Origin of the sequence: Microbacterium sp. PI-1, assembly GCF_004337555.1 — a bacterium.
Taxonomy (GTDB): Bacteria; Actinomycetota; Actinomycetes; order Actinomycetales; family Microbacteriaceae; genus Microbacterium; species Microbacterium aurugineum.
On record NZ_SJYZ01000002.1, the window covers coordinates 1 to 56339 of the forward strand.

A 56339-nucleotide genomic window follows, 5' to 3' on the forward strand; every position below is an offset into this window, starting at 1 on the left:
CCCTGTTCGCCCTCGACCCGACCGACCCGACCCGCTGGGAGATTCCATGACACCCACGCCCGACACCCACCACAACCCCGAACCGCGCCCTATCGGCGTCGGCTCCGCGCCCGCTCGCACGCCCGCGCGCATTATGCGCATGCACGCCCGCGCGCACACGCCCGCGCGAGGCGGTACCCGATGAACGCCGCGCCGTGCGGTCACCCCGCCGAAGCCGTGTACGTCACGAAGCGCGGGCGGCACGGATGCCGGGAATGCGACTCGGCGGCACGTCGCTCCCGACCGAAACCCGAACCCGAGTCAGCCCAGAGCGATCCACCCGTGCGCCCGGGAGCCGTCGCCACGCTCGCTCGCGACCTCGCACAGCGTGCCGTCGAAGCGGCCCCCGAACTCGCGCTAGACCGGTTCGCCGTGGCGCTGTCGTCGTGGGCGACCGCCGAGGCCGTGGCCCAACTCATCCGTGAGCGCATCGACGCGGCGTCACCGTTCACCGACCGCGGACAACCGCGCGCCGGTCTGCTGGCCGCGCACACCGCCGCCGAGCGCACCGCCGAACGGCTACGCGACGGGCTCGGCCTCACGCCGCGCTCCGCGGCGGCGATCATCACCGCGGTTAGAGCGGGCGGCGTCGGCCTACTGAGCACACCCGAACGTGAACGGCTGGGCGTGTGATGATCCGTCCGAGCATCGACCCCGAGCGCATCCGCGCCGCCCTCGGCATCCCCGCCCGGCCACGCGGGAACGTGGAGGACGCCCTAGCCGCCCTCGCCGCCCTCGCGAAGAAACGCGAAGCGCTGGGAATCGAGACGCCCTCGCCGTACCCGCCTGACGCGACGCCCGAGGAACGCCGCTCCCTGGCGACCGCGACCCTCGCCGAACTTGTGAGCACGGTTCGACCCTCGCCGTGGGGGATCGACTGGCGATGACTCGACGCACCCCACCGCCGACCCTCGCTGAACGCGAAGCGCGAGCCCGCGCCGTGACCGCTGAGCGTGTCGCCGCCGACCGCGCCGCCGCCCGCGCCGCTCACGTTGCCGACGTGCGCGAATGGCTGGCACTCGCCGAGGCTCGACGCGCCGCCCGACCCTTGACCGGTGCCGACGTGTACACCCGACCGCCGACACAACCGACCCTCGACACCCGAGCGACCGGCGAACGGGCAGTCCCCGGCATCGTCGCCGCCGCCGACCGTCTCGCCGCCGAGACGCGCGCCGACGCCCTCGCCACCATCCCCGAAGATCACACCGCCTACGACTGGAGCCGAGCATGAGCCACCGCGAAACGCACCGCGTGCGTACGTCGCACTATGACCGCATCGACCAGGAAGCCGCAACGCGCATCATGACCCGCGAATGGCGATCCGCGACCCCGCGCGTCGATGCCCCGAGCGTCGTACAGCACGACGGCGAGCCTCCCGCCGCCGTCCGCGACCGGCTCGCCCGCGATGCCGTCGTACCCGACGCTCTCAGCGTCCGGTGCGCTGAACACGACGCCGAACCCGGCGTGTACTGCTTCCGCGGCGCGCACGGCGTGTGCGGCACACGCCTCGACCTCCGGCATCGCCATCCCTGAGCCCTACTCCCCGATGTACTCCACTGTTCCTGAGAGAGACGACACCATGACCACCTCGACCACCGACGCCCGATCCCTCCCCCTCGGCCACCGCATCCTCCCCGACGCCGAGCATGTCGCATGCAAGGACTGCGGCACCCCGTGCGGACCCGACGCGCCCCGCACGGCGTTCGCCGTCACTGGGCGGGCGGACGCCCGCCGAGGTGTGATCGAAGCGCTATCCGAAGTGACGTTCGGGCAATGCCGCGCGTGCGCCGACCTCGACGCGCACGCGGCCCGCATCCTCGACGCGCACCCCAACATTCGCCGCATGATCGGCTCGCCGAGCATCGGACGACACCGCATCGTGTCGGCGTTCCACGCCCTCGCCGTCATGGGCGCGAAGCCCGCGGACACGTACACCGGCGACGGCCTGATGTCTCTCCTCGACCGGCTCAGCGTGTCCGGTGCCGCCGCCGCATGGCACCGGCAGTTCTCGCCGATCTGGGAGGAGGACGCCTCCCGCGATACCGCCGCCTCCGAGCCGTGGCTTCACGTCCACTCCGACCTCCGCGCCGCGATCCGACGCGAATACATCGACCTCCTCGCCGATCGGATGCCCGCCCGCGCCGTCGCTTGCCCGACACGCGGCTGTGCGTGGTGCGGGCTCGGCTCAGTCGTGGCGAAGCGCTCTGCGACGCCGTGGACCCCGCACACCATGAGCCCCGGAACTCTCGGCGGCGTCGGCCCGCACCCGCTCGCCGTGCACCTCTGCCCCATGTGCGAACGCATCCGCGAGGACGGCGGCTCAATGCGCTCCGCCGTGCTCGACATCATCGACCCCGACCGCGTGCTCCGCCGCCGCGTGCCGCACGAGCCGAACGTGGAAGGCGTTCGCGGCTGGGCTGTGATCGGCGGGCGACCGAACGCCGCCCCGTGGGCGCACCTCGACCTCGACGGCCTGCACGCCCTCGTCGCCCGCGGCGACTACTGAGGCCGTGGGCGGTGCGAGCGAGGTCCGCCTCTCGACCTATCGGGGGAACGACGAAGCCCGCGCCCTCGGCGTCGCCCTCCTCCGCGCCACCGAACGAGGCGAGCGCGTACCGTGCGACGGCCTCGACCCCGCGACCGTCCGGCCGAGCACATGCGCGGCCTGTCCGCTTGCCGTCCGCGAAGCCTGCGGCGAATACGGGCGCGCATCCGGCCTCGTCGGCACGTTCGGCGGGGTGCGCCTCCGATCCCGATAGAGTGCGCCGCATGGGCAAACCGCGCGTGCATGAAGTGGCTAGCGAACTCGGCATCGACAGCAAGGTGCTATTGAAGTTCCTGCGCGCCGATGGCGAGTTCGTGAAGTCTCCGTCGTCCACCATTCAAGTGCCCGTAGCGCGGCGAATGCGTCAGCGCTGGCCTGTGGAGGGAGAGGCGTTTCTACTCGCGCTCCACTCGACGGCGCTCGGTGACCTCTCGCGCCTCGAATGGACTCCGCGCGTCATGCCCGCGAATCTCGACGCCGCGACTGCCCTCCTCGCGAGCGCCGCGCCCTCAGCACGAATGTTCCGCCTGCTGAAGGACGCGATAGCCGGGCGGCGCTTCTTCTACCTCCGCACCGATGCGCTCGGAGAGTTGGATGAGCCCGCGCGGCCCGATGCGCTCCCGCCGAGCGATTCGGGGGTCGCGTACCTAGCCGACACCGAGCAACTCCTGATGTGGGCGGGCGGCGAGTGCGCTGTGCCGACCTGGCGTTCACTCGCGCTAGCGGCTCCGAACGTCCGAGTGCATCCGGTGTCCGCGTTGGATCGCGACGCCCCCCGGATGCTCCATCGGCTCGCGTCCGCGCGCACGCGCGACCTCGGCGTGACCCGCGCTCCGCAAGCCGCAACTAACGAGAGTTCGGGCACGACCCCGCGTAGCCGACCGGACGTCGTGTTGGTGTACCGCCCGACGGGCGAAGGGAAGAGCCGGGGACCGGCCACACCGCGCCGTTCTTCGGATCACCGTTGGACCGTGCGAGGCCACAGCCGCCGCCAGTGGCACCCGTCTACGAAGTCCCACGAAGTCATCTGGATTGACCCTCACACTGCCGGGCCGCGGGATGCTCCGCTGATCGACGTGGAGCACGTCGAAGTGTTCTGAATCCCCGCTGGATTGCACGTAGATTGCACGCGGGCGACGCTCGGCGGGTCTGGGAATGCAAAAACCCCGGCTGAACCGGGGTTTTTGGTGGTGCGCGATACTGGGATCGAACCAGTGACCTCTTCCGTGTCAGGGAAGCGCGCTACCGCTGCGCCAATCGCGCCCGTTGGGGCTATTCAGTTTTCCCGTGAGGTGGCGACGGGATTCGAACCCGTGTAAACGGCTTTGCAGGCCGGTGCCTAGCCGCTCGGCCACGCCACCGTGTGGATTGACCCCACGTGCGAAGGACCTTCCGAAGAAGATCCTCTGCACTCGAGCGGATGACGAGACTCGAACTCGCGACCCCAACCTTGGCAAGGTTGTGCGCTACCAACTGCGCTACATCCGCATTTCGTTCCCGGTTGTCCCGGGCACTCATGAAACATTAGCCGAAGATTTCCCGTCCGCCAAACCCGTTGCGAATCTCGCGCGTGTCTCGCTGACTGGTCCGCGAGGGCTCCGAGCGTCGGGTAGTATCGGTTGACGTACCCCGCGGGTATGGGCGATTGGCGCAGTTGGTAGCGCGCTTCCTTCACACGGAAGAGGTCATCGGTTCGAGTCCGGTATCGCCCACCATAACCTCCGATTCGCCGCTACTCCAGCATGATGCGGATGACCCTGTCGTCACCGGTCGCAGGGCGACCACGGCCATCCGTGTTGTTGGTCAGAACCCAGAGCGCGCCATCCGGAGCCACCGCCACATCGCGGATCCGACCGTACTCACCCGGGAAGAACTCGGTGGAGGCGGACAGGTCGCCGAGCGGTACGCGACGCACCCGCTCACCGCGAAGGTTGGCGACGAAGATCGCGCCGTCCGCGATCGCGATCCCGCTGGGACTCGCCGCATCCGGGGCCCACTGCTGCACGGGATCGATGAAGGTGCCACGATCTCCGACGCCCTCGACCTCCGGCCACCCGTAGTTGCCGCCCGCCTCGATGACGTTGAGCTCATCCCAGGTGTCCTGGCCGAATTCGCTCGCGTACATCGTGCCGCGATCGTCCCAGGCCAGTCCCTGCGGGTTGCGGTGGCCGAGGCTGTACACGGGTGAGCCCTCGAACGGGTTGTCCTCGGGTATGCCGCCGTCCGGTGCGATGCGGAGGATCTTCCCCGAAAGACTCCTCGGATCCTGTGCGCTCTCGCGATCGCCGGCGTCGCCGACGGTCACGTACAGCATGCCGTCCGGACCGAACGCGATGCGGCCTCCGTTGTGATTCGTCGCGGCCGCGAGTCCCGAGAGAACCATCTCGGGATCACCGAGCTCGATCGATCCCGGGGAGCCGGACAGCGGAAACCGCTGCACCCGGTTCTCGTCCGCCGCTGTGGAGTACGCGTAGAGCCATCCCTCCTGGACGGCGATGCCCAGGAGACCGCCTTCGCCTCGTGGCTCCACTCCGTCGATCACCGCGACCTCACGCACGTCCCCGTCGTCGGAGACCTCCAGCACCCGCGCGGTGTCGCGCTCGCTGATCAGCGCGGCCCCCTCATGGAAAGCGATGGACCACGGCGCGGCCAGATCTTCGACGACCGTCGACGTCTCCCCCGGGGCTTCGCGCTGAGAGACGCTTTGAGGTAGCGGCGCGCAGGCGCTCAGAAGCAACGAGGACAACGACGCGATGCCCAACGCGCACAGGACACGTCGCACCTTCGACTCCATCACCGCTCCTTCCGGACCGTACGCTTCCCCTCGAGGCTAAACGCACGACCACGCAGGCAGAAGACCCGGGGGCACCGTTCCTCGGTCGCATCGTCGGTTCTGTCCGACCGTGCGCGTATTCTGCCCCGGTGTCGATGACTCACGCTCTCCCCGGTCCGTGCACGCTCTGCGGCGGCGGTACGGGGTTCCGCACCGAGGAGCACTGGTGCTGTGCGGCGTGCGGCTGGCGCTACGGTGATGTACCGGACGCCGACCTCCCGCTCCCCCGCGTCGACGTCGTCTACTACATCCGCTTCGACGAGCGCGTGAAGATCGGGACGAGCAGCAACCCCCGCAGACGCCTCGCCGCGCTCCGGCACGACGAGCTCCTCGCCTTCGAACGAGGAGGGCGGTCCCTGGAGCAGCAGCGACACCGCGACTTCGCCTCCATCCGCGAGGGCGGCGAATGGTTCACCCTCACCGCGGCTCTGCGCGCGCACGTCTCGCACCTCCGCCACGAGGGAGAACCCTGGGTGCTCTACGCGCGTTGGCTGAGCGCAGCGCTACGCGGAGACGATGACCGCGGGTGGGCCGTCACATGACGATGCCGGGCGACTGCTTCGGGAAGTCCAGTCGCCCGGCACCGCGTATCGGGGCGTGATCAGGCCGTGGCTGCGCGTCCTCGTGCGTTCGCAGGCTCCGGCTGCGAGAAGAGGACGACGACGATCACCGCTGCCCCCACCACGACGTGCGGCAGCCAGACGTTGAGAGCCTCTCCGGAGAAGCCGAAGATCCAGGGCGACAGCGCGAGGAACAGGCTGGCGACGATGTCGAACACGAGATGCACGGGCATCGGGATGAAGCCGAACGGACCCCACTCGTACTTCGTGAACAGGCTGTAGACGATGAGCCCGATGCCGAGGACGATCGGGATGATGACCGCGGGTCCGCCCATGCTCGCGAAGCCGAACAGCCAGGGCGCGGCGATCAGGGCGATGCCGACGATGTAGTCGAGAGCTCCGTGGACCTTGGTGGGGATGAAACGCATGATTCCTCCTTGTGTGGCGCCGCTGAACGCGACTCACCACTGGTTCGAAGCCCTCCTCGCATCGGATTGCCCTCGGCTTCGGGAAGGGTGACGGGCGAGTGTTCGCGGCTCGGTCCCAGGCGGCGCTGCTACGGTGAGCACTGTCGGCAACTCGCCGGCATCAGGGAAGACTTCTCGTCGACCAACGGGCCTCATCGGTCATTTCGTTCTCCGTCGCCTCCTCTGTGTGAGCCCGAGGAGCGTCATGCCCATCCCGTCAACCCCTGCTTTCCGAGACCCTGCGCACGCATGGGCCGCACCCATCGCCCTCCCGAGCGGCTCGACGGCGATCGTCTACTGCGAAGGTCAATTCGGGGAGCAGGACGGCAAGACGGCGAACGGACTGGTCCGCCACTCCGAGAAGTACGAGATCCTCAGTGTCATCGACAGCACCCACGCCGGTGCGGATGCCGGCATGCTGCTGGACGGCACCGCGAACGGCCTCCCGATCGTCAGTGATCTCGTCACGGGCATCGCGCACGCCGGTCACGTCCCGGACTACCTGATCTGCGGCGTCGCACCGGCAGACGGCCTCCTCTCGGCGGGTCAGCGCACCGTACTCCTCGACGGGATCGCTCGAGGCATGCACATCATCAACGGTCTGCACGAGTTCCTCACCGACGACGCCGAGTTCGTGGCCGCCGCGCTGCTGGCCGGAGTGACGATCACCGACATCCGCCGCCCGCGCGAGAAGAAGGACCTCCACCTGTTCTCCGGGCGGATCTTCGACGTGACCTGCCCGCGCATCGCGATCCTCGGCACCGACGGAGCCATCGGCAAGCGCACCACCGCGACGATCCTGGTTCGTGCGCTGAACGAACGCGGCATCCATGCCGTCATGGTCGGCACCGGACAGACCACGATCATCCAGGGCGGCCGCTACGGCGTGGCGCTCGACGCACTCGTCCCGCAGTACTGCTCAGGTGAGGTCGAGAACCAGGTGGTCGCGGCGTTCGAGGGCGAAGACCCGGACGTGATCATCGTCGAGGGGCAAGGCGCGCTCAGCCACCCGGCGTACATCACGTCGGCGCACATCCTCCGTGGGAGCCGGCCTGCCGGAGTGATCGTGCAGCATGCCCCGGGCCGCACGGTGCTCGGAGACTTCCCGATGGTCGCGATGCCGACGGTCGACAGCGAGATCGCTCTCATCGAGGCCTTCGCCGACACGCGTGTGATCGGTGTGACCGTGAATCACGAGAACCTCTCCGCGGATCAGCTCACAGCGGCGATCGACGGGATCGAGATCGACACCGGCCTCCCCGCCACGGATCCGCTGACCCGCCCGCTGGGGGAACTCGTCGACATGGTGCTGCAGGCGTTCCCTGCCCTCACCCCGCGGCCGACCATCCGTAGCGTCGTGTGAGAGCGGCACCGACCCGGTCGTAGCGGCGTCGGTCGAGGACGGCGGCTTCTCGACGGAGTCCTCGCTCGTGCACGCTGTAGAGCTGTTCGATGTCGACCCAGGATTCGCGTCTCTGCGCGTCCCACTCCCCCGTGCCGATCGAGAGATAGTCGCGGTCGCCGTCATGGGGTCTGCTCGTCATGCGCACGGCGTACACGCGCTCAGCGGACTCGCGTCCGATCACGAGAACGGGACGATCCTTGCCGCGTCCGTCGTTCTCCTCATACGGCACCCAGGTCCAGACGATCTCCCCCGCATCCGGCGCCCCGTCGCGCTGCGGCGCGTAGGCGACCTCCAGACGTGTGATCCGGTCCGGATCGACGCGAACGGTCTCGCTGCCGCTCATCCGCCCCCGCTCCACCGTCGACGACGACGGCGCGGGCCGTTGCTCCTCGGTGCGCAAACGCGCGGCCGGGCGCCTCGGACCTGATGTCCGAGGCGCCCGGCCGGAACCCACTGCCTTGCGCAGGATGTCCAGGAGTGATGTCAGGATGCTGTTGCTCTTGCCCACTCGGTCACCCTAACCGCAGTTCACGCGTCGACGAGTGCGTATCCCTCCTCGCCGTGGACGACCTGGTCGACACCGGCGATCTCGTCCTCGCTCGTGACGCGGAATCCGATCGTCTTCTCGATCGCGAAGCCGATGAGGAAGGCGACCACGAAGGAGTAGATCAGCACGCCGACCGCGGCGATGACCTGCACGGCGAGCTGGCGGGCGTCGCCGCCGACGAACAGACCCGTGTCGGTGGCGAAGAAGCCGAGGTACAGGGTTCCGATCAGACCGCCGACGAGGTGGATACCGACCACATCGAGCGAGTCGTCGAAGCCGAGACGGAACTTCAGCTCGACAGCGAGGGCGCAGACGATACCGGCTACGGCACCGAGCAGGAGGGACCAGCCCGGGGTGAGGTTGGCGCAGGCCGGGGTGATGGCGACGAGACCGGCGACGGCACCGGAGGCTGCACCGACCGAAGTCGCCTTGCCGTCCTTGATGCGCTCGATGAGGATCCAGCCCAGGATCGCGGCCGCGGTGGCGCCGAGCGTGTTCAGCCCGATGAGTCCGACTCCGCCCATGTCCTCAGCGAGCCACTCCGCACCGGCGTTGAAACCGAACCAGCCGAACCACAGCAGTGCGGCACCGAGGAGGGTCAGCGGCACGTTGTGCGGCTTCAGGATGCCCTTCTGGAAGCCGATGCGCTTTCCGAGGACCAGAGCGAGCGCCAGGGCGGCTGCACCCGCGTTGATGTGGACCGCAGTACCGCCGGCGTAGTCGATCACGCCGATGCCGCTGTCCTCACCGAAGAGCGTCGTGCCGAGGTTCATGATCCAGCCGCCACCCCAGACCCACGCGGCGACCGGGAAGTAGCCGACCGTGGCGAAGATGCCGGCGAAGATCAGCCAGCTGCCGAACTTGGCACGATCCGCGATCGCTCCGGAGATCAGCGCGACGGTGATGATCGCGAAGGTCGCGCCGTAAGCGACGCCCAGGAGCGCGACGTTCGATCCTTCACCGGACGCCAGGCTGGACAGCCCGAAGTCGGCGAAGGGGTTGCCTGCGAAGGCGGTCGGGCTGTCGACGGCGCTCATCGAGAAGCCGAAGAGAATCCACAGCACGGCGACAAGTCCGATCGAGCCGAAGCTCATCATCATCATGCTGACGACGCTCTTCGCCTTGACGAGACCTCCGTAGAAGAAGGCGACGCCGGGCGTCATGAGCAGAACGAGCGCTGTCGCGGTGATCGCCCACGAGATGTTGCCGGGAGCATCCATAGGAAAACCTCACATCCGAAGTAATTGAGAGCTTCAGTGTGACGACGCGCCGTTTCGCGCATGCGTGAGGTTTGTTTCCCCGCTGTTACAGCGCCGCTCCTGGTGTGAACATCGCGTTACGCGGCCCTTCGGGGTTACGCAGAATGCGTCAAGGCGTTGAGTCGAGAGACCGCGCGCAGGTACTTCTTGCGGTATCCGCCGGCCAGCATCTCCTCGGAGAACACCGAATCGAGCCCGAGCCCGGTCGCGATGACGGGGATCTGGGCGTCGTACACGCGGTCGACGAAGGCGACGAAGCGCAGCGCCTCGGACTGATCGGTGAGCTGATGCACGTCGCGCAGCCCGACCTGATCGAGACCTTCGATCAATCGGATGTAGCGAGACGGGTGCACCTGGGCGAGGTGACGGATCACATCGTCGAACCGGTCGTCGGACGCCGTGCCGTCCGCCGTCGCTGCTGCCGCTTCATAGGCGTCGGCATCCAGAACCACGGCGTGTCCGTCGATCGCCCGCTGGCGGAAGTCCACTCCGTCGATGCGCAGGGTCTGGAAGCTGTCGGACATGGCGTGGATCTCGCGGAGGAAGTCCTGTGCGGCGAATCTTCCCTCGCCGAGCGCGTTCGGTGGGGTGTTGGAGGTCGCCGCCAGGCGGGTCCCCGTGGGAACGAGCTCTCCGATGAGGCGGGTCATGACCATGGTGTCGCCCGGATCGTCGAGCTCGAACTCGTCGATGCACAGCAGATCCGCGCCCTTGAGCAGGTCGACGGTGTTCTTGTATCCGAGGGCCCCGACCAGGGCGGTGTACTCGATGAAGGAACCGAAGTACTTCCGTCGGGCCGGCATCGCGTGATAGATGGAAGCGAGCAGGTGGGTCTTGCCGACACCGAAGCCGCCGTCGAGGTAGACACCGGGTTTGAGCTCGGGTTCCTTCTTCGCGCGGCTGAAGAGGCCGCCGCGCTTCACCGCGGGGCCGCGGCCCGCGAAACGCATCAACGTCTCCTTCGCCTCCTCCTGCGAAGGATAGGCAGGATCCGCGCGATAGCTGTCGAAAGTCGCCGTGTCGAACTGGGGCGGCGGCACCAGGCTCGCCAGCATCTCGGGTCCGGTGACCGTCGGCTGACGATCGGTGAGGTGCACGGTGCGGCTGGTCGTGTCGGTCATCACGGTCCTGAATCGGGTGCTGGCCTGTGTCGAAGTCTTACGAATCGGGCGCAGGGTGCTCGGCGGGGATCTATCGTCGAAGGGACGGATCAACACTACGCCGTCCGCACTCACCCCCTCGTCCGCTCACACGCTTCGGAGATCCCATGGCCATCGAGTTCGATTCCTCCTCCCCCAAGTTCGCCGAGTACGCCGAGCCCGGTCGCCTCGTGACCACGGAGTGGCTCGCCCAGCGGCTCGGAACGCCCGGACTCGTCGTCGTCGAGTCGGATGAGGACGTGCTTCTCTATGAGACGGGCCACATCCCGGGTGCGGTGAAGGTCGACTGGCACACCGAGCTCAACGACCCCGTCGTCCGCGACTACGTCGACGGCGAGGGCTTCGCGGAACTGCTGAGCCGCAAGGGCATCTCCCGTGACGACACCGTCGTGATCTACGGCGACAAGAACAACTGGTGGGCGGCCTACGCCCTCTGGGTCTTCTCCCTGTTCGGCCATGAAGACGTCCGCCTTCTCGACGGCGGACGCGATCGCTGGATCGCCGAGGGCCGAGAGATCACCCGCGAGGCGACCAGCCGCCCAGCGACCGAGTACCCGGTGGTCGAGCGCGATGACTCGGTGCTCCGCGCCTACAAGGAGGACGTCCTCGCCCACATCGGCAACCCGCTGATCGATGTCCGCTCCCCCGAGGAGTACAACGGAGAGCGCACGACGGCTCCCGCATACCCCGAAGAGGGTTCGCTCCGTGCCGGCCACATCCCGACCGCGCAGAGCGTACCGTGGGCGAAGGCTGTCGCGGAAGACGGCGGTTTCCGCAGCCGCGCCGAGCTCGATGAGATCTACCGCGACGGAGCAGGCCTGAACGATGGCGATGAGATCGTCGCCTACTGCCGCATCGGCGAGCGGTCGAGCCACACCTGGTTCGTCCTCAAGCACCTCCTGGGCTTCGAGAACGTGCGCAACTACGACGGCTCCTGGACCGAGTGGGGTAGCGCTGTACGTGTTCCCATCGTCACCGGATCCGAGCCCGGCACGCTCTGAGCATGTGACAATGACAGGGATGAGCACAAGCGACGTTCCTGAGGCCCTCGCCGACATCCGCGACGGATTCCTGGAGATTCCCGAAGCCGACCGTCTCCTGCTGCTGCTCGAGTTCTCGGACGAGCTTCCCGACGTGTCCGCAGAGGTCGCGGCGCACCCGGAGATGTACGAACGGGTCGCCGAGTGCCAGTCGCCGGTGTACATCCACGTCGAGGTCGACGACGACATCGTCACCATGCACGCCTCAGCGCCGCCCGAGGCGCCGACCACGCGTGGGTTCGCGAGCATCCTGGTCCAGGGCCTGACCGGCCTCACCACCGATGAGGTGCTCGCGATACCGAACGACTACCCGCAGTCGATCGGGCTCACCAAGGCCGTATCGCCGTTGCGGATCGGGGGCATGACCGGAATGCTCATGCGCGCGAAGAACCAGGTCATTCAGAAGCGGTGAAGCCCTGAGCCTCGAGCCAGTCCGTGATCGCAGTCGTCCAGCCGACCTGATCGTAGTTCCACAGCTTCGTGTGGCGGGCGACCGTGAACCGCGGCATGGTCACGAGGTCGGGGCGCACCTCCTGCAACGCATGTGAGGAATCCGCCGGCACGAATCCGTCGTCGTCGCTGTGCAGGATCAGCACCGGCGCGGTGAGTTCGTCCGCACGAGCGACCATGTCCAACCGGTCGAACGGGATCGGCGCATCCGCTCCGCTGAGGCGTGCGGTGAGGGGCATCTGCAGCGCCCCCATGGCCAGCTCCGGAAGCGGCGCCCGTACGCGGGCGAGCTTCGCCTGGAATCTCAGCACCGTGCGCCAGTCGACGACCGGCGATTCGAGGATGATCCCGGCGATGCGATCGCGGTGCCCGGAGGTGACCGCTGCCTGCAGCGACACCGCACCTCCCATCGACCAACCCATCAAGATGACGCGTTCGGCACCGTGCCGCAACGCATAAGCGATCGCGGCATCGACGTCACGCCACTCCGAGGCACCGAGGGCGTACGCACCCGCCTTCGTGCGCGGGGCCTCGCCGTCGTTGCGATAGGACACGACGAGGTTGGGAAGGCCGGCGGCATGCAGCACCGGCACCGCACGGAGACACTCGGCGCGTGTCGCCCCACGGCCGTGCACCTGGACCACCCAGGTCTTCGACGACGCCGGGAAATACCAGGCCGGGCACGGCCCCGCGGGCGAACCGATCAGCAGGTTCTCCCACCGCAGATGAAGCTCACTCGGCGAGGAGTAGTAGTAGCCGCTGAAGGCCGCGGCGCGGTCGACGCGAGCACCCGGCTCGATCTGTGTCAGGAGCTTGCGACGCACCGTCCCCGCGTCCGCGCTGAGCACGGCGCCGAGCTTGACATAGCCGTAGGTGCCCGTCGTGAACAGGCCGTAACGACCGGGAAGCTCGGTGTCGGGAGTGCGCTGCAGCTCGATGGTCTGTGCGCCGGTGTCGACGGCGAGGATCTCGGTGTCGGTCGCGCGACGCATGGGGGTGACCACTCGCCGGGCCACGGCGAACACGACGAGAGCGAACGCCGCCCCGAAAGCGAACAGGGCGGGGACAAGGAGGGTAACGGCGTGCCTGAGACTCTTCATCGCTTCCTGACTCTAGCCTGTTGCCGTGACCGCACCCCCCGAAGCCGGGACGCCCTTCGAGAGCGCCGTGGCCGAACTGCGCGCGACCGAGTTCCGCGATGACATCACGGTGCGCGAGATCGCCACGCCGCAGGGCCTCGCGCCCTTCGCCATCGCCCTCGCCGCCGATGTGCGCCCGGAGGGTGACGGCGAGTCCGTGTACGGCACCGGCCGGTTCGTCCTGCTGCACGATCCGGAGGAACCAGGGGCATGGGGCGGCTCCTGGCGCATCGTCATCTTCGCGCAGGCCCCGCTCGAGACCGAGATCGGCACCGACCCCCTCCTGGCCGATGTGACGTGGTCGTGGCTGGTCGATGCGCTCGACTCCCGCCAGGCCGTCTACCACTCGGAATCGGGCACCTCGACCAAGACGCTGTCGAAGGGATTCGGCGGGCTCGCCATCGAGGGCGACGGAGCCCAGATAGAATTGCGGGCGTCCTGGACTCCGGAAGGCCCGTTCCGACCCCACGTCGAAGCATGGGCCGAGCTGGTCGGAATGCTGGCGGGACTTCCGCCCGGCTCCGAGGGCATCGCCGTGATCGGCGCGCGAAAGGCTGTACGTGACTGAATACTCCGTGATCTCGGATGCTGGGGAGTTCCGCGCGGCGTGCGCCGTGCTCGCCGCCGGTACCGGGCCCGTGGCCGTGGACGTGGAGCGCGCGTCCGGCTTCCGATACTCGCAACGCGCCTACCTCGTGCAGGTCTTCCGTCGCGACGCGGGGGTCTTCCTGTTCGATCCGCCTGCGATCGGTGACTTCGCTCCGCTCCAGGACGCGATCGGCGACGTGGAGTGGGTACTGCATGCCGCGAGTCAGGACCTCCCGTCCCTTCGGGAGCTCCACCTGGAACCGCGGACCATCTTCGACACCGAACTCGCCTCCCGCCTGCTCGGTCACGAGCGCGTCGGGCTCGGGGCGGTCGTCGAGGACACCTTGGGCATCACGCTCAAGAAGGAGCATTCCGCCGCCGACTGGTCGACGCGTCCGCTTCCGGACTCCTGGCTGGAGTATGCCGCTCTCGACGTCCTGCATCTGATCGACGTCCGGGATGCCCTCGTCCTGGAGCTCGAGGAGCAGGGCAAGACGGAGATCGCGGCGGAGGAGTTCGCCGCCACCCTGACACGCGCGCCCAAACCCCCGAGAGAAGACCCCTGGCGCCGACTCAGCGGCCTGCATCAGGTGCGCGGCGCCCGCAACCTCGCGGTCGCCCGCTCTCTGTGGCAAGCCCGCGAGGCATACGCGCAGGACCAGGACGTCTCGCCCGGACGACTCGTGCCGGACCGCTCCCTGGTGGCCGCGGTCATGGCGAACCCGCCGTCGAAGCAGGCTCTGGCCGGCGTCAAGGAGTTCCAGGGGCGCGCCAGTCGCACACAGCTCGACCGCTGGTGGCAGGCCATCGTCGAGGGCAGGGCGACGGAAGACCTCCCCCGTGAGCGCGTGCCGGGTGACAGCCTTCCCCCGCCCCGCGCGTGGGCAGACCGGAACCCCGAAGCGGATGCGCGACTCAAGGCTGCGCGACCCGTCGTGGAGGCCACGGCCGAAGAGCTGGGGATGCCGACCGAGAACCTCCTGACGCCGGAGTATCTGCGCCGCGTGGCCTGGGAGCTGCCGGGAGAGACTCCGGAGGAGATCGGCGCTGCACTGGCCGCACTGGGCGCCCGCCCCTGGCAGATTGCACAGACCGCACAGAAGATCGCTGCGGCCTTTGTAGAAGCCGCGCAAACGCCCGACGCGACCCCCGCGACCGCTTCGTAGGTTCGATCCAACCGATTCCTCCCGGTTTTCACCGGCTTCGTAGACTGAGGCCACGCACTAACTTGGAGGCAGAGTGGCCGAGATCTCGGACGTCTTCTTCGTCGATGGAGTACGCACCCCTTTCGGGCGCGCCGGCGAAAAGGGCATGTACTGGAACACCCGCGCGGATGACCTCGCCGTCAAGGCGACCATCGGCCTGATGGAGCGCAACGCCGCCGTGCCGGCCGACCGCATCGACGATGTCGCGATCGCGGCGACGAGCCAGACCGGCGACCAGGGGCTGACGCTCGGGCGATCCGTGGCGATCCTCGCCGGCCTTCCGCAGACCGTGCCCGGTCTCGCGGTGGAGCGCATGTGCGCAGGCGCGATGACGAGCGTGACGACCATGGGCGCGTCGATCGGCGTCGGCATGTACGACTTCGCCCTCGCCGGCGGCGTCGAGCACATGGGCCACCACCCCATCGGTGGCAACGCCGACCCGAACCCGCGCTTCGTCGCCGAGAAGATGGTCGATCCCGGCGCGCTCAACATGGGCGTCACCGCGGAGCGGATCTTCGACCGTTTCCCGCACCTCACGAAGGAGCGCTCGGACCGATTCGGCATGCTCAGCCAGCACAAGGTGCAGGCAGCGTACGACGCTGGCAAGATCCAGCCCGACCTCGTCTCGGTTGCCACCAAGGGTCCGGATGGCGCCTGGGGCCTCGCGACCGAGGACGAGGGCCGCCGCCCGCAGACCACGATGGAAGATCTCGCGTCCCTCAAGACGCCGTTCCGCCCGCACGGGCGTGTCACCGCCGGCACTTCCTCCCCGCTCACCGACGGCGCGACGATGTCGCTGCTCGCCGGGGGCGGAGCGGTGAAGGAGTTCGGACTCGCGCCGAAGATGCGGATGGTCTCGTTCGCCTTCGCCGGTGTGCAGCCCGAGATCATGGGCATCGGACCGATCCCGTCGACCGAGAAGGCCCTCAAGAAGGCCGGACTCACGATCGACGACATCGGCCTGTTCGAGCTCAATGAAGCATTCGCCATCCAGGTGATCTCTCTGCTCGACCACTTCGGCATCGCCGATGACGACCCCCGCGTCAACCAGTGGGGCGGCGCGATCGCGCTGGGACACCCGCTCGCGGCATCCGGTGTGCGCCTGATGATCCAGCTCGCGGCCCAGTTCGCCGAGCGCCCCGATGTCCGCTACGGTCTGACCGCCATGTGCGTCGGCCTCGGTCAGGGCGGTTCGGTCATCTGGGAGAACCCGCACTACGACGGCAAGAAGAAGAAGTGAGCGCCACTGTGACCAACTACGACGAGATCGACTTCTCCCCCATCCAGGCGCTCACCGAGGGCGAGGTCATCACGCAGTCGCCCGTGCGCGACATCCGTCTCGCCTCCGGCAAGGTGCTCGCCCTGATCACCCTCGACAACGGCCGCGATCACACGCGTCCGAACACACTGGGTCCGGCGACCCTCACTCAGCTGGGTGAAACACTCGACGCTCTCACGGCACGAGCGGCCGCGGGCGAGATCCAGGCTGTCGGCATCACGGGAAAGCAGTACATCCTCGCCGCGGGCGCCGATCTGTCCGACATCAGCAAGGTCGGCTCGCGTGACAACGCCCGCCTGATCGCGCAGCTCGGCCACAAGGTGCTCGGCAAGCTCGGCGATCTCGGTGTGCCCTCGTTCGCGTTCGTGAACGGCCTCGCTCTGGGCGGCGGCCTGGAGATCGCTCTGAACTCCAGCTACCGCACAGTCGACGCCTCGGCGGCGGCAGTAGCCCTGCCCGAGGTCTTCCTCGGCATCATCCCGGGCTGGGGTGGCGCATACCTCCTGCCGAACCTGATCGGCATCGAGAACGCGCTCGAGGTCGTCATCTCCAACCCGCTCAAGCAGAACCGCATGCTCAAGCCTCAGCAGGCATTCGATCTGGGCATCTTCGACGCGATCTTCCCCGCGGCGAACTACCTCGAGAACTCCCTGTCGTGGGCGGACGCCGTTCTCGGCGGCAAGAAGGTCGAGCGCAAGAACGAGCCCGGCAAGATCGAACGCCTCACCAAGTGGCCGATCGCCATCAAGATGGCACGCGGGATGCTCGAGTCGAAGATCGGCACCGTGCCGAAGTCGCCGTATGCCGCGCTCGACCTGCTCGACAAGGCCAAAGCCGGAACCAAGGCAGAGGGCTTCGCCCGCGAGGACGAGGCACTCGCCGAACTCGTCACGGGCGATCAGTTCGCGGCGTCCATGTACGCGTTCGACCTCGTGCAGAAGCGCGCCAAGCGTCCTGTCGGCGCTCCGGACAAGCAGCTCGCGAAGAAGGTCACCAAGGTCGGCATCATCGGCGCCGGTCTCATGGCGAGCCAGTTCGCGCTGTTGTTCGTGCGCAAGCTGCAGGTGCCCGTGCTCATCACCGACCTGGACCAGGCGCGCGTCGACAAGGGCGTCGCCTACATCCACGAGGAGATCGGCAAGCTCGAGGCGAAGGGACGCCTGGACTCCGACTCGGCCAACAAGCTGCGCGCGCTCGTCACCGGCACCACCGACAAGAGCCTCTACGCGGACTGCGACTTCGTGATCGAGGCCGTGTTCGAAGAGGTCGGCGTCAAGCAGCAGGTGTTCGGCGAGATCGAGAAGGTCATCGCCGAGGACGCGATCCTCGCGACCAACACCTCGTCGCTGTCCGTCGAGGAGATCGGCTCCAAGCTGGCGCACCCCGAGCGTCTCGTGGGCTTCCACTTCTTCAACCCGGTCGCGGTGATGCCGCTGATCGAGATCGTGAAGACACCGGCGACGGACGATGCCGCGCTGTCGACGGCTTTCGTCGTCGCGAAGAATCTCGGCAAGAACGCGGTGCTCACCGCCGACGCGCCGGGCTTCGTCGTGAACCGACTGCTCGCCAAGGTCATGGGCGAGGCGGCCCGCGCGGTCTACGAGGGCACGCCGATCGCCGACGTCGAGAAGGCGTTCGGCCCGCTCGGTCTCCCGATGGGACCGTTCCAGCTGATCGACCTGGTCGGGTGGAAGGTCGCCGCCCACGTGCAGGACACGATGGTCCACGCCTTCCCCGACCGGTTCTACGCCAACGAGAACTTCCATGCGCTCGCGGAACTCGACGCGGTCGTGGAGAAGGACAAGGGCGGACGCGTCGTCGGCTGGACCAAGCAGGCCGAGAAGGTGCTGAAGCCGGCGGTCGGCAAGACCCCTGCCTCCGCAGCGACCATCCTGCAGCGCGTTCAGGACGGCCTGGCCCAGGAGATCAAGCTGATGCTGGACGAAGGCGTCGTGCCCGAGGTCGAGGACATCGATCTGTGCCTCATCCTCGGCGCCGGCTGGCCGTTCATCGACGGGGGCGCCTCGCCGTACCTCGACCGTGAGGGAGCGTCCGAGCGGGCCTTCGGCAGCTCGTTCCACACTCCGCAGATCCGCGGCGTCGAGAGCCGCTGACCGCGAACACCATCACGCGACGCGCCCCACGGGATTCCCCGCGAATCCGGTGGGGCGCTTCGTCGTCCGTTCTGCGATGACGCGGCACCGCAGATTCCCGTCGCCGAGGCTCAGCCCGTGGACTGAACCGGTCGGCCGTCGACCTCACCGTACCGAGGCCAGTACGACAGTGCCCTCTCCGCGAGCGCGGTGATCGTGAGCGAGGGGTTCACCCCGGGATTGGCGGGCACAGCGGCGCCGTCGACGACGTGCAGCCCGGGATGCCCCCAGACGCGGTGATACGCATCGATGACCCCGTGTGCCGGCGATGCGGAGATCACGGCACCTCCGAGGAAGTGCGCCGTGAGCGGGATGCCGAACACCTCCGGCCAGGATCCGCGCGGAGCTGCGGGCACCCCGCCCTCGGCCTCGACCCTCGCGGCGATCGCCGCAGCCGCGGTGTGAGCTTGGGGCAGGTAGCTCGGGTTCGGCGATCCGTGACCCTGCGCGCTCGTCATCACGAGGCGACCGAAACGGCGGCGTAGCGAGAGGGTGAGCGAGTTGTCCGCCGTCTGCATCACCAGCGCGATGATCCCCCGCTCACTCCAGCGCCGGAGGCTCCCCAGACGGAACTGCCGCAGCGGGGAGCGGAGCACCTGCGCGACGAGGCTGCGCAGCCGCACCCCCAGCGGCCGCCCTCCGGGGACGATGACCGTCGCCAGCGCCCCCATCAGGTTCGAGCCCGGCCCGTAGCGGACGTTCTCGACGTGCGTGCGCTCGTCGATGTGGAACGAGGTCGTGATCGCGACGCCGCGAGCGAGCTGGAGAGACTCCGGGACGTCCGTGGCGACCGCGCCGTCCAGCGCTTCCGAATTGGTGCGAGTGAGACGGCCGATCGACCCCGAGATCCGCGGCAGTGCGCCGGACTCCTTCATCCGATGCAGGAGCTGCTGCGTGCCCCATGTGCCTGCCGCCAGCACCACCTGCCTGGCGGTCACCGTCCTCCGCGCGTGCCGGAGCCACGCCCCGCTGCGCTGTGTCGTGACCGCGAACCCCCCGCTGGGGAGCTCCCGCACCTCGCTGACCGTGCGCAGCGCCTCGATCGCGACCCCGCGGCGTTCCGCGAGAGCGAGGTAGTTCTTCATCAGTGTGTTCTTCGCGCCGACACGACAACCCACCATGCAGTTCCCGCAGAGGGTGCATCCGGTGCGATCGGGGCCCTCGCCGCCGAAGAAGGGGTCTGGTGTGCGCTCCCCCGGCTTTCCGAACCAGACGCCGACCGGCGCGCGCCGGAAGGTGTCGCCGACGCCGAGGTCCTCCGCGGCACCGGCCATGATCCTCTCCACAGGTCCCGTATGCGGGTAGTGCTCGACGACGCCGAGCATCCTCTTCGCCGTGGCGTAGTGCGGTGCGAGCTCCGTCTCCCAGTCCGCGATACCGTGCCATTGCGGGTCCGCGAAGAAGGCCGATCCGGGCTGGTACAGCGTGTTCGCGTAGTTGAGCGATCCGCCTCCCACGCCTGCCCCGGCCAGGATCAGCACATGCGGCAGTCGGTGGATGCGCTGGATCCCGTAGCAGCCCAGGGCCGGTGCCCACAGGTACCGGCGGACGTTCCAGTTGGTCTTCGCGAAGTCGTCGTCCTCGAAGCGACGCCCCGCTTCGTAGACGCGCACACGGTATCCCTTCTCCGCCAGTCGCAGTGCGGCAACGGAACCGCCGAATCCGGAACCCACGACCACGACATCTTCATCGAACTCAGTCATCGCCCTCCTTCGGCACCATCATCGTGAGCGCTCCCGGAATGACCGAGATCGTGCACTCATCCTCGCCGATCCGCTCGCCGTCGGCGTAGACCACGAGACCCGGGGCCGACACCGTGACCGACTGCGCGCGACGATGCGCGACCTCACCGCGCGCGAGATGCGTTCCGCGGAGCAGCAGCGGAAAAAGCCGCAGCAGGCGCAGTCGGCCCAGCGGGGCGACATGAACGATGTCGAGGAACCCGTCGTCCGGCACAGCCCCGGCGCAGATCGGCATCCCGCCCCCGTAGCTGGAGGTGCTGCCGGCAGCGATGAGCGTCCCCGGCGACCTCCTGGCGGGTTCACCGTCCACCGCGAGCGTGAAGTCCATCGGCTTCAGTCGCAGGAGCTCGATGAGCAGTGCGAGGTAGTAACGCGGCGCGCCGTGCGGCCAGCGGAGCCGGTTGGTGCGATCACTGACTTTCGCGTCGAAGCCCAGCGCCGCGATGGTCAGGAACCTCCGGCTGCCCTCCGCGGTGCGGACCACGCCGACATCGATCGCTCGTGGCACGCCCCTGAGGGCGAGTTCGGCGGCAGCCCGGGCGTCTCCGCGCGGGAGCCCGAGCGCCCGGGCGAGATCGTTCCCTGTGCCCGCGGGCACGAGGACGATGGGGACGGCGGCGTCGCACACCGTGTCGAGCACGCCGGAGAGCGTGCCGTCACCCCCCACTACCACGAGGACACGCGGCTCATCCGCCAGCGCGGCCACGGCGAGCTGGGCGGTATCCGTTGCCGAGACACCCGCGTAGGTGCGCACGTCGACGCCGTGCTCCCGGAGGAGACGGACGGCCGTCTCGGTCGCCCGCTCGCCTCGGCCTTTGCCTGCGTACGGGTTCGCGAGCACGGCGATGTGCTCGGACACGTCAGTGCATCCGCTCGAGAGGGAGCACAGCGCCGGGGTTGAGGACACCGGCGGGGTCGAGTTCGCGCTTGATGGCGGAGAGGATGCGGATGCCGGTCTCGCCGATCTCCTGACGGAGCCAGGGCGCATGATCCCTGCCGACCGCATGGTGGTGGCTGATGGTCCCGCCCGAGCTGATGATCGCATCGTTGACGCGCGCTTTCACCGCGTCCCACACCCGGAGCGGCTCTCCACGGAGGGCGGCGAGCACCGTGAAGTACAGCGACGCCCCACTCGGATAGATGTGGGACACATGGCACATGACGTACGACTTCGCACCGACGTCGGCGAAGCCGGCCTTGAGCGCCGATTCGACGGCCGAACGCAGCGCCTTCAGGTTCGACCAGGTCGTCGCGGTCTCGAGCGTCTCGCAGAAGACCCCGGCGTCGAGCAGCGAATCGCGCAGGTAGGGCCCGTCGAATCGGCCCTTCCGCCACTCCTCGGCCGGACCTTCGCCCGCAGAGACCCCTCCAGCGGCAGCGAGTCGGGCTCCTGTCCGGGCGCGCCGCTCGGCGATGTCCTCTCCTTCGTAGACCGTCACCACGCTCGCGCCCTTCGCGAGGGCCTTGCCGATCCTGCCGACCTGGGCGAGACTCACCGCGGTCTCCGCCTCATCCGACAGCCGGATGACGGTGGGGCCGCCACCCTGCTGGGCGACCCCGCGGAGTCCCTCCGCACCGCTCGCGAAGTCAGGGAAGGACCACGACTCGAACAACCGGTCGCGCGGGATCGGGTGCACACGTACCCGCACCTCGGTGATCACACCGAAGATGCCCTCCGAACCGAGGAAGATCCTGATCAGGTCGGGCCCCGCCGCGGACCCCGGAGAGCGTCCGAGTTCGATGTCACCCGTGGGTGTCGCCACCCTGATCCCGGTGACCATCGTGTCGAAGCGCCCGTTGCCCGCGGAGTTCTGCCCCGAGGACCGCGCCGCCGCGAATCCGCCGATCGTGGCGTAGCGGAAGCTCTGGGGGAAGTGGCCGAGCTCGTATCCGCGCGCAGACAGCAGCGCCTCCGCCTCCGGCCCCGTCGTTCCTGCCGCCAGGACGGCATCCCCGCTGATCTCATCGAGCCGGATCAGACCGCTCAGGCGTCGCAGATCGAGGCTCACGACGGCGTGGTGCAGGCCCCGTTCGGGATCCAGCGCTCCGACGACGCTCGTACCGCCACCGAACGGGATCACCGCGATCCCCCGTGCGACGGCGACGTCGAGGCACGCTCGGACTTCTGCATGATCCGCGGGACGAAGGACGGCGTCCGGCGCGTCCTGATGGACCTCGCGGCGCCGGAGGAGGTCCGGCGTCGACCGCCCGCCGGCGTGACGGATACGCGCCTCGGCGGCGGCATCGACGTTCTCCGGGCCGACCGCGGTGCAGAACGCCGCATGGTCCTCATCGGTCAACCGTGAGGGTGCCAACTGCACGTGTGCCAGTTCCACTGCGGGGTCAGGCTTGCGTACCCGGCCGAGCAGCATCGGAAGCAACGCTCGCACGGCGAGCGGCAGGTCCTTCGCCTTCGCCGGATCACCCCAGCCGTTCCATCTCATCGACGGGTCCGCATCGACCACGACATCTCCTTCGCCATGCGTTACAGTGTGACACATCATGGAAGAACGTCAACCTCTCGGGGATGCGACACAGACCCGGATCCTCGATGCCGCCGACGACCTCCTCGAACGGCGCGGCGTCCGCGGTGTCACGATCGCAGAGCTCGCGCGTCGCTCCGAGCTGAGCCGCCCCACGATCTACCGCAACTGGGCCGACGCCGACGATGTCGTCCGCTCGACGCTCCTGCGCAGGGTCGAACGCATCCTGAGCGCGCTCCCCGCCAGAGTGCACACCCGTGCGGCGCTCGTCGACGACATCCTGCTGTTCACCGCCCTCTTCCGCCGCGACCCGCTCTTCGCGCGCCTGCTCGCGGATGAACCCGAAGCTTTCACCCGATACACGCTCGAACGGGTGGGATCGAGTCAGCGCCTGATCCTGCAGTGGCTGACCACCGCGATCGACACCGCGCAGGCTCAGGACTCGGTCCGCCCGGCGCCGCCCTCGGAGATCGCGGTGATGCTCCTGCTCGTGGCCCAATCCGCGGTGCTGTCGCACGGGACCGTGTCGGAGCTGATCTCCGAGGACGCGTGGGAACGCGAGCTGCGGGCGGCACTCGACGGACTGCTCCGGCCATGATGTCCGAGTCGTCCGCACTGAACGTCGCGCGGCGACGCGTGGAGTTGGCGCGGTCCGCGGAGGAGAAGGTCGACGTCCTCGTGGTCGGCGGCGGAATCACCGGCGCGGGCGTCGCTCTCGATGCGGCATCCCGCGGGCTTCGCGTCACCCTGATCGAGGCGGAGGATCTCGCCTTCGGTACCAGCCGCTTCAGCTCGAAACTCGTACACGGCGGGCTGCGCTACCTTGCGACCGGCGACTTCGAGACAGCGAAGGAGAGCGCGCTCGAACGGCATCTGCTCCTGACGACGATCGCCCCGCATCTGATCCACCCGCTCGGACAACTCCTCCCGTTCGCATCCGGCATCTCGTTGCGTCAGCGCGTCGCGGGCGCGGTGGGCATGGGAATGGGCGACCTGCTTCGGATGCGGGCGCGTACGCCCCGCGCGGTCCTCCCCGCCCCCTCGTTCGTGTCGGCCCGCTCGGCGACCCGCTTGGTGCCCGCGCTGGATCCACGAGGCCTCCGTGGCGGCATGCTGTCCTACGACGGCCAGCTCGTCGACGACGCCAGGCTCGTCACGACCGTCGCCCGGACAGCAGCAGCACTCGGCGCCCGCATCCTCACCCGGGTCCGCGCCGTCGCCCTGCGCGGCGATGGGGCATCCGTGGAGGAGACGATCACCGGCGAGCGGTTCGAGCTCCGCGCACACGCCGTCATCAATGCGACGGGTGTCTGGGCAGGAGGGCTCGACCAGACGATCCGCGTGCGGCCGAGTCGAGGAACGCACATCGTGCTGGACGCCGCCGATCTCGGGAACCCGACGGCCGCGCTCACCATCCCGCACGAGGGATCGATCAGTCGCTATATCTTCGCTCTGCCGCAGGCTCACGGCCGCATGATCGTCGGCCTCACGGATGAGGACGCCCCCGGTCCGGTGCCTCAGGTCGCTGAGCCGACGGAACGCGAGATCGAGTTCCTTCTGTCCAGCCTCAACCGTGTCGTGGCCACATCGATCCGGCGTGACCAGGTGCGCGGCGCCTTCGCGGGGCTGCGCCCCTTGGTCGACAGCGGCAGCGACACGACAGCGGACGTCTCGCGGAAGCACCTGGTGACGACGGCCGACGACGGATTCATCACCGTGCTCGGCGGAAAGCTGACGACCTATCGGAGGATGGCCGAGGACGCGGTCGATGTCGCCGTCCGCACGCGCGCATTGCCGGCATCGTCCAGCAGAACCTCTTCGCTCCGGCTCGTCGACCGAGTGGTCGCCGATTCCGACGAGGTGATCGACGCGTCCACCGGCCTGACCCATGCTGAGGTCGACTTCGCGGTGCGCGTCGAGGGGGCGCTGACCGTCGAGGACGTGCTCGACCGCCGTACCCGCATCGGTCTCGTCGGTGCCGATCGCGAACGCTGCCGACCGATCATCGCACCGATCGTCTCGCACACGCTCGCCGGCCTCGGCTGAACGATCAGACGCCGTATCAGCGGCTTTCGCGCAGTGGCAGGTCGATCGTCCCGGTCTCCCCTGCGTGACGCGCCTTGGGGATCCGGGTGCCGAGCACCTGGGACACGATGTCCTGGGCGATCTTCGGCGCTGTCAGACCCGCGTCACCGAGGATCTGGTCCCGTGACGCGTGATCGATGAACTCGTCAGGGAGGCCCAGCTCGTCGACAGCGGTGTCGATCCCGGCCTCGCGGAGCACCTGCCGCACCCGCGTACCGATCCCGCCGACGCGGATGCCGTCCTCCAACGTGATCACGAGGCGGTGGTGAGCGGCCAGCTCGACGATCGACGGCTGCACCGGGATGGCCCACCGCGGATCGATGACGGTCGCCCCGATCCCCTGCGCCCGCAGCCTGTCGGCGACATCCAGCGCGAGTTCGGCGAAGGGACCGATCGCCACGACCAGCACGTCCTCGGATTCACCGCGGGCGAGCACGTCGACACCGTCATGCAGCCTCTCGATCGCCGGAAGGTCTGGCGCCACCTCCCCCTTCGGGAATCGGATGACGGTCGGCGCATCATCGACCTGCACGGCTTCTTCGAGCGCTTCGGTCAGCCGAGCGCCATCGCGAGGAGCCGCGATGCGAATGTGCGGAACGATCTGCAGCATCGCCAGGTCCCACATGCCGTGGTGGCTGGGGCCGTCAGGGCCGGTCACGCCGGCCCGGTCGAGCACGAAGGTGACGCCCGCGCGGTGGAGTGCGACGTCCATCAGGACCTGGTCGAAAGCACGACCCATGAAGGTGGCGTACAACGCGACCACGGGGTGCAGCCCACCGAAGGCGAGTCCGGCGGCCGACGCCACCGCGTGCTGCTCGGCGATGCCCACGTCGTACACCCGATCCGGGAACCGTTCGGCGAACGGCGCGAGACCCGTCGGTCGCAGCATCGCGGCCGTCATCGCGATGACATCGTTCCGGCGCTCCCCCACCGAGACCAGAGCATCGGAGAAGACGTCGGTCCAGCCGCGCCCACCCGATGACAGAGTCTCACCGGTCGTCGGATCGATCTTGCCGACGGCGTGGAACTGGTCCGCCTCGTCATCACGCGCAGGCTGGTAGCCGCGGCCCTTCTCGGTGATCGTGTGGACGATGACCGGCGCGCCGTACGACTTCGCGAGCTCGAGCGTCTCGAGGAGGGCGGGAAGATCGTGTCCGTCGACCGGGCCGAGGTACTTGATGTCGAGGTTCGAGTACAGCGCCTCGTTGTTGGCGAAACGGGAGAGGAACCCGTGCGTGCCACCCCGGACACCGCGGAACACGGCACGCCCCACCGGACCGAAGGCGCGGAACAGTCGGTCCGACTTGCGGTGGAGATCCTTGTACGCGGCAGCGGTGCGCACGCGGTTGAGATACCGCGACATGCCGCCGATCGTCGGCGCATACGAACGGCCGTTGTCGTTGACGACGATCACCAGGTTGCGGTCGTTGTCGTCGGAGATGTTGTTCAGCGCCTCCCAGGTCATGCCGCCGGTGAGCGCGCCGTCGCCGACGACGGCGACCACATGACGATCCGCACGCCCCGTCGCTGTGAGCGCCCGGGAGATGCCGTCCGCCCAGCTGAGGGAACTCGATGCGTGCGAGGACTCCACCACATCATGGTCGCTCTCGCCGCGCTGCGGATAGCCGGCGAGCCCGCCGCGCACCCGGAGGCCGGAGAAGTCCTGTCGCCCGGTGAGCAGCTTGTGCACGTAGGACTGGTGGCCGGTGTCGAAGATGAACGGATCGTCCGGCGAGGAGAAAACCCGGTGCAGAGCGATGGTCAGCTCGACGACGCCCAGGTTGGGGCCGAGATGGCCGCCGGTGCGGGACACGTTCTCGACGAGGAAGGTGCGGATCTCCGCGGCGAGTTCTGCGAGCTGATCCGTCGACAGCGCATCCAGATCACGGGGTCCTGAGATGCTCGGAAGAATGGGCATCTGCGCCTCCTCACAGGCTTCACCGGAAGCGTCGGACAGGGCGCCGACGCCATCCCGATCCTATCGCGCTCACACGGGAGAACCGGGTGAGCGAGCACCCCCTTGACAGGACGATGGGGCTCGGGTCCGAAGACCCGAGCCCCATCGTCGCCCCGATCAGACCAGCGAACGCAGCACGTACTGCAGGATGCCGCCGTTGCGGTAGTAGTCGGCCTCACCGGGGGTGTCGATGCGGACGACCGCGTCGAACTCCACCGGCTGCTTGCCCTCGGGCGAGTTCTCGCTCGGGGTGGCCGTGACCTTGACCGTCTTCGGCGTGACCCCGTTGTTGAGCTCTTCCAGACCCGAGATCGAGACGATCTCGGTGCCGTCGAGACCCAGCGACTCCCAGCTCTCGCCGGCGGGGAACTGCAGCGGGACGACACCCATGCCGATCAGGTTCGAGCGGTGGATGCGCTCGAAGCTCTCGGTGATGACCGCCTTGACGCCCAGCAGGCTCGTGCCCTTGGCCGCCCAGTCACGCGACGAACCAGAGCCGTACTCCTTGCCACCGAAGATGACGAGCGGCGTGCCCTGCGCCTGGTAGTTCATGCTCGCGTCGTAGATGTACGACTGCGGCCCACCCGGCTGGGTGAAGTCACGCGTGAATCCACCCTCGACGACCTGTCCGTCGTTGACGGCCGCGACCATCGCGTTCTTCAGACGGATGTTCGCGAAGGTGCCGCGGATCATGACCTCGTGGTTGCCGCGACGCGAGCCGAAGGAGTTGAAGTCCTTGCGGTCGACGCCGTGCTCGGTGAGGTACTGGGCCGCGGGCGTACCGGGCTTGATGTTTCCGGCCGGCGAGATGTGGTCGGTGGTGACCGAATCGCCGAGCGTCGCCATGACGCGAGCGCCCTCGATGTCCTTCACCGGGGTGAGCTCCATCGTCATGCCGTCGAAGTACGGAGCCTTGCGGACGTAGGTCGAGTTCTCGTCCCACTGGAAGATCGCGTCATCCGGGGTGGGCAGGCTGCGCCAGCGCTCGTCGCCGTCGAAGACCGTCGCGTACTGCTTGATGAACTGGTCTCGCGAGATGGACGAGTCGACGATCTCCTGCACCTCGTCGGGCGTCGGCCAGATGTCCTTCAGGAAGACGTCTTCGCCGTCGGTGCCCTTCCCGAGCGCGTCGTTCTCGAAGTCGAAGTGCATCGAGCCGGCGAGAGCGTACGCGATCACCAGCGGCGGGCTGGCGAGGTAGTTCATCTTCACGTCGGGGCTGATGCGTCCCTCGAAGTTGCGGTTACCGGAGAGGACCGCCGTGACGGCGAGGTCGTGCGAGTTGATCGCCTCCGACACCTCTTCGATCAGCGGACCCGAGTTGCCGATGCAGATCGTGCAGCCGTAGCCGACGGTGTAGAAGCCGAGGCCCTCGAGGTCCTTGTCGAGACCGGACTTCTCGTAGTAGTCGGTGACCACCTTCGAGCCCGGGCCGAGCGTGGTCTTCACCCAGGGCTTCTGCTTCAGGCCCTTCTCGAGCGCCTTGCGTGCGACGAGGCCGGCGGCGATCATCACCGACGGGTTCGACGTGTTGGTGCAGGAGGTGATGGCCGCGAGAGTGACCGCGCCGTTGTCGAGGATGTACTTCTCCCCCGACGGCGTGGTGACCGGCACGGGCTTCGAGGCATTGGCGGGAGCACCGCTGTTGATGTGCACAGGACGCGTGGACGGCTCCTCGTCGCCGGGTGCCTGACCGGGGTCGGACGCCGGGAACGAATGCTTCGACTCGAGGTCGACGATCGAGTCCGAGGTGGACGGCGACGCGTAGCTCAGGATGTCCTGCTCGAACTGCGACTTCGCCTCGGAGAGGAGGATGCGGTCCTGCGGGCGCTTCGGACCCGCGATCGACGGGACGACCGTGCCGAGGTCGAGCTCGAGGTACTCGCTGAAAGTCGGCTCGTGCGCGGCATCGTGCCAGAGCTTCTGCTCCTTGGCGTAGGCCTCGACCAGCGCGACGGCCTCCTCGCTGCGGCCGGTGAGGCGCAGGTAGTCGAGCGTCACGTCGTCGATCGGGAAGATCGCGGCGGTGGAGCCGAACTCCGGAGACATGTTGCCGATGGTGGCGCGGTTGGCGAGCGGAACGGAAGCGACGCCTTCGCCGTAGAACTCGACGAACTTGCCGACCACGCCGTGCTTGCGCAGCATGTCGGTGATCGTGAGCACGACGTCGGTCGCGGTCACGCCGGCGGGGATCTCGCCGGACAGCTTGAAGCCGACGACGCGCGGGATGAGCATCGACACGGGCTGACCGAGCATCGCGGCCTCGGCCTCGATACCGCCGACGCCCCAGCCGAGCACGCCGAGGCCGTTGACCATGGTGGTGTGCGAGTCGGTGCCGACGCAGGTGTCGGGGTAGGCGCGGAGCACGCCGTTGACGTCGCGGTCGTAGATGACCTTGGCGAGGTGCTCGATGTTCACCTGATGGACGATGCCGGTTCCCGGCGGGACGACCTTGAAGTCGCTGAACGCCGTCTGACCCCAGCGCAGGAACTGGTACCGCTCCCCGTTGCGCTCGTACTCGATCTCGACGTTGCGCTCGAGGGCGTTCTCCGAGCCGAACAGGTCGGCGATGACGGAGTGGTCGATGACCATCTCGGCGGGCGAGAGCGGGTTGATCTTGTTCGCGTCGCCACCGAGTGCTGTGACGGCCTCACGCATGGTGGCGAGGTCGACGATGCAGGGGACGCCGGTGAAGTCCTGCATGACCACGCGCGCCGGCGTGAACTGGATCTCGGTGCTGGGCTCTGCCGCGGCATCCCACGATCCCAGCGCCTCGATCTGCGCCTTCGTCACGTTCGCGCCATCCTCGGTGCGAAGCAGGTTCTCCAGGAGGACCTTGAGACTGAAGGGGAGCTTCTCGAAACCGGGCACCGTGTCGATGCGGAAGATCTCATAGTCGGTGCTGCCGACTGTCAGGGTGCTCTTGGCACCGAAGCTGTTCACCGTGGACACGAATCCGTCTCCTTCTATTCGGATGGGAGCGACAGGCGCCTCCATCTTGCTCGCCAGCGAGCCCCTGCGGCTAGCAAGGCGGACCTAACCAGTCTGCTCCGCGCAGCCCGCGGGCGAAAGCCTGCGATTTATCTTGATATCAAGATAAATCTATCACGCCTCGGAGGCATCCTCGCGCGCCGGGTCTCGCGGGTGGAGAGCGCGGACGACCAGCCACGTCACCGCGATGAGGGGAGCGAACAGCGGCAACCCCATGACGAGCTTGAGGGTGCCGAGGGCGGTGACGTCTCCCGCGAGATAGAGCGGCAGCTGCACGGCGAGCCGCGCGAAGAACAGCGCAGCCCATGCGATCCCGAGCCAGAAGTAGGCACGGCGCTTGCGGCGATCACTGCGCCACGTGGTGCCCTCCCCCATCAGGAATCCGACCGCGAGGCCGATCAGCGACCATCCGATCAGGGCCGACACCAGGATCACCGACCCGTACACCGCGTTCGTGATGAGTCCGGGAACGAAGTTGTCCGCCCCTCGACCGGTCCACAGTGCGAGGGCGGCGGCAGCCACCGCAGCGATGAGACCGCCGAGCGCGGCCGACGGCGGTGACTTCTGCAGGAGTCGTACGACCGTGAAGACCGCCGCGAGCCCGACCGAGACGCCGAGCGACAGGATCAGCGGTTCGGGGCGGATCGTGAAGATGATGACGAATGCGAGGCTGGGCAGCACCGACTCGAGGATGCCGCGCCACCCACCCATCGCGGACCACACGACCTTGTGCGTGCTCGAACTCTCCGCCGGGTCGAGGCCGGCCCGGCGAGCGGCACCGCCGAGCGCCTCACCGAGGATCTCGGAGGTGCGCTTCTCTCGCTCGGGGTCCTGGTCCGGGGTGCTCACGCGGATCCCGGTGTCGCCGGCATCTTGAGCGGGATAAGGTCACGAGGGGGCATCGGCGAGCCGCCGCGGACCACGACGATCGATCGGAAGAGATCCTCGACCTTCGCACCCGCCTCCGGATCCGACGCGCCTGCTCCCCCGATGACGCCGCGGAGGAACCATCGCGGACCATCGATGCCGATGAAGCGCGCGAGACGCAGCCCGGACCCCTCGCTCGCGGTGGCGGGAACCTCGGCGAGGAGTTCCTTGCCGAGCGGACCCTCGCGCTCTTCGACGCGACCGCCCTGCGCCTTGACCTGGTCGCGCAGCTGCACACGGGTCTCATCCCACAGACCGCCCGATCGCGGTGCGGCGAACGGCTGCACCTGCAGCGAGGAGTCCGCGTAGTCGAGCCCCACGGCGACGATGCGCTTGGTCTGCTCCTCGACCTCGAGCCGAAGGTTCAGGCCCTCCCTGGGGAGGATCTTGATCCCACCCAGGTCGATGTAGGGACGAACCGGATTCGCCTCGGAATCGTCGAAGGGACCCTCGGTGGCGCGGTTCTCGGGCGCCGACTTCGGGGAAGTCTCGTTGTTGTCAGTCATTGGCCTGCCCTGCTTCGTTCTGCGTGTGCCCCGCCTGGTAGCCGGTGGAGCCGAATCCGCCGGCGCCGCGGACGCTCTCCGGCAGCTCATCGACCGGAAGGAACGTGGCGCGAGTCACCGGCATGATGATCAGCTGTGCGATGCGATCGCCGACCGCCACATCGTACGCGCTGTGGATATCGGTGTTGATCAGACTCACCTTGATCTCGCCCCGATATCCGGCGTCGACCGTCCCGGGCGAGTTCACGATCGAGATCCCGTGCTTAGCTGCGAGACCACTGCGCGGAACCACGAACGCGGCGTAACCGTCGGGGAGGGCGATACGGACGCCCGTGCCGACGAGGGCGCGCTCGCCCGGACCGAGATGCACGGCCTCGGCCGCCACCAGATCAGCGCCAGCATCACCCGGATGCGCGTATCCGGGCACCGCCGCGGCGATAATGGGGATATCAACGGAATCGGTCACCCCATGAGGCTAATGCAGAACACCGGCACAGACACACGCCCGCGCTATCGCGAACGACTCGCTCCCAGCCTGTGGCTGCTGGTCACCGTCGCGGTGGCGGGGCCGATGGTGTCGCTCGTCTTCGTCCCGATCGGATCGACGGTCGCGCTCGTCGTCGGAGCGGCCGTCTCCGCGCTCCTGGTGCTGACGTTCGTCGCCGCGACACCGGTCGTGTCCGTCGAGGGCGCCATCCTGCGCGCCGGCCGCGCACATATCGATGTCGGGCACCTCGGCGATCCCGTGGCGCTGACCGGAGCGGATGCGCGTCACGCACGCGGGCCCGGACTCCCGGCGCGCGGTTGGCATCTCATCCGCGGTGGGATCGACGGCATCGTCGTCGTGCCGAATCTCGATGTCGACGACCCGGTCGACGCCTGGACCATCTCCACGCGGACTCCGGACCGCCTGGCCGCAGCGATCCGCGCGGCGCAGACCGGCGCCTGACCGGAGACGACAGCGCGCCCCGGACCACGATGGTCGGGGGCGCGTGAGACGTCGCTCGAAGGGCTGCTACGCAGCGCACTCCTTGCAGATGGGCCCGGATGCGCCCTCGTGGTCGAGCTGCGAGCGGTGCTTCACGAGGAAGCAGCTCATGCATGTGAACTCGTCCTGCTGCGCGGGCAGCACGACGACGTCGAGCTCGAGGTCGGAAAGGTCGGCACCCGGAAGGTCGAAGCTCGACGGGTTGTCGGAGTCTTCGTCCCCGCTTGAGCCGGAGAGCTTGTCCGGCACACGCTCCTTCAGGGCTTCGATCGACTCGGAGTCGTCTTCGCTCTTTCGGGGGGCGTCGTAATCGGTTGCCATGCGGTAGATCTCCACTTTCATGGTGCGAGTGGGTGGTGCGCCGTCGGGTATTCGGCGGCCATAGTTTGCACGACCCGAGGTCATAACGCAAATGCTCGTCCGTGCGACAGAGGAAACTCACGGCACGCCCACGCTATTCCCGGTCGCGAGCCCCCTCGCGTGACACCATGAACGGACACCCATCAGAGGGGCATTCGCATGGAAAACGTCACCATCGTCGGCACAGAAGCAGGAGTCCTCGTACTCGCGACCGAGTCGGGCGAGCGGTTCGCGCTGCCCATCGACGACATGCTGCAGCGCGAGATCCGTCGCGCCACCCGACAGGCCGAGCCGACCGCTCAGAAACTTGCGGCGAGCCCTCGTGACATCCAGGCCCAGATCCGCGCCGGGCTGACAGCTCCCGAAGTCGCCGAGCTGCTCGGGATCAGCGTGGAGGACGTCGCCCGGTTCGAAGGTCCGGTCCTCGCCGAGCGAGAGCACATCATCGGCCAGGCTCTCGCTGTGCCGGTGTTGATCGGCAGCGAGGTCGAGCCCGACGCGCAACCCACCTTCGGCGTCGCCGTCCGCGCCAAGCTGGCCGAGATCGAGGCGACTGCAGAGCGCTGGGCCAGTTGGAAAGAGGACTCCGGCTGGACCATCAAGCTCGAGTTCACGGCCAACGATGTCGAACACGACGCGCGCTGGAGCTTCGATCCTCGCCGCAGTGCACTGTCACCCCTGAACGCCGACGCGACCCAGCTCTCACGGCAGGGATCCCTGCCGGAAGGACTCATCCCGCGACTGCGTGCGGTCGACGCCGAACGTACGACATCGCCCTACAAGGATGAGAGCCGCTTCGATTCGGGGGCGTTCGGTCCGCGTCTCCTGCCGACTCCGGAGGCGGAGTTCGAAGATCCCTCCCTCCCGGAGCGCTCCGATCTCGCGGCGCAGGACGCTGCGATCAAGCGTGCGCCCTCGACACCGAGCACGAACCCCGAGACGGCCGACCTGCTCGAAGCACTGCGACGCCGTCGCGGACAGCGCGAGACAGCTCCTCTGCTCGACGACGCGGAAGACGCAGAGCGCTCCGACCCGATCTCCCTCTTCGACGCGCTGGATCAGCCGGAAGAGGAGCCGGAGGCCTCGCAGCCCGCATCGTCGCAGCCCACACCCACGGATTCCGGCGAGTCCGGTGGGCGTCGTCGCCGTCGAAACGCGATGCCCTCGTGGGATGAGATCGTCTTCGGCGCTCGCACGGACGAATGACGCCACATCGCGTCGCCGCGCCGACGACGATCAGCGGGCGAAAGCCCCGAGTCTGATCAGCGGAACCTGACGCTCCTCGGGCGTGAGAGCGCCGTGTTGACCGATCATCGCCCGCCCGCGTTGGTCCGCGGCCGTACCGTCGTACACGGCCCAGGTTCCGCGCGCGATCACCAGCACGTCACCGATCCGTGACGCTGCGGCATCGGTGACCGTCGGGCCGAAGAGGCGCGCATCCACCGCGTCGCCGCGGGTGAGGACATCGGCCGACCCCTGGAGGTCGGAACGCCAGCGCGTCATCACCTCAGCGACATCGACCTCAGGCTCGAGGTAGGCGTGCAGCATCCGGGGTTCGCCCCCCAGATGACGGATCCCCGTGAGATGCGCCTCCTCCAGGACGATCTGACGTCTCTGCGGCACGTCGACCATCCCGTGGTCGGACGTGACGAGAACGCCGACCCCTGGAGGCACCCGTGCGGAGAGCGCCGCATCGACGTCCTCGAGCGCCGCGACCCACTCGCGCGAAGCGATCCCATGCTTGTGGCCGGCTTTGTCGACCTCGGGGAGGTAGCAGTAGACGAGCGCCCCCGGATGGGTCTGAGCGAGTGCGTAGGCGGCTTCGATCCGGGATGCCGCGGTGTCCGCCGCGACGAACTCCGCGCCACGAAGAGTCGCCTTCGTGAAACCGCTGTGCGCATAGGCGGCCAGACCGACGGCGAAGCTCTCGTGACCGCGGCGTCCGGCGCGCTCGAAGATCGTGGGCACTGCCTGCCAGACGAGCGGATCGATCCCGTCGCTCTCCCAGCCGCTGAGCTGGTTGACGAGCACGTCGCGACTCGGGTCGAGCACGCGGTACCCCACGAGGCCATGCGCGCCCGGCCACACTCCGGTGACGATGCTGGTGAGGGCCGCGGCCGTCGTCGAGGGGAACACCGACTGGGCGACGTCCTTCTTCGCCATGCCCGCCGTCAGCGCCCGCGCGTGTCCGGCGTGTCCCCGAAGGCTGATCGCGCCGAGCCCATCGATGACGACGAGGACGACCGATTCCGCAGGGGGCAGCACCTCGGACTCGCCGCGCAGGGCGGCGAACAGGTCCGCCGCCACCCCGACGACGCTCCGGGCGCTCGAAGAGTCGGACGGTAGCATGAAGGACATCCGAGCCAGTCTGACACAGGCTCCCGTACGCCCTCAGGAAGTCCATGCCGAAAACCCCGCCGCCCGAGCCCGTCGAGGAGCGCATCCAGGACATCGACCTCTCCACGGAGATGCAGGGTTCGTTCCTCGAATACGCGTATTCGGTGATCTACTCGCGCGCCCTGCCCGACGCCCGCGATGGCCTCAAGCCCGTCCAGCGCCGCATCCTCTACCAGATGGCCGAGATGGGCCTGCGCCCGGATCGCGGCCATGTGAAGAGCGCTCGCGTCGTCGGTGAGGTGATGGGGAAGCTCCACCCCCACGGCGACTCCGCGATCTACGACGCGCTCGTGCGCCTCGCCCAGGAGTGGGCGTTGCGCGTCCCGCTCGTCGACGGCCACGGCAACTTCGGCTCCCTGGATGACGGTCCGGCCGCCGCGCGGTACACCGAAGCCCGACTGGCCGCCGCCGCACTCGCCCTCACCGAGAACCTCGATGAGGATGTCGTCGACTTCATCCCGAACTACGACGGACAGTTCCAGCAGCCGGCCGTACTGCCGGCCGCGTTCCCGAACCTCCTCGTCAACGGTGCCAGCGGCATCGCGGTCGGCATGGCCACGAACATGGCCCCGCACAACCTCATCGAGGTCGTGGCGGCGGCGACCCACCTGCTGGAGAATCCGGACGCCACGACCGAAGAGCTCATGGAGTTCGTACCCGGGCCGGACTTCCCCTCCGGGGGCATCCTGATGGGTCTGGACGGCGTCAAGGACGCGTACACGAACGGACGTGGCGCCCTCAAGGTCCGGGGCAAGACGTCCATCGAACCTCTGGGCCCGCGGCGCACCGGCATCATCGTCTCGGAACTGCCGTACATGGTCGGGCCCGAGCGTCTGATCGAGAAGATCCGCGATGCCGTACAGGCGAAGAAGCTGCAGGGCATCAGTGATGTCACCGACCTCACCGACCGCAACCATGGACTGCGCGTCGCGATCGGCGTGAAGACGGGCTTCGACCCGAACGCCGTCCTCGAGCAGCTGTACCGCCTGACGCCGCTCGAAGACTCCTTCAGCATCAACAACGTCGCGCTCGTCGAGGGCCAGCCGCGCACGCTCGGTCTCAAGGAGATGCTGAGCGTCTACGTCGGGCATCGCCTGGAGGTGATCACCCGGCGCAGCCGCTACCGTCTCGCGCGCCGTGAGGAGCGCCTGCACCTCGTCGAGGGATTGCTCATCGCGATCCTCGACATCGACGAGGTCATCCAGGTCATCCGCTCCTCCGACGACTCCGAGCAGGCCCGCACCCGGCTGCGTTCGGTGTTCGATCTGAGTGAGCTCCAGGCCGAGTACATCCTCGAGCTGCGGCTGCGTCGCCTGACGAAGTTCTCGCGGATCGAGCTCGAGAGCGAGCGTGACGCGTTGCTGGCCGAGATCGCCTCGCTCCGTGAACTCCTCGGGAGCCCCGTGTTGCTCCGCGCGGCGGTCGCGAGAGAGCTGGATGCCGCTGCCGACGCCTACGGCACACCTCGCCGGACGCTCCTGATGAACGCGGCTCCCCCGAAGCCCCGGGCGACCAAGGGCGCGGTCGACCTGCAGATCGCCGATGCCCCCACGGTGCTCGTCCTCTCGACCACCGGCAGAGCCGTGCGCGTCGATCTCGGAGAGGGCCAGGAGCTCACGGTTCCGGCGCGTCGGAGCAAGCACGATGCGATCCTCGCGACGGTCGAGACCACGGTACGCGCCGAGATCGGAGCGCTGACGAGTCTCGGCCGAGTCGTACGGTTCTCCCCCGTCGACCTTCCCTCCGTCCCCTCCTCCTCGGTGCAGTTGGCGGCCGGTACGCCGTTGCGCGACTACCTGGGCATCACGACCAAGAACGAGCGTGTCCTCGGCTTCGTGCGCTTCGACAGCGACATCCCGATCGCTCTCGGCACCGCCCAGGGCACGGTGAAGCGCGTCGTTCCGTCCTCGCTCCCCGCGCGCCCCGATCTCGAGGTCATCGGCCTGAAGGCCGGTGACACGGTCATCGGCGCGGCGGAGGCAGCGGATGACTCCGAGATGGTGTTCGTGACGACCGACGCGCGGCTGCTCCATTTCCCGTCGTCATCGGTACGTCCCCAAGGTGCCCCCGCCGGAGGCATGGCCGGGGTCAAGCTCGGCCCCGGGACCTCCGTCCTCTTCTTCGGCGTGGTCGATCCGACAAGCGATGCCGTGGTCGCCACGGTGTCCGGCGGCGAGAGCATCCTGCCGGGAACGGATCCGGGTCGCGCGAAGGTGTCGTCGTTCGCTGAGTACCCCGCCAAGGGGCGCGCGACGGGTGGCGTGCGCGCGCACGCCTTCTTGAAGGGCGAGGATCGACTCACGGTCGCGTGGGTGGGCCCCGGTCCGGCGCAGGCCGTGGACCCGACCGGTGCGGTGCGCAAGCTCCCCGAGGCCGGTGCCCGTCGCGACGCCTCCGGCCAGCCCATCGACGGCGTGATCGGGACCATCGGCCGCACGATCGTGTGACGTCGTGTCCGGGAGGCCTCCGTCACCGGCGGCCTCCCGGACGCCCCGCGATCAGTTCAGGTCAGGCGTCGATCGACTCGCGCGACAGCCGGTCGGAGGACTCGATGATGAACTCGCGCCGCGGGGCGACCTCGTTGCCCATCAGCAGCTCGAACATACGGCCTGCCGCCTCCGCATCCTCCATGCGCACCCGACGCAGCAGACGCCCGGAGCGGTCCATGGTCGTGTTGGCCAGCTGCTCGGCATCCATCTCTCCGAGTCCCTTGTAGCGCTGGATCGGCTCGTGCCAGCGCTTGCCGGCCTTGCGGAGCTTGGTGAGCAGGGCCTGCATCTCCTGCTCGCTGTAGGTGTAGATCGTCTCGTTGGGCTTCGAGCCCGGGTTCATCACGATCACCCGATGCAGCGGGGGGACGGCAGCGAAGACACGGCCGTCCTCGATCAGCGGCCGCATGTAGCGGAAGAACAGGGTGAGCAACAGTGTGCGGATGTGGGCGCCGTCCACGTCGGCGTCGCTCATCAGGATGATCTTCCCGTAGCGTGCCGCGCTGAGATCGAACGTCCGGCCCGAGCCGGCGCCGATCACCTGGATGATCGATGCGCACTCCGCGTTGGAGAGCATGTCCCCCACGGAAGCCTTCTGCACGTTGAGGATCTTGCCGCGGATCGGGAGGAGCGCTTGGAACTCGCTGTTGCGTGCGTTCTTGGCCGTGCCGAGAGCCGAGTCACCCTCGACGATGAACAGCTCGCTGCGATCGACCTCGTTGGTGCGGCAGTCGACCAGCTTCGTCGGGAGCGTCGAGGACTCGAGCGCATTCTTGCGTCGCTGCGTCTCCTTGTGGGCGCGCGCCGAGACACGGGCCTTCATCTCCGAGACGATCTTGTCCAGGAGCTGTGATGCCTGGTTCTTGTCGTCGCGCTTGGTCGACGTGAAGCGCTGGGCGAGATCCTTGCGGATCACCTGCGCGACGATCTGTCGAACGGCCGGCGTCCCGAGGACCTCTTTGGTCTGACCCTCGAACTGCGGCTCCGGAACGTTGACCGTGAGCACCGCGGTGAGTCCGGCCAGCACATCGTCCTTCTCGAGCTTGTCGTTGCCGACCTTGAGGCGGCGGGCGTTCTGCTCGACCTGGGTCCGGAGGACCTTGAGGAGTTCCTGTTCGAAGCCCTGCTGGTGGGTTCCGCCCTTGGGCGTCGCGATGATGTTGACGAACGAGCGGACCCGGGTGTCGTAGCCGGTTCCCCAGCGCAGCGCGATGTCGACCGCGCAGACACGCTCGACCTCGGTGGCGATCATGTGACCGTCCGCTTGAAGCACCGGGACGGTCTCCTTGAACGTGCCTTCTCCCTGGATGCGCCAGGTGTCGGTCACCGGAGGGTCGATCGCCAGGTAGTCGACGAACTCGGAGATACCGCCCTCATAGAGGTACGAGGTCTCCACGGGCTCGGGGGCCGCGACAGGCCCGGCGCCCTCCTCCTCGGTGACGTTCGAGAGCTCGGGGACGGCGACGGCGCGCTCATCCTTCACCACGATCTCGAGACCGGGAACGAGGAAGGCGGTCTGCCGCGCACGGGTCTCGAGCTCAGCGAGTTGGAACGCCGCGTCCTTCGTGAAGATCTGACGATCCGCCCAGTAACGGACACGCGTGCCGGTGACACCTCGTGGCGCCTTGCCGACTACCCGCAGCTCGCTCTTCTCCTCGAAGGGAGTGAACGGCGCGTCAGGACGCTTCTCGCCGGAGTCCGTGAAGATGCCCGGTTCGCCGCGGTGGAAGGACATCGCATAGGTCTTGCCCCCGCGGTCGACCTCGACGTCGAGCCGCTCGGAGAGCGCATTCACCACCGAGGCACCGACGCCATGCAGACCACCGGACGCAGCGTACGAGCCACCTCCGAACTTCCCACCCGCGTGCAGCTTCGTGTAGACGACCTCGACACCGCTCAGACCGGTCCGGGGTTCGACGTCGACGGGGATTCCGCGCCCGCGGTCGTGCACCTCCACACTGCCGTCGCTGTGCAGGATGATGTCGATCTTCGAGCCGTTGCCCGCCACCGCTTCGTCGACGGAGTTGTCGATGATCTCCCAGAGGCAGTGCATGAGACCCGGGGAGCCGTTCGACCCGATGTACATACCCGGGCGTTTGCGGACAGCCTCGAGCCCCTCAAGCACCTGGAGATGGTGGGCAGAATACTCGGCATTCACAATCTCCGAGTCTATTCTCGCCACCTCCGCTCGGGCTGCCGACACTCCCCACGCGGAGCGAGTCCGAGGCGCACGCGTACGCGCTGAGCGAAACACGCCGCAAACCGGGCATGCACACAGGTACAGCGTGGTTGTATTGACCAAATCACGAAGCGAAGCCGACACCCGAGGAGGCACCGAGATGAACGCAACGACCGAACGTGACACCTCCACCGTCGAGTTCCGCCTGACCGCCATGGATCGTTGTGATTCCTGCGGTGCGCAGGCGTACATCGCCGCCGAGGTGAACGGCTCCGAGCTCCTGTTCTGCGCTCACCACGGCCGCAAGTACGAAGAGAAGCTCCGCAGCGTCGCCACCAGCTGGCACGACGAGACCGCGCGTCTCATCGAAGCCGTCTGATCGCCCTCGACGGGCCAGCGGTCAGTCGATCACGACCCTGCGCACTCGCGCGGTGAGCCGGGTGAGGATCTCTTCGCCGACCGTGTCGATCCGCTCGGCGAGCGTGGTCGCGGAAGACTCCCCGGATTCGCCCGCGCCGAACAGCGTCACTTCGTCGCCGACCCGGGCTCCCGGCCAGCGGTCGACGATCGACGTCGTCTGACCCACGGCGGTGAGCACTCGGGCTCCACCGGGAGTCCCCACGCTCGCTCCGCCCAAGGTCGACGGGAGACCGTCGAAGCTGCCGATCGCGATCACGGCATCATCACCGTCGACCTCGACGACCGTCGCGACGAGGCTTGCTGCAGGTCGCACACCCTCGAGGTCCGGGCCGTCCGCGGATCGGATGCCGTAGCAGAACGCTCCGATGCGCGAGACCGAGCCACGCAGCTCCGGTCGCCACCAGGATGCCGCCGACGCGGTCAGGTGCAATGCGCGCGGAACCGGACCCGACTCCCCCACCACTCGCACGGCGTCCAGGAACACTGCCTGCGCCTCGTCGTCCTCCGCATCGCTCGCCTCAGCGATGTGGCTCCAGACCCCCTCCAATTCGAGGAGTCCTGCGGCCTCCGCGGCCCTGGCCTCGGAGACGACGTCGGCCCAGTCCTCTGGGAGTATGCCGTTGCGGTGCAGGCCCGTGTCGATCTTGAGGTGCACGCGCGCCCGTGCGCCCAGCGCCTCCGCGCGGGCGATGATCCGTCGCAGATACTCGGCGGTGCCGACTCCGAGATCGATGCGGTGCAGCAGAGCGTCATCGACCTCCGCGTCCGTCGAGGTAGCCCAGGCGAAGATGCGCGCGTCTCCTCCGACGACGCGCCGAACCTCTGAGCCGCCCGCGATGTCGTAGCTCCCGAACCAGTCGACGCCCGCCTTCGACGCGGCCTCGACCGCCCACGCGAGCCCGTGGCCGTAGGCATCGTCCTTGAGCACGAGCATGAGGGTCGACGGTGCGATCCGCGCCTGAACGGCTTCGACGTTCGCGCGGAAGACGTCACTGCGGATCCGCAGCTGCGGGCGGGTCATGCCTCCCACCCCCGCACAGCGTGCGCGCCCGCGACCGTGACGAGTTCCGCCGCCGTCAGCCCGGTGATCGCGCTCCATCGGGCGACTCCGGCCCTGGCCGCGCCCCACCCACCGAAATAGGTGACCTCCGATCCGGGCGCGATGTCGCTCTCCGGGCCTTCCAGGTCCACGACGCAGACATCCATCGCGACCCGTCCGATGATGGGTCGCGCCGTCCCGGCGACGTCGACGTGTGCGTGATTCCCGAGAGCACGGACGATCCCTTGCGCATAACCGCCCGTCACCAACGCCACGGTGGTCTCCGCGGGCGCACGGTAGGTGTATCCGTACGACACCGCATCCCCGGCGCGCAAACGTTTGGTGGACATCACTCGGCCGCTGAGGCGCATCACCGGCTGCGTCGAGAGGACTCCGTGCTCGTCCGGCAGCCCGTAGAGCAGAGTCGGGTCGATATCCGCCTCATCCGAGGTCACCCCGACGATTCCCTCCAACCGCAGCGCCTCGATCTCACCGACGGAATCGACCAGCACCCGTTCGGCGCCGGCTGCGGTCACCGCCTGCGCGACGGCGAGGATTCCGTGGCCCCAGGCATCGCGTCGCAGATCCGCGATACGTCCTCCTGCGCGCACTGCCGCCGACGCGCCTGCCGCCAGCGCCGAGCGGGAGATCATCGCGAAAGGCAGGGCGCTGGAAGTCGTCTCACACACGTCCTCCACCCTAGCTTCCGCCTCCCAGGTGGACCTCCGAGTCCCCCGTAGACTGGTGGGGACCCCGACCCTGGAGCCATATGTCTCGTCTTTCCCTCGCGCCCCGCATCCGCTACCTGCTGGGACGTGCTCGCCGCATCGACGTCGGATCGGTGGTGGAACGGGCCAAGGAGGCATCGGAACAGCACCACAAGGCCGTCCCTGCCATCGTCGTCGACATGCTCTGGTCCGCGGCCCGGCACAACGTCGGGTTCCAGGACTACATCGACTACGACTTCGCCATGCTCACCAAGGCGGAGCGCGAGACCTACATGACCCACCCCGTGTCGAACCAGCTCTCGCAGCGATTCGACCACCCTGACTACCGCTGGATCTTCCAGGACAAGGTCGAGTTCGACAAGCAGTTCTCCCCCTTCCTGAAACGCGAGTGGATGACGGTCGAGGAAGGCAACGCCGCTGCGGTGCGCGAGCTGACCGAGCGCCTCGGCACGATCGTCACGAAGGAGCCGGTCGGGCAGGCGGGAACCGGTGTGCATCGCTATCACGCCGCGGACATCGACGACTGGGACGAGTTCCATCGCGGACTGCTGGACCGCGGCGAGCTCCTCATCGAAGAGGTGATCCGGCAGCACGACGCCCTGGCCGCCGTCTGCCCCGGCACCGTGAACACGACGCGCATCACCGCCTTCTTCGACGGTGAGAAAGCGCACATCCTCGCGATCGCGCAGAAGTTCGGCCGTGGCGCTGTCAGCGACCAGATGACCTTCGGCGGCTTCTACACGATGCTCGACCAGAACGGGCACGCGATCGGCGCCGGGTACGACTCCCACGGACATGTGCACGAGACGCATCCGGATTCCGGCTTCCGCATCGCCGACTTCCAGCTGCCGTACATGGAGGAGGTTCGCGCCTTCATCGACGACGTCGCGCGCGTCGTGCCGCAGGTGCAGTACGTGGGCTGGGACATCGTGGTCTCCCCCGACGGCCCCGTTCTCGTCGAGGGCAACTGGGGAGCCGGAGTGTACGAGAACAAGCCCAGCGTGACCGGCATCCGCACCGGCCACAAGCCGCGCTACCGCGAGGTCATCGGCTTCTGAGGAAACGGAGAAGGCCCCGGATGCTCTGCGCATCCGGGGCCTTCTCCGTAGATCTGAGCGGATCAGACCGCGCGGACGATCCCGAGCGGCGTGGACTCCAGTCCCTGACCGAGCGGGTTGTCACCGAGGATCTTCACGAGCCGGTGCTCACCGTTCTTGTCGAGCGTCGAGCCGAGGATGTTGCCACCCAGGTCATTGATGTCGACGACGGCGACCTCTGCCTGGCCACCGATCAACGCCTTCAGCCGAGCGGCGACGCCATCCGGGTCCTTGGGTCCGAGCACGACCGCCTCGTTGTAGGGCGGGATCGTGTGCTTGGTGGGACCGTCGATGGCACGCGCCTTGTCACCCGCGATGCGGTAGAAGTCACCACGGCGACCGAACGCTTTGGTGACGGCGGCCACGGCGGACGCGAACAGGATTCGGGGCGTGCCGCATTCGCGGAGCGCCATCTCCATCGTCTCGGGCATGCCGAGTCCGATCCCGTACGGCGTGCGCGTGACGTACTTCGAGAGGAACAGCGCGAGCTTGCGCGGCTTGATCTCGTCGAGACGGTACGACCGCCCCTGGGTGATCGCCACGATCTTCTCGGTCACGAACAGCAGGTCGCCCGGCTGCACCGCATCCTTCGCATACTCCGTGATGATCGCGTCGAGGTCGTCCTCAGGCATGACCACGCGGGTGCGCAGCGGGATGCGCGCGTAGCTCGTGCCGTCGACGCTCGTCTCGAGTGCCTTGCCGTCGTTCGCCTGGCTCATTCGAGGTAGTCCCGCAGCGACTGCGAGCGGCTCGGGTGCCGGAGCTTCGCCATGGTCTTCGACTCGATCTGACGGATGCGCTCGCGCGTCACCCCGAACGTGTCGCCGATCTGGTCGAGGGTCTTCGGCTGACCGTCGCCCAGGCCGAAGCGCATGCGGATCACACCGGCTTCGCGCTCGGACAGCGAGTCCAGGAGCTGCTCGAGCTGGCGCTGCAGCATGGTGAAGCCCACGGCATCCGCCGGCACGACGGCCTCGGTGTCTTCGATGAGATCACCGAACTCGCTGTCGCCGTCCTCACCGAGCGGCGTGTGCAGCGAGATCGGCTCGCGGCCGTACTTCTGGACCTCGACGACCTTCTCCGGCGTCATGTCGAGCTCACGGCTGAGCTCTTCCGGGGTGGGCTCGCGTCCCAGGTCCTGGAGCATCTGACGCTGCACGCGGGCGAGCTTGTTGATGACCTCGACCATGTGCACCGGGATACGGATCGTGCGGGCCTGGTCGGCCATCGCGCGCGTGATCGCCTGACGGATCCACCAGGTGGCGTACGTCGAGAACTTGAAGCCCTTGGTGTAGTCGAACTTCTCGACCGCGCGGATGAGACCGAGGTTGCCCTCCTGGATCAGGTCCAGGAACTGCATGCCGCGGCCCGTGTAGCGCTTCGCGAGCGAGACGACGAGTCGGAGGTTCGCTCCGAGCAGGTGACTCTTCGCGCGCTGACCGTCGCGGGCGACCCACTGCAGGTCGAGACCGAGCTGACTCGTCTTCTCGGCCGGCGTCATCGCTGACAGCTTCTCCTCGGCGAAGAGACCGGCTTCGATGCGCATCGCGAGCTCGACCTCTTCGGCGGCGTTCAGCAGAGCGACCTTACCGATCTGCTTCAGGTAGTCCTTGACCGGGTCAGCCGTGGCGCCGGTGATCTGCGTCGAGTAGACCGGCACGTCTTCGTCGTCGTTGGACGAGATGACGATCGCGCCGGTCGGCAGCGGCTCGGTGAACTTCGGCTTGGAATCCTCGTCCTCTTCGTCGGCGTCCTCCGCCGCGACGACAGGGGCCTCGTCTTCTTCGACGACGTCGTCGGACTTCTTCTTCTTGACCGGGGCGCGCTTGGCAGCAGCGCGCTTGGCAGCGCTCAAGGGCGCGGGCTTCTCAGACGCTTCGGCCTCGACCTGGGCGTCGACGGCGGTCTCAGCGGCAGCCTTCTTCGTCCGGGTGTTCTTCGTCGTGGCAGGAGTCACGTTTCGCCTTTCACGGGGCGAATCTCTCACCCCGGGACATTTCGGACACTAGTAAGACCCTTGTCAAGTCCAGCGCTCGAAAACGCCGATTGACAACGGGTCAGAGTCCTAGTATCGCACACGTGTGGCGATGCAGGCGCATTCCGACCAAGTTCTCCCCGAACGGACTCAGGCGCGGCCGGGCTTGTCCTCGTCGCCGGAGGGACGGGAGGCGAGGTAGCGCTCCAGTTCCGCAGCCAGTTCGTCGGCGCTGGGAAGATCACGCTCGCTGAACCCGCCCTCGTCGTACGAGTCGTCGTCGGGGTTCCGACCCGCCATGTACGCGTCGTATCGGCGCTCGAGGTTGTGGACCATCTGCTGGAGCTCATCGTTCCCGGCGACCTGTTCGTCGACACGGGCCACGTAGTCTTCGCGACGCTCCTGCACCTCGTCCAGCATCAGCACGAGCCCCGTCGAGGCCATCAGACGCTCGGCGGCGGCGATCACCGCATCCGGGTTCTCCGTCTCGGCGAGGTAGTGCGGGACCAGCAGCACGAAACCGACGGCGCGGTCGCCGCGCTCGACGAAACGGAACTCGAGCAGGTGCCCTGCCGTCGCCGGCACCTGGGTGCGCGGACGCCAGACGGAGTGCGCGACGGTGAGCTCCCGACGATTGCCGCTGACCGTCGTGCCGATGGGACGCGTGTGCGGAACCGGCATGGCGATCGAATGGACCCAGTGGAACCCGGAGACCTCGAACTCGGCAGCCAGCGCGAGGACGGTGTCCGCGAAGCGGTTCCAGGCGAAGTCAGGCTCGTAGCCGGCGAGGAGCAGGAAAGGACGACCGAGCGCGTCCGTCGCGAGCGACAGTTCGAGCCGCGATGGCTTGAACTCGGTGAGATGGTCCTGATCGAACGAGATCACCGGCCGCCGCGCGCGGTAGTCGAGAAGGGCATCGTTGTCGAAGACCACGACGGGCTCAGGAGAGGCTGTCTCACGCAGGTGCTCGATGAGCCCGGAGACTGCACTCCCCGCGTCGGTGAAGCCGGTGAGAAGCAGCACCAGTGGCAGGCCGTGCGGCACGGTCGGCGCATTCGCGACGCGTTCGTGGATCTCTCCGGAGAAGGGCATGTGTCCATGCTACGAGCAGGTCCCGGTGCCGGGCCCCGAGCCGTCTCGCTGAGAGCGAACACACCCACCCGGCGCGCGACTCCCCGCACCGGCGGAGATCCTAGGATGGAGGCATGACGCTTCCCGTGCTCTCGCACACCACCGCTCAGTTCCCCGGAAGCGCTGCAGATGCCGCAGTGCTCGTCGTCGCCGCTCTCCCCGAGTCGGCGGAATCACTGGCCGGTTATCCCGGCCTCGCGGATGCCTTGGCCGGTGTCGGATTCACCGGCTCCGCAGGATCCTTCACCCGCGTGTATGCCCCCGAGGTGACCTCCCTGCCGTTCGCCGTCGTCGGCGCCGGCAGCACGCCGGATGCCGCGGCGGTGCGCAATGCGGCCGGAACGGCGCTGCGTACGCTCACCGGCTTCGAGCACGTCGCGGTCGCCCTCGCCGACGGGCTCGAGGGCTTCGCCCCGGCAGCCGCAGAGGGTGCTGTGCTCGGTGGACACAAGTTCGACGGCTACCGCACCGAGAAGGGCAAGACGCGCGCCGGCGAGATCACTCTGCACGCCGCGCTCGACGATGAAGACGTCGCGCACGCCCAGGTCATCGGCGAGGCGGTCGCGCTCATCAAGGACCTCGTGAACGTGCCCGCCGAGTGGCAGAGCCCCGCGCAGCTCGCGCAGAGCGCGGCTGACAGCGTCGCCGACCTCGATGTCACGGTCGAGATCTTCGACGAGAAGGCCCTCGCCGAGCAGGGCTTCGGCGGCATCCTGGGCGTGGGACAGGGCTCCGACCGACCGCCGCGCCTCGTTCGCCTCGACTACTCCCCCGCTGACGCTGTGCGACACATCGCGCTCGTCGGCAAGGGCATCACGTTCGACACCGGGGGCTTGTCCCTGAAGCCCGCGGCCTCGATGGTCGGCATGAAGTTCGACATGGCGGGCGCCGCGACGTCCCTCGCCGCGATCCGGGCGATCGCCGCACTCGGCCTCCCCGTCCACGTGACCGCGTGGCTCTGCATCACCGACAACATGCCCTCGGGTCGTGCGTTGCGCCCGGGCGACGTCATCCGCATCCTCGACGGCACCACGGTGGAGGTCCAGAACACCGACGCCGAGGGACGGCTCGTCCTCGCAGACGGCCTCGTGGCCGCGAGCCGCGAGAATCCGGACGTCATCATCGATGTGGCGACCCTCACGGGCGCCATCGTCGCCGCACTCGGCCACCGGCACACCGGAGTCTTCGGCGACGTCGAGACGGTCTCGTCCTTCATCTCGGCAACCGCCCAGGTCGACGAGCCCGCCTGGCACATGCCGCTGCCGGACTACATGGAGGAGTCGCTCGAGTCCCCCATCGCCGACCTGCAGAACGCGAACATGAGCGACCGGATGGGCGGCGCCTCCTATGCAGGACTGTTCCTGCGGCGCTTCGTCGGGCGCACCTCGGACGCTGAGGACGCTCCCCGCATCCCCTGGGTGCACCTCGACATCGCGGGATCCGGCGAACACGCCGGCGCCCCGTACGGTTTCACCGAGAAGGGCCCCACCGGAGCGATGGTCCGATCGATCGTCGCCTTCGCCGAAGCATCCCACAAGGAGGCATGACCTATGACAACCCACACCTTCGACATCGTCGTCCTGGGCGGCGGAAGCGGCGGATACGCCGCGGCGCTGCGCGCGAGTGAACTCGGCAAGTCCGTCGCGCTGATCGAGAAGGACAAGGTCGGTGGGACCTGCCTGCACCGCGGGTGCATCCCCACCAAGGCCCTGCTGCACGCGGCAGAGGTCGCCGAGCACGTGCGCGATGCCGCTTCCGTCGGCGTGACCGCCACGCTGGAAGGCGTCGACCCGGCAGGAGTCCGTACATACCGCGAGGGGATCGTCGCCAAGAAGTTCAAGGGCCTCGAGGGACTCGTCAAGGCTCGCGGCATCACCACGGTCGCCGGACTCGGTCGTCTGAACCCGGACCGCAGCGTGAGCGTCGGCGACGACGTCTACGTCGGCGCGGATGTCGTGCTCGCGACCGGATCGTACAGCCGATCGCTCCCCGGCCTCGAGATCGGCGGACGTGTCCTCACGAGCGAGCAGGCCCTCGCCCTCGACGTCATCCCGGAGCGGGTCCTCATCCTCGGTGGTGGCGTGATCGGAGTCGAGTTCGCCAGCGTGTGGCGTTCGTTCGGCTCGGAGGTCACGATCATCGAGGCGCTCCCCCATCTCGTCCCGAACGAGGACATCGCCCTCAGCAAGGGACTGGAGAGGGCGTTCCGCCGACGTGGCATCCAGTACTCCCTCGGCACCCGCTTCCAGAGCGCGGTTCAAGACGATTCCTCCGTCACCGTCACGCTTGAAGACGGCAAGGAGTTCACCGCCGACTACCTGCTCGTCGCCGTCGGGCGTGGTCCGGTGACCGCCGATCTCGGCTTCGAGGAGGCGGGCGTCACGCTCGATCGTGGCTTCGTGATCGTCGACGAAGACCTGCGCACCGGCGTTCCGGGGCTCTGGGCCGTCGGCGACATCGTCCCCGGCCTCCAGCTCGCGCATCGCGGATTCCAGCAGGGCATCGCCGTCGCCGAACGGATCGCGGGTCTCTCGCCGGTGAACATCCCCGATGCGCAGATCCCCAAGGTCACTTACTCGAGTCCTGAGGTCGCCTCGGTCGGCGTGACCGAAGAGGCCGCCGCAGCCGAACACGGCGCGGACGCGATCGTCGCCTACGAATACAACCTCGCGGGGAACGGCAAGAGCGAGATCATCGGAACCGGTGGTCTCGTGAAGGTCGTCCGCCTCAAGGACGGCCCCGTCATCGGTGTCCACCTGCTCGGCGACCGCGTCGGCGAGCTCATCACCGAGGGGCAGCTCGCCGTCGCCTGGGAAGCGCACCCGGAGGACATCGCGCCTCTCATCCACGCGCACCCGACCCAGAGCGAGGCACTCGGCGAGGCGTTCCTCGCCCTCGCCGGCAAGCCCCTGCACGCCCTCTGAGCACCAACCGGTGCCCGAGTCACTAAGCTAGACAAGCGTCATACAACTTCCTGAAGGAGACTCAGTCATGAGCACATCCGTCGTCCTCCCCGCTCTCGGCGAGAGCGTCACAGAGGGTACGGTCACCCGCTGGCTCAAGCAGGTGGGAGACACCGTGCAGGCGGACGAGGGCCTGCTCGAGATCTCGACCGACAAGGTCGACACCGAGATCCCCTCCCCTGTCACCGGTGTGATCGAGGAGATCCTCGTGGCCGAGGATGAGACCGTCGAGGTCGGTGCCCTCCTGGCCCGCATCGGCGACGGCAGCAGTGCCGCTCCGACCCAGGACGCCCCGGCCGCTGCCGCCCCGGCTGCCGAAGAGGCTCCTGCCGAAGCCGCACCCGAGGCATCCGCGCCGGCTGAGCAGGCGGCACCCGCACCTGCGGCGGAGACGCCCGCCCCGGCCGCTGAGTCCGCGCCGTCGGCGTCCGCAGGCGATGCGACCGACATCGTGCTTCCGGAACTGGGCGAGAGCGTCACCGAGGGCACCGTCACCCGCTGGCTGAAGCAGGTGGGGGAGGAGGTCGCCGTCGACGAGGCTCTTCTGGAGATCTCCACCGACAAGGTCGACACCGAGATCCCCTCGCCGGTCGCCGGCGTGCTCCAGGAGATCGTTGCCGGAGAAGACGAGACCGTCGCCGTCGGCGCCGTGCTCGCCCGAGTCGGTTCGGGTGCTGCTCCGGCATCCGCCTCCGAGCCGGAAGCGCCCGCTGCGGAGGCACCCGCCGCTGAGGCACCCGCCGCTACCCCGGCCCCGGCAACCGAAGCGCCGGCTGCTGCTCCTGCACCGGCTGCGGCTCCGGCACCGGCTGCGGCTCCGGCTGCTCCCGCACCGGCCGCTGCTCCGGCACCCGCCGCCGCTCCCGCTGCACCGAAGCTCACGCTGCCGACCGAGAGCGACAACCTCTACGTGACGCCCCTCGTGCGCCGTCTGGCCTCGCAGCAGGGAGTCGATCTCGCCTCCGTCCAGGGAACCGGCGTGGGGGGTCGTATCCGCAAGGAAGACGTCCTCAAGGCCGCTGAGACCGCGTCCGCTGCGCCCGCCGCAGCCAGCGCTCCCGCCCCGGCGCCGCTCGAGGTCTCCCCGCTGCGCGGCACCACCCAGCCGATGTCGCGTCTGCGGAAGGTCCTCGCCAAGCGTGCGGTCGAGTCGATGCAGCAGACCGCTCAGCTGACGACGGTCGTCGAGGTCGATGTCACGGCTCTCGCCGAGTACCGCGACAGCGTCAAGGCGTCCTTCCTCGAGAAGACGGGCGACAAGCTCTCCTTCCTGCCGTTCTTCGCGCTGGCGACCGCCGAGGCCCTCCAGGCCTTCCCGATCATCAACGCCACGGTCGACGGCGAGAACATCGTGTACCCCGAAAGCGAGAACGTGTCGATCGCGGTCGACACCGAGCGCGGACTGCTCACCCCCGTGCTGCGCGACGCCGCCTCGAAGAACATCGCGCAGATCGCTCATGAGATCGCCGATCTCGCCGCCCGGACCCGCGACAACAAGCTGAAGCCCGACGAGCTCGCCGGTGGAACGTTCACGCTGACCAACACGGGTTCCCGTGGTGCCCTGTTCGACACTCCGGTGGTCTTCCTCCCGCAGTCGGCGATCCTGGGCACCGGAACGGTCGTGAAGCGCCCCGGTCTCGTGAAGGTCGGCGGTGCAGATGCCATCGCTGTCCGGTCGTACGTGTATCTCGCACTCTCCTACGACCACCGGATCATCGACGGTGCCGACGCTGCCCGCTTCCTGGGCGCCGTCAAGGCACGCCTCGAGTCGGCTCAGTTCGCCGCTCAGCTCGGCGCCTGACCCGAGAGTTCACCCTGGCTGGTCCGCGACGTCATACACGTCGCGGACCAGCCATTTCTCTTGCGTGCGGAGAAGCACCATGATGAGACGCCCTGACGTGTTCGCCGCATCCGCCTCTGCGTCCACGGCGACGCGAACGACGGCGATGTCCCCGTACTCATCCACCAACTCGAATGTCGGTGTTCCGTCCGTCGCCGCGTCGAGGGCATCCAGGACCCTGGTCGCCCCCTCCGCCACGGCGTCCTCGCAGGACACGTCGCCCTGAACCCGACAGTCCGCGATGACACGGAGCAACGACGCTGCCGCCGCGGCAGGGTCGTCTTCTGCGGGAGTGACCTCGTCCGGCTCCGGCGACACCTCGTCGGGGTCCGGCGACCCGGCGCGTCGACGGGGATCCTGCGTCGCCTCGGAGTCCGCCCCGGCCTCGGTCGACGCTGCAGTGGAAGGTTCCGGGGAAGTCGCACCGCCCTCCACATCCGCTGCCTCCACATCCGCAGCCTCTCCGGACACGCCCCCGCTGGGCCACAGCAGCCCGACGGCCAGCACCGCCGCGGCAGCCGCACCTGCGATGAGCAGAGCCCGCCGCCGCCGCGACACATCGGCGCTCCCGGCGCCCGCACTCTCCGTCGCTCGCCTGGGCCCGTTCCGGCGGGCGAACGCCGTCCGTTCCCGCACCGCTACGCCGAGCACACGCGCGAGGGCGCCCGCCGCCCGTACCCGGTCCGCGATGTCCCTGTCGCCCCGCGAGCGGCGGAACTCTCTCCTCCCGCGACGACGACCACGCAGGCCCTCTGCGGATCGAGAAGGCTCCCCGCGTCGCGGTGACACGCGAAGGTCGTGCGACGTGACGGCGCGCGCGACCTCCCGCGCGCGCTCCGGAGCATGCAGCGCGCGATCGAGGGGTTGCGGAGCAGCGACTCCCAGCAACTCCTGCTCCCACTGTGCGAGCAGCTTGACCGGGAGGCGCGGCTGCGCAGCCGCCTTCTCCAGCCCTCGCCCGACGCTGTCGAGCACCCGCTTCACCACCTTGTCGGGGCTGTGCTCCTGCAGCCGCTCGAGGATGACGCCGATGCCCTCCCGCACATCCCCTCCCTGACCGACGACGAAGACGGGGCGTCCGCCGTCGGTCACCCACCATTCTCCGCTGCGGGCCTCCCCGGGGTCCTCCCCGACCTCGTGGAGACCGCGCAACAGGCTTATGACGAGAGTGCTGCACTCCCCGGGTGTCAGCACCGTGCCCGCAGCCGTGCGACGGACCAGGAACCCCAGCACCCGGTCCGTGCACCACGGCAGCAGTACGTCATGCCCTCCCCTCCGACGCACCACATCGAGAGGCGCAGCGACATGCTCCGCCCCGGCATAGCGCCACCCCACCCAGCCGCTGAGTGCCGCTGCATCGACACGCACTGCCACCCCCTCCCCAGAGGTGACGAGCGCACCGGCGAACGGCCCCTCCGCGCCATCGAGTGTCCGAACCACCCGGTGCGCCCCGGGAAGGAGCACCTCGCCCCGTCGGGCACCCGCTTCGATCTCCGCCATTGCTCCATCAGAGCGCACCGAGCGCGCTCGACGGGGTGTTCGGAGGCATTGTGAATAGACGCCGAGGGTTTCCGCGCATGTGCAGAAGAGGTGCGTGCGCCTCCGCTTCGCGCGAACGCCGACATCAGGAGGGCCGAGGACTCGGTAGGCTGGTCCTCATGGCAAAGCGTGCTTCTGAACCCGAAAAGCGTCCTGGGTTCTTCTCCCAGATCAAGTCCCTCTTCCGGTTCACCCGCGAGGCCTACTCGTGGCTTCCCTGGGCACAGCTCGCGATCCTCATCGGCGGCGTCCTCCTCGGCCTCGTCGCCGGCTATCTGATCCCGCCCTTCCAGGTCTGGACCCTCATTCTCTGGGGCATCACCGGCCTGATGCTGGGTATCCTCGGCGCACTGTTCCTCATGACGCGCCTGTCGACGTCGGCCATGTACGCGAAGATCGACGGCATGCCCGGCGCCACCGGCCACGTGCTCAGCACCAGTCTCGGCCGCAAGTGGCAGGCCTCGGAGACACCGGTCGGCATCAACCCGAAGACGCAGGAAGCCGTCTACCGCACGATCGGCCGTGGTGGCATCGTCGTCGTGGGCGAGGGCGCGCGTGGCCGACTCACCCGCCTGGTCAACGAGGAGCGCAGCAAGGCCCAGCGCGTCGCACACGGCGTCCCGATCACGGTGATCTATGTCGGACACGGGGAAGACGAGGTCGCGATCGCCGACCTCGCGAAGACGATCAAGAAGATCCCCAAGGCGATCGACAAGGCCACCATGGCTGCCGTCATCCGCCGCGTGGAGTCCGTGTCGCAGTCGTTGTCGTCGCTGCCGATTCCCAAGGGGATCGACCCCACGAAGGTGCGCTCCCAGCGCCCGCGGTGAGCTGACACCCGCACGAAGAACGCGGCCGTCCTCTTTCGAGGGCGGCCGCGTTCTCGCTCACTCCGAGAGCGGCTGACGTGGCAGGCGGCGTACCTTCGCGCGACGACGGCGTCGCTCGGGGACCATCGAACGCATCTCGTCGAGCTTGCCGAAGCAGAACAGCCTGTCGTCCGCTTCCAGCACGACGTGCTTGCGGGGATTGGGAATCACGCTGACGCCGCGGTGGAGCGTGAGGACCGTGATGTCGCGCTCCCAGAGCCCTGCCTCGCCGAGAGTCTTCCCGACCAGGTCGACGGCGCCGTGCACCATGAGCTCGGCGACGCCGTAGCCCGTCGAGACGGTCAGACGCTGGCGGACATCGATCTCGGGGAAAGCGACCTGCCCGGCGATGTAGTCGATGATCGCACCGGCGACGTCGAGCTTCGTCGCGGACTCGATCCCCTGAAGCCCGGGCGAGGAGTTGACCTCCATGACCAGCGGGCCGTCGTCGCCCTCGAGCATGTCGACACCCGCGACCCGCAGACCCATGATCTGGGCGGATCGCACGGCCGCACGCTCGTACACGGGGTCCAGTTCGATCGCTTCGACCGATCCGCCGCGGTGCACGTTCGAGCGGAACTCGTCGCCGGCCGCGGAACGACGCATCGCCGCGACCACTCGATCACCGACCACCAGCGCCCGGATGTCGCGGCCACGGCTCTCGGAGATGAACTTCTGGATCAGGACGTTCTGCTTGGTGGAGTGGAGCGTCTCGATGATCGCCTCGGCCACCTTGACCTGCGGAGCGAGGATAACGCCGATTCCCTGCGTTCCCTCCAAGAGCTTGATCACGACGGGAGCACCACCGACCCGCTCGATCGCCGGTCGCACGTCGGCGCGGTTGCGCACGAACGCGGTCGGCGGCATCGCGATGTTGTGCCGTGACAGGATCTGGTTCGCCCGCAGTTTGTCGCGGGCACTCGAGATCCCGTTGGCGGTGTTCGGTGTGTAGACGTCCATCTGCTCGAACTGCCGCACCACGGCGGTGCCGAAATACGTGATCGAGTTGCCGATGCGCGGCAGGATGGCGTCGTAGTCGCTCAGCTGGCGACCGCGGTAGTGGAGATCGGGTTCATCGGCAGTCAGATCGATCGCGAAACGCAGGGTGTTCAACACCTTCACGTTGTGTCCGCGCTGAAGCGCCGCGGCGCGCAGTCGCTGGGTGGAGTACGCCTGCGGCGCACGGGAGAGCACTGCGATCTTCACGGGGGATTTTTCCTGCCAGGATGTATCAGGTGAGTAGGTCTACCCCCCATTCAAACACCCTTACGGGGTGGCGAGAATGGGTGAGCCTGCCCGATCTCGGAGTGGACTGGATCAAGGCCAAGATCGACACGGGTGCGCGCACCTCGTCCTTGCACGCCTTCGACATCGTGGAGTTCGCACAGGACGGCGAGAACTGGGTCCGCTTCAAGGTCAAACCCTGGCAGGACAGCCAGGAGGACGCCGTGGTCGTGGAGTGCCCCGTGCACGACCGTCGGGCCGTACGAAGCTCCTCAGGGCACGCGCAGGAGCGTCTCGTGGTGGAGCTGCTGATCCGTCTCGTGGACCGCGAAGTCCTCGCGGAGGTGACGCTGAGCAACCGCGACGAGATGGGGTTCCGCATGCTCATCGGACGCGAGGCCCTTCGACGGGGTTTCTCCGTCGACCCGGCGCGATCGTTCCTCGGCGGCCGCGCACCCCGCGACGCGCGACGTCGCAACCGCGGCAAGGTCTGAGCCCTCGGCGCAGGCTCGGATCACGGCTCAGGCGCGGATCAGGATCGTCCCGATGGCCTTGTCGTGGAGGCCGCGCTGGTCGCTGTCCCAGATCACCGCGGGGACGACGACGATGAGCAGCAGTGTCCGCACCACAGGACGCCACAGACCGATCCAGCCACCGTCTCGACGCACCAGACGCATTCCGAGGATGCGGTGGCCCGGGCTGCCGCCCGCCGTCGGGATGAAGAGGATCTGAAGCACCGCGAACACGAGCATCGGCGCGAACTGGGTGAGCCCGGCCTCCGTGGGGAGCGCGAACTGGTCGTATCCGAGAAAGCCCGTCGCGATGATCGTCGCCGCGGCGTAGTCGATCAGAAGAGCGCCGATGCGCCGACCGGGGCGGGCGATGCTCCCGGTACCCGACTCCGGGAGTCCGAGTCGCTCACCGGGGTACGTGTTCACAGCATCCGTCACTCCCCCAGCCTACCGAGCCCGAAAAGTCGCCGTGACGACCTCACGCCTGTAACACGCCCGAAACAAAGCGGATACCGTAGAGAAATCCCCCGTCCGTACTCTGCAGAGTGGCCGTGAAGCCATCGATCCGCATTACAGGAGTCGTACATGTTCAAAGATTCGTCCGAAGTACTGACCTATATCAAGGAGAACGACGTCAAGTTCCTTGACATCCGCTTCACCGATCTCCCGGGTGTTCAGCAGCACTTCAACATTCCTGCATCGACGGTCGACGAGGCTTTCTTTACCGACGGCCAGCTGTTCGACGGTTCCTCGATCCGCGGCTTCGCGAGCATCCACGAGTCGGACATGCAGCTCATCCCCGACGTCACGACGGCGTACGTCGACCCGTTCCGCGAGGCGAGCACGCTCGTCATGCTCTTCGACATCTACAACCCGCGCACCGGCGAGATCTACTCGAAGGACCCGCGTCAGGTCGCCAAGAAGGCCGAGAAGTACCTGGCCTCGACCGGCATCGCCGACACCGCCTTCTTCGCCCCCGAGGCGGAGTTCTACATCTTCGACGACGTCCGCTACTCGGTCACCGCCGGCGAGAGCTTCTACAAGGTCGACTCCGAGGAAGCCGCGTGGAACACCGGCCGTGAGGAAGAGGGCGGCAACCTCGCCAACAAGACCCCGTACAAGGGCGGCTACTTCCCGGTGAGCCCGGTCGACAAGACCGCCGACCTGCGTGACGACATCACCCTCAAGCTCATCGAGTCCGGGTTCACGCTCGAGCGTTCGCACCACGA

General features: G+C 68.1%; 51 protein-coding genes, 4 tRNA genes and 1 pseudogene (1 of these 56 running past the window's edge). 28 read left to right on the forward strand and 28 right to left on the reverse strand.

What is annotated here, in order from left to right; translation table 11 throughout:
- Window positions 1-180 precede the first annotated feature (180 nt).
- From E0W80_RS01900 to E0W80_RS19530, 6 genes and pseudogenes are all read left to right on the forward strand, one after another.
- Entirely contained in the window at window positions 181-672 is a 492-nt protein-coding gene (locus tag E0W80_RS01900) for a hypothetical protein (protein ID WP_131491111.1), read from the forward strand.
- Window positions 672-926, forward strand: coding sequence for a hypothetical protein (locus tag E0W80_RS01905; protein ID WP_131491112.1), 255 nt, complete (start codon window positions 672-674; stop codon window positions 924-926). The genes E0W80_RS01900 and E0W80_RS01905 overlap by 1 nt, the downstream gene beginning before the upstream one ends.
- Window positions 923-1270, forward strand: coding sequence for a hypothetical protein (locus E0W80_RS01910; protein WP_131491113.1), 348 nt, complete (start codon window positions 923-925; stop codon window positions 1268-1270). Before E0W80_RS01905 ends, E0W80_RS01910 begins: the two co-directional genes overlap by 4 nt.
- A complete protein-coding gene (locus tag E0W80_RS01915) occupies window positions 1267-1572 on the forward strand; it encodes a hypothetical protein (RefSeq protein ID WP_131491114.1) in 306 nt (101 codons plus the stop codon). The genes E0W80_RS01910 and E0W80_RS01915 overlap by 4 nt, the downstream gene beginning before the upstream one ends.
- Before the next feature lie 46 nt (window positions 1573-1618).
- A complete protein-coding gene (locus E0W80_RS01920) occupies window positions 1619-2545 on the forward strand; it encodes a hypothetical protein (protein ID WP_131491115.1) in 927 nt (308 codons plus the stop codon).
- A gap of 263 nt (window positions 2546-2808) precedes the next feature.
- Window positions 2809-2949 (forward strand): annotated as a pseudogene (locus tag E0W80_RS19530) (translation initiation factor IF-2 N-terminal domain-containing protein); the annotation flags it as partial.
- An 823-nt stretch (window positions 2950-3772) separates the two neighbouring features.
- Here E0W80_RS19530 and E0W80_RS01935 read toward each other — a convergent pair.
- The 3 genes from E0W80_RS01935 to E0W80_RS01945 form a co-directional block, all read right to left on the reverse strand.
- A tRNA-Val gene (locus E0W80_RS01935) sits at window positions 3773-3847 on the reverse strand.
- 27 nt (window positions 3848-3874) lie between these two features.
- Window positions 3875-3945 (reverse strand) — tRNA-Cys (locus E0W80_RS01940).
- A gap of 54 nt (window positions 3946-3999) precedes the next feature.
- Window positions 4000-4072: transfer RNA gene (locus E0W80_RS01945), tRNA-Gly, on the reverse strand.
- A gap of 151 nt (window positions 4073-4223) precedes the next feature.
- Between E0W80_RS01945 and E0W80_RS01950 the strand changes: the two genes are divergently transcribed.
- Window positions 4224-4299, forward strand: a tRNA-Val gene (locus E0W80_RS01950).
- Between the two features lie 17 nt (window positions 4300-4316).
- Here E0W80_RS01950 and E0W80_RS01955 read toward each other — a convergent pair.
- Window positions 4317-5378 (reverse strand): PQQ-dependent sugar dehydrogenase, encoded by a 1062-nt coding sequence (locus tag E0W80_RS01955; RefSeq protein ID WP_131491116.1) that lies wholly within the window; start codon window positions 5376-5378, stop codon window positions 4317-4319.
- A gap of 134 nt (window positions 5379-5512) precedes the next feature.
- On the opposite strand from E0W80_RS01955, the gene E0W80_RS01960 reads away from it, so the two are divergent.
- Window positions 5513-5959: a GIY-YIG nuclease family protein gene (locus E0W80_RS01960; protein ID WP_131491346.1), complete on the forward strand. Its 447-nt coding sequence runs from the start codon at window positions 5513-5515 to the stop codon at window positions 5957-5959.
- Window positions 5960-6018: 59 nt separating this feature from the next.
- Here E0W80_RS01960 and E0W80_RS01965 read toward each other — a convergent pair whose 3' ends face one another.
- Window positions 6019-6405 carry an SPW repeat protein gene (locus E0W80_RS01965; protein WP_047519453.1) on the reverse strand — a complete coding sequence of 129 codons (387 nt, stop codon included), beginning with the start codon at window positions 6403-6405 and terminating at the stop codon, window positions 6019-6021.
- Between the two features lie 244 nt (window positions 6406-6649).
- Here E0W80_RS01965 and E0W80_RS01970 point away from each other — a divergent pair, with 244 nt between their 5' ends.
- The gene (locus tag E0W80_RS01970; protein ID WP_131491117.1) at window positions 6650-7807 is read left to right on the forward strand and encodes a DUF1611 domain-containing protein; all 1158 of its coding nucleotides are present in this window, start codon (window positions 6650-6652) and stop codon (window positions 7805-7807) included.
- Here E0W80_RS01970 and E0W80_RS01975 read toward each other — a convergent pair.
- The 3 genes from E0W80_RS01975 to zapE form a co-directional block, all read right to left on the reverse strand.
- Window positions 7773-8357, reverse strand: coding sequence for a type II toxin-antitoxin system PemK/MazF family toxin (locus E0W80_RS01975; RefSeq protein WP_205802289.1), 585 nt, complete (start codon window positions 8355-8357; stop codon window positions 7773-7775). The genes E0W80_RS01970 and E0W80_RS01975 overlap by 35 nt on opposite strands.
- A gap of 20 nt (window positions 8358-8377) precedes the next feature.
- The gene (locus E0W80_RS01980) at window positions 8378-9616 is read right to left on the reverse strand and encodes an ammonium transporter (RefSeq protein WP_047519451.1); all 1239 of its coding nucleotides are present in this window, start codon (window positions 9614-9616) and stop codon (window positions 8378-8380) included.
- A gap of 134 nt (window positions 9617-9750) precedes the next feature.
- A complete protein-coding gene (gene zapE / locus E0W80_RS01985; RefSeq protein ID WP_131491118.1) occupies window positions 9751-10776 on the reverse strand; it encodes a cell division protein ZapE in 1026 nt (341 codons plus the stop codon).
- Window positions 10777-10922: 146 nt separating this feature from the next.
- Here zapE and E0W80_RS01990 point away from each other — a divergent pair, with 146 nt between their 5' ends.
- Window positions 10923-11816 (forward strand): sulfurtransferase, encoded by an 894-nt coding sequence (locus E0W80_RS01990; RefSeq protein WP_131491119.1) that lies wholly within the window; start codon window positions 10923-10925, stop codon window positions 11814-11816.
- A gap of 19 nt (window positions 11817-11835) precedes the next feature.
- Window positions 11836-12267: a SufE family protein gene (locus E0W80_RS01995; protein WP_047519445.1), complete on the forward strand. Its 432-nt coding sequence runs from the start codon at window positions 11836-11838 to the stop codon at window positions 12265-12267.
- On the opposite strand, the gene E0W80_RS02000 is transcribed toward E0W80_RS01995, so the two are convergent.
- A complete protein-coding gene (locus tag E0W80_RS02000) occupies window positions 12251-13405 on the reverse strand; it encodes an alpha/beta fold hydrolase (RefSeq protein ID WP_131491120.1) in 1155 nt (384 codons plus the stop codon). The two genes, E0W80_RS01995 and E0W80_RS02000, sit on opposite strands and share 17 nt — an antisense overlap.
- A 25-nt stretch (window positions 13406-13430) precedes the next feature.
- On the opposite strand from E0W80_RS02000, the gene E0W80_RS02005 reads away from it, so the two are divergent.
- The 4 genes from E0W80_RS02005 to E0W80_RS02020 all read left to right on the forward strand — a co-directional run bounded on the left by E0W80_RS02005 (window position 13431) and on the right by E0W80_RS02020 (window position 18630).
- Window positions 13431-14012 carry a DUF3000 domain-containing protein gene (locus E0W80_RS02005; RefSeq protein ID WP_047519441.1) on the forward strand — a complete coding sequence of 194 codons (582 nt, stop codon included), beginning with the start codon at window positions 13431-13433 and terminating at the stop codon, window positions 14010-14012.
- Complete coding sequence (locus E0W80_RS02010; protein WP_131491121.1) at window positions 14005-15198, forward strand: HRDC domain-containing protein; 1194 nt, start codon at window positions 14005-14007, stop codon at window positions 15196-15198. The genes E0W80_RS02005 and E0W80_RS02010 overlap by 8 nt, the downstream gene beginning before the upstream one ends.
- 73 nt (window positions 15199-15271) lie before the next feature.
- On the forward strand, window positions 15272-16477 hold the full coding sequence (locus E0W80_RS02015) for a thiolase family protein (RefSeq protein WP_047519437.1): 1206 nt from the start codon (window positions 15272-15274) through the stop codon (window positions 16475-16477).
- Between the two features lie 8 nt (window positions 16478-16485).
- Entirely contained in the window at window positions 16486-18630 is a 2145-nt protein-coding gene (locus E0W80_RS02020; protein WP_131491347.1) for a 3-hydroxyacyl-CoA dehydrogenase NAD-binding domain-containing protein, read from the forward strand.
- Between the two features lie 110 nt (window positions 18631-18740).
- On the opposite strand, the gene E0W80_RS02025 is transcribed toward E0W80_RS02020, so the two are convergent.
- Genes E0W80_RS02025 through E0W80_RS02035 form a run of 3 tightly spaced genes read right to left on the reverse strand, consistent with a single transcriptional unit; the run spans window position 18741 to window position 22876 of the window.
- Window positions 18741-20372 (reverse strand): GMC family oxidoreductase, encoded by a 1632-nt coding sequence (locus E0W80_RS02025; protein WP_131491122.1) that lies wholly within the window; start codon window positions 20370-20372, stop codon window positions 18741-18743.
- Window positions 20365-21270, reverse strand: coding sequence for a YegS/Rv2252/BmrU family lipid kinase (locus E0W80_RS02030; RefSeq protein WP_131491123.1), 906 nt, complete (start codon window positions 21268-21270; stop codon window positions 20365-20367). The genes E0W80_RS02025 and E0W80_RS02030 overlap by 8 nt, the downstream gene beginning before the upstream one ends.
- 1 nt (window position 21271) lies before the next feature.
- Complete coding sequence (locus E0W80_RS02035) at window positions 21272-22876, reverse strand: FAD-binding oxidoreductase (RefSeq protein WP_240740431.1); 1605 nt, start codon at window positions 22874-22876, stop codon at window positions 21272-21274.
- Window positions 22877-22913: 37 nt separating this feature from the next.
- On the opposite strand from E0W80_RS02035, the gene E0W80_RS02040 reads away from it, so the two are divergent.
- Both E0W80_RS02040 and E0W80_RS02045 read left to right on the forward strand, forming a co-directional pair.
- Entirely contained in the window at window positions 22914-23492 is a 579-nt protein-coding gene (locus E0W80_RS02040) for a TetR/AcrR family transcriptional regulator (RefSeq protein WP_131491124.1), read from the forward strand.
- Window positions 23489-24940 carry a glycerol-3-phosphate dehydrogenase/oxidase gene (locus E0W80_RS02045; RefSeq protein WP_131491125.1) on the forward strand — a complete coding sequence of 484 codons (1452 nt, stop codon included), beginning with the start codon at window positions 23489-23491 and terminating at the stop codon, window positions 24938-24940. Before E0W80_RS02040 ends, E0W80_RS02045 begins: the two co-directional genes overlap by 4 nt.
- A 16-nt stretch (window positions 24941-24956) precedes the next feature.
- Here E0W80_RS02045 and dxs read toward each other — a convergent pair whose 3' ends face one another.
- The 5 genes from dxs to dut form a co-directional block, all read right to left on the reverse strand.
- A complete protein-coding gene (gene dxs, locus E0W80_RS02050; protein WP_131491126.1) occupies window positions 24957-26897 on the reverse strand; it encodes a 1-deoxy-D-xylulose-5-phosphate synthase in 1941 nt (646 codons plus the stop codon).
- A 156-nt stretch (window positions 26898-27053) separates the two neighbouring features.
- Window positions 27054-29933 (reverse strand): aconitate hydratase, encoded by a 2880-nt coding sequence (locus tag E0W80_RS02055; RefSeq protein WP_197055601.1) that lies wholly within the window; start codon window positions 29931-29933, stop codon window positions 27054-27056.
- 108 nt (window positions 29934-30041) lie between these two features.
- Window positions 30042-30776 carry a DUF3159 domain-containing protein gene (locus E0W80_RS02060; RefSeq protein ID WP_131491127.1) on the reverse strand — a complete coding sequence of 245 codons (735 nt, stop codon included), beginning with the start codon at window positions 30774-30776 and terminating at the stop codon, window positions 30042-30044.
- Window positions 30773-31360: a DUF3710 domain-containing protein gene (locus E0W80_RS02065; RefSeq protein ID WP_047519423.1), complete on the reverse strand. Its 588-nt coding sequence runs from the start codon at window positions 31358-31360 to the stop codon at window positions 30773-30775. Before E0W80_RS02065 ends, E0W80_RS02060 begins: the two co-directional genes overlap by 4 nt.
- Window positions 31353-31826, reverse strand: a complete 474-nt coding sequence (gene dut / locus E0W80_RS02070) for a dUTP diphosphatase (protein WP_131491128.1) — start codon at window positions 31824-31826, stop codon at window positions 31353-31355. The genes E0W80_RS02065 and dut overlap by 8 nt, the downstream gene beginning before the upstream one ends.
- A 12-nt stretch (window positions 31827-31838) precedes the next feature.
- Here dut and E0W80_RS02075 point away from each other — a divergent pair, with 12 nt between their 5' ends.
- Window positions 31839-32309 (forward strand): DUF3093 domain-containing protein, encoded by a 471-nt coding sequence (locus E0W80_RS02075; RefSeq protein ID WP_131491129.1) that lies wholly within the window; start codon window positions 31839-31841, stop codon window positions 32307-32309.
- Window positions 32310-32375: 66 nt separating this feature from the next.
- Here the strand turns inward: E0W80_RS02075 and E0W80_RS02080 are convergent, their stop codons facing one another.
- Window positions 32376-32669, reverse strand: coding sequence for a DUF4193 domain-containing protein (locus E0W80_RS02080; RefSeq protein ID WP_029259298.1), 294 nt, complete (start codon window positions 32667-32669; stop codon window positions 32376-32378).
- Between the two features lie 198 nt (window positions 32670-32867).
- On the opposite strand from E0W80_RS02080, the gene sepH reads away from it, so the two are divergent.
- Entirely contained in the window at window positions 32868-33914 is a 1047-nt protein-coding gene (sepH, locus tag E0W80_RS02085) for a septation protein SepH (protein ID WP_047519417.1), read from the forward strand.
- A 30-nt stretch (window positions 33915-33944) separates the two neighbouring features.
- On the opposite strand, the gene E0W80_RS02090 is transcribed toward sepH, so the two are convergent.
- Complete coding sequence (locus E0W80_RS02090) at window positions 33945-35066, reverse strand: nucleotide pyrophosphatase/phosphodiesterase family protein (RefSeq protein ID WP_240740432.1); 1122 nt, start codon at window positions 35064-35066, stop codon at window positions 33945-33947.
- A gap of 44 nt (window positions 35067-35110) precedes the next feature.
- Here E0W80_RS02090 and E0W80_RS02095 point away from each other — a divergent pair, with 44 nt between their 5' ends.
- Entirely contained in the window at window positions 35111-37552 is a 2442-nt protein-coding gene (locus tag E0W80_RS02095; protein ID WP_131491130.1) for a DNA topoisomerase IV subunit A, read from the forward strand.
- Between the two features lie 61 nt (window positions 37553-37613).
- Here the strand turns inward: E0W80_RS02095 and E0W80_RS02100 are convergent, their stop codons facing one another.
- Entirely contained in the window at window positions 37614-39755 is a 2142-nt protein-coding gene (locus E0W80_RS02100) for a DNA topoisomerase IV subunit B (protein ID WP_131491350.1), read from the reverse strand.
- 178 nt (window positions 39756-39933) lie between these two features.
- Between E0W80_RS02100 and E0W80_RS02105 the strand changes: the two genes are divergently transcribed.
- Complete coding sequence (locus E0W80_RS02105) at window positions 39934-40152, forward strand: hypothetical protein (RefSeq protein WP_047519411.1); 219 nt, start codon at window positions 39934-39936, stop codon at window positions 40150-40152.
- 21 nt (window positions 40153-40173) lie between these two features.
- On the opposite strand, the gene E0W80_RS02110 is transcribed toward E0W80_RS02105, so the two are convergent.
- Window positions 40174-41214 carry an alanine racemase gene (locus tag E0W80_RS02110; RefSeq protein ID WP_131491131.1) on the reverse strand — a complete coding sequence of 347 codons (1041 nt, stop codon included), beginning with the start codon at window positions 41212-41214 and terminating at the stop codon, window positions 40174-40176.
- On the reverse strand, window positions 41211-41921 hold the full coding sequence (locus E0W80_RS02115) for an alanine racemase C-terminal domain-containing protein (RefSeq protein ID WP_240740433.1): 711 nt from the start codon (window positions 41919-41921) through the stop codon (window positions 41211-41213). Before E0W80_RS02115 ends, E0W80_RS02110 begins: the two co-directional genes overlap by 4 nt.
- An 80-nt stretch (window positions 41922-42001) precedes the next feature.
- Here E0W80_RS02115 and E0W80_RS02120 point away from each other — a divergent pair, with 80 nt between their 5' ends.
- Window positions 42002-43018: a sugar-transfer associated ATP-grasp domain-containing protein gene (locus E0W80_RS02120; RefSeq protein ID WP_131491132.1), complete on the forward strand. Its 1017-nt coding sequence runs from the start codon at window positions 42002-42004 to the stop codon at window positions 43016-43018.
- Between the two features lie 62 nt (window positions 43019-43080).
- Here the strand turns inward: E0W80_RS02120 and E0W80_RS02125 are convergent, their stop codons facing one another.
- From E0W80_RS02125 to E0W80_RS02135, 3 genes are all read right to left on the reverse strand, one after another.
- Complete coding sequence (locus E0W80_RS02125; protein WP_047519404.1) at window positions 43081-43776, reverse strand: coenzyme F420-0:L-glutamate ligase; 696 nt, start codon at window positions 43774-43776, stop codon at window positions 43081-43083.
- Complete coding sequence (locus E0W80_RS02130) at window positions 43773-45014, reverse strand: RNA polymerase sigma factor (RefSeq protein ID WP_047519402.1); 1242 nt, start codon at window positions 45012-45014, stop codon at window positions 43773-43775. The genes E0W80_RS02125 and E0W80_RS02130 overlap by 4 nt, the downstream gene beginning before the upstream one ends.
- 168 nt (window positions 45015-45182) lie before the next feature.
- Entirely contained in the window at window positions 45183-46124 is a 942-nt protein-coding gene (locus tag E0W80_RS02135; protein ID WP_131491133.1) for a PAC2 family protein, read from the reverse strand.
- 113 nt (window positions 46125-46237) lie between these two features.
- Between E0W80_RS02135 and E0W80_RS02140 the strand changes: the two genes are divergently transcribed.
- From E0W80_RS02140 to sucB, 3 genes are all read left to right on the forward strand, one after another.
- Window positions 46238-47710 carry a leucyl aminopeptidase gene (locus tag E0W80_RS02140; protein WP_131491134.1) on the forward strand — a complete coding sequence of 491 codons (1473 nt, stop codon included), beginning with the start codon at window positions 46238-46240 and terminating at the stop codon, window positions 47708-47710.
- A 3-nt stretch (window positions 47711-47713) separates the two neighbouring features.
- Window positions 47714-49087: a dihydrolipoyl dehydrogenase gene (lpdA, locus tag E0W80_RS02145; protein WP_131491135.1), complete on the forward strand. Its 1374-nt coding sequence runs from the start codon at window positions 47714-47716 to the stop codon at window positions 49085-49087.
- Between the two features lie 67 nt (window positions 49088-49154).
- Entirely contained in the window at window positions 49155-50927 is a 1773-nt protein-coding gene (sucB, locus tag E0W80_RS02150; RefSeq protein ID WP_131491136.1) for a 2-oxoglutarate dehydrogenase, E2 component, dihydrolipoamide succinyltransferase, read from the forward strand.
- Between the two features lie 9 nt (window positions 50928-50936).
- On the opposite strand, the gene E0W80_RS02155 is transcribed toward sucB, so the two are convergent.
- Window positions 50937-52466, reverse strand: coding sequence for a hypothetical protein (locus tag E0W80_RS02155; protein WP_131491137.1), 1530 nt, complete (start codon window positions 52464-52466; stop codon window positions 50937-50939).
- Window positions 52467-52624: 158 nt separating this feature from the next.
- Between E0W80_RS02155 and E0W80_RS02160 the strand changes: the two genes are divergently transcribed.
- Window positions 52625-53335, forward strand: coding sequence for a DUF4191 domain-containing protein (locus E0W80_RS02160; RefSeq protein WP_047520099.1), 711 nt, complete (start codon window positions 52625-52627; stop codon window positions 53333-53335).
- Between the two features lie 57 nt (window positions 53336-53392).
- Here the strand turns inward: E0W80_RS02160 and E0W80_RS02165 are convergent, their stop codons facing one another.
- A complete protein-coding gene (locus E0W80_RS02165) occupies window positions 53393-54580 on the reverse strand; it encodes a RimK family alpha-L-glutamate ligase (RefSeq protein ID WP_047520097.1) in 1188 nt (395 codons plus the stop codon).
- Window positions 54581-54600: 20 nt separating this feature from the next.
- Between E0W80_RS02165 and E0W80_RS02170 the strand changes: the two genes are divergently transcribed.
- Window positions 54601-55092, forward strand: coding sequence for an ATP-dependent zinc protease (locus tag E0W80_RS02170; protein ID WP_131491138.1), 492 nt, complete (start codon window positions 54601-54603; stop codon window positions 55090-55092).
- 27 nt (window positions 55093-55119) lie between these two features.
- Here the strand turns inward: E0W80_RS02170 and E0W80_RS02175 are convergent, their stop codons facing one another.
- A complete protein-coding gene (locus tag E0W80_RS02175) occupies window positions 55120-55548 on the reverse strand; it encodes an RDD family protein (RefSeq protein ID WP_047520095.1) in 429 nt (142 codons plus the stop codon).
- 147 nt (window positions 55549-55695) lie between these two features.
- Here E0W80_RS02175 and glnA point away from each other — a divergent pair, with 147 nt between their 5' ends.
- On the forward strand, window positions 55696-56339 hold the 5' portion of the coding sequence (gene glnA, locus E0W80_RS02180; protein ID WP_047520093.1) for a type I glutamate--ammonia ligase. Its footprint extends 781 nt past the window's final position; 644 of the gene's 1425 nt are visible here — the first part of the coding sequence; its start codon is at window positions 55696-55698; the stop codon falls past the right edge of the window.

What these genes read in the sequence shown, in the direction of transcription:
- zapE (WP_131491118.1), bottom strand. Translation starts at nt 10,776, where the DNA reads ATGACCGACACGACCAGCCGCACCGTGCACCTCACCGATCGTCAGCCG.
- E0W80_RS01955 (WP_131491116.1), bottom strand. Translation starts at nt 5,378, where the DNA reads ATGGAGTCGAAGGTGCGACGTGTCCTGTGCGCGTTGGGCATCGCGTCG.
- E0W80_RS02110 (WP_131491131.1), bottom strand. Translation starts at nt 41,214, where the DNA reads ATGACCCGCCCGCAGCTGCGGATCCGCAGTGACGTCTTCCGCGCGAAC.
- E0W80_RS01965 (WP_047519453.1), bottom strand. Translation starts at nt 6,405, where the DNA reads ATGCGTTTCATCCCCACCAAGGTCCACGGAGCTCTCGACTACATCGTC.
- E0W80_RS01960 (WP_131491346.1), top strand. Translation starts at nt 5,513, where the DNA reads ATGACTCACGCTCTCCCCGGTCCGTGCACGCTCTGCGGCGGCGGTACG.
- sepH (WP_047519417.1), top strand. Translation starts at nt 32,868, where the DNA reads ATGGAAAACGTCACCATCGTCGGCACAGAAGCAGGAGTCCTCGTACTC.
- E0W80_RS01980 (WP_047519451.1), bottom strand. Translation starts at nt 9,616, where the DNA reads ATGGATGCTCCCGGCAACATCTCGTGGGCGATCACCGCGACAGCGCTC.
- E0W80_RS02125 (WP_047519404.1), bottom strand. Translation starts at nt 43,776, where the DNA reads ATGAGCCAGGCGAACGACGGCAAGGCACTCGAGACGAGCGTCGACGGC.
- sucB (WP_131491136.1), top strand. Translation starts at nt 49,155, where the DNA reads ATGAGCACATCCGTCGTCCTCCCCGCTCTCGGCGAGAGCGTCACAGAG.
- E0W80_RS02000 (WP_131491120.1), bottom strand. Translation starts at nt 13,405, where the DNA reads ATGAAGAGTCTCAGGCACGCCGTTACCCTCCTTGTCCCCGCCCTGTTC.
- E0W80_RS02040 (WP_131491124.1), top strand. Translation starts at nt 22,914, where the DNA reads ATGGAAGAACGTCAACCTCTCGGGGATGCGACACAGACCCGGATCCTC.
- E0W80_RS01900 (WP_131491111.1), top strand. Translation starts at nt 181, where the DNA reads ATGAACGCCGCGCCGTGCGGTCACCCCGCCGAAGCCGTGTACGTCACG.
- E0W80_RS02160 (WP_047520099.1), top strand. Translation starts at nt 52,625, where the DNA reads ATGGCAAAGCGTGCTTCTGAACCCGAAAAGCGTCCTGGGTTCTTCTCC.
- E0W80_RS02170 (WP_131491138.1), top strand. Translation starts at nt 54,601, where the DNA reads ATGTATCAGGTGAGTAGGTCTACCCCCCATTCAAACACCCTTACGGGG.
- E0W80_RS02075 (WP_131491129.1), top strand. Translation starts at nt 31,839, where the DNA reads ATGCAGAACACCGGCACAGACACACGCCCGCGCTATCGCGAACGACTC.
- E0W80_RS02065 (WP_047519423.1), bottom strand. Translation starts at nt 31,360, where the DNA reads ATGACTGACAACAACGAGACTTCCCCGAAGTCGGCGCCCGAGAACCGC.
- E0W80_RS02140 (WP_131491134.1), top strand. Translation starts at nt 46,238, where the DNA reads ATGACGCTTCCCGTGCTCTCGCACACCACCGCTCAGTTCCCCGGAAGC.
- E0W80_RS02045 (WP_131491125.1), top strand. Translation starts at nt 23,489, where the DNA reads ATGATGTCCGAGTCGTCCGCACTGAACGTCGCGCGGCGACGCGTGGAG.
- E0W80_RS01920 (WP_131491115.1), top strand. Translation starts at nt 1,619, where the DNA reads ATGACCACCTCGACCACCGACGCCCGATCCCTCCCCCTCGGCCACCGC.
- E0W80_RS01995 (WP_047519445.1), top strand. Translation starts at nt 11,836, where the DNA reads ATGAGCACAAGCGACGTTCCTGAGGCCCTCGCCGACATCCGCGACGGA.
- E0W80_RS02095 (WP_131491130.1), top strand. Translation starts at nt 35,111, where the DNA reads ATGCCGAAAACCCCGCCGCCCGAGCCCGTCGAGGAGCGCATCCAGGAC.
- E0W80_RS01910 (WP_131491113.1), top strand. Translation starts at nt 923, where the DNA reads ATGACTCGACGCACCCCACCGCCGACCCTCGCTGAACGCGAAGCGCGA.
- E0W80_RS01990 (WP_131491119.1), top strand. Translation starts at nt 10,923, where the DNA reads ATGGCCATCGAGTTCGATTCCTCCTCCCCCAAGTTCGCCGAGTACGCC.
- E0W80_RS02155 (WP_131491137.1), bottom strand. Translation starts at nt 52,466, where the DNA reads ATGGCGGAGATCGAAGCGGGTGCCCGACGGGGCGAGGTGCTCCTTCCC.
- E0W80_RS02055 (WP_197055601.1), bottom strand. Translation starts at nt 29,933, where the DNA reads ATGGAGGCGCCTGTCGCTCCCATCCGAATAGAAGGAGACGGATTCGTG.
- E0W80_RS01915 (WP_131491114.1), top strand. Translation starts at nt 1,267, where the DNA reads ATGAGCCACCGCGAAACGCACCGCGTGCGTACGTCGCACTATGACCGC.
- E0W80_RS02025 (WP_131491122.1), bottom strand. Translation starts at nt 20,372, where the DNA reads ATGACTGAGTTCGATGAAGATGTCGTGGTCGTGGGTTCCGGATTCGGC.
- dxs (WP_131491126.1), bottom strand. Translation starts at nt 26,897, where the DNA reads ATGCCCATTCTTCCGAGCATCTCAGGACCCCGTGATCTGGATGCGCTG.
- E0W80_RS02090 (WP_240740432.1), bottom strand. Translation starts at nt 35,066, where the DNA reads ATGTCCTTCATGCTACCGTCCGACTCTTCGAGCGCCCGGAGCGTCGTC.
- E0W80_RS02105 (WP_047519411.1), top strand. Translation starts at nt 39,934, where the DNA reads ATGAACGCAACGACCGAACGTGACACCTCCACCGTCGAGTTCCGCCTG.
- E0W80_RS01970 (WP_131491117.1), top strand. Translation starts at nt 6,650, where the DNA reads ATGCCCATCCCGTCAACCCCTGCTTTCCGAGACCCTGCGCACGCATGG.
- lpdA (WP_131491135.1), top strand. Translation starts at nt 47,714, where the DNA reads ATGACAACCCACACCTTCGACATCGTCGTCCTGGGCGGCGGAAGCGGC.
- E0W80_RS02120 (WP_131491132.1), top strand. Translation starts at nt 42,002, where the DNA reads ATGTCTCGTCTTTCCCTCGCGCCCCGCATCCGCTACCTGCTGGGACGT.
- E0W80_RS02135 (WP_131491133.1), bottom strand. Translation starts at nt 46,124, where the DNA reads ATGCCCTTCTCCGGAGAGATCCACGAACGCGTCGCGAATGCGCCGACC.
- E0W80_RS01905 (WP_131491112.1), top strand. Translation starts at nt 672, where the DNA reads ATGATCCGTCCGAGCATCGACCCCGAGCGCATCCGCGCCGCCCTCGGC.
- E0W80_RS02080 (WP_029259298.1), bottom strand. Translation starts at nt 32,669, where the DNA reads ATGGCAACCGATTACGACGCCCCCCGAAAGAGCGAAGACGACTCCGAG.